This window comes from Nocardioides sp. Root1257 (assembly GCF_001425175.1).
Classification (GTDB): Bacteria; Actinomycetota; Actinomycetes; order Propionibacteriales; family Nocardioidaceae; genus Nocardioides.
In genome coordinates, this window is sequence record NZ_LMDV01000008.1 from 1,069,406 (window position 1) to 1,125,182 (window position 55,777).

The 55,777-nt window shown below is 72.0% G+C and carries 58 protein-coding genes (2 of these 58 cut by a window edge); 37 read left to right on the plus strand and 21 right to left on the minus strand.

The genetic code is table 11. The features are described 5' to 3' along the window. Positions 1-252: the beginning of a 2,3,4,5-tetrahydropyridine-2,6-dicarboxylate N-succinyltransferase gene (gene dapD, locus ASC77_RS13145; protein ID WP_056153291.1), read on the minus strand. Its footprint begins 708 nt before the window's first position; only the first 252 of its 960 coding nucleotides appear in the window; the start codon lies at positions 250-252; the stop codon falls past the left edge of the window. 32 nt (positions 253-284) lie between these two features. Beyond that, complete coding sequence (locus ASC77_RS13150) at positions 285-779, minus strand: DUF664 domain-containing protein (RefSeq protein WP_056153293.1); 495 nt, start codon at positions 777-779, stop codon at positions 285-287. Between the two features lie 279 nt (positions 780-1,058). Here ASC77_RS13150 and ileS point away from each other — a divergent pair, with 279 nt between their 5' ends. Continuing rightward, on the plus strand, positions 1,059-4,232 hold the full coding sequence (ileS, locus tag ASC77_RS13155) for an isoleucine--tRNA ligase (protein ID WP_056153296.1): 3,174 nt from the start codon (positions 1,059-1,061) through the stop codon (positions 4,230-4,232). Positions 4,233-4,289: 57 nt separating this feature from the next. On the opposite strand, the gene ASC77_RS13160 is transcribed toward ileS, so the two are convergent. Then, complete coding sequence (locus tag ASC77_RS13160) at positions 4,290-5,138, minus strand: LLM class F420-dependent oxidoreductase (protein WP_056153300.1); 849 nt, start codon at positions 5,136-5,138, stop codon at positions 4,290-4,292. 194 nt (positions 5,139-5,332) lie between these two features. Between ASC77_RS13160 and dapE the strand changes: the two genes are divergently transcribed. Genes dapE through ASC77_RS13185 form a run of 5 tightly spaced genes read left to right on the plus strand, consistent with a single transcriptional unit; the run spans position 5,333 to position 8,662 of the window. Continuing rightward, complete coding sequence (gene dapE, locus ASC77_RS13165; RefSeq protein WP_414813178.1) at positions 5,333-6,394, plus strand: succinyl-diaminopimelate desuccinylase; 1,062 nt, start codon at positions 5,333-5,335, stop codon at positions 6,392-6,394. After that, positions 6,391-7,122 (plus strand): TIGR00730 family Rossman fold protein, encoded by a 732-nt coding sequence (locus tag ASC77_RS13170; RefSeq protein ID WP_056153305.1) that lies wholly within the window; start codon positions 6,391-6,393, stop codon positions 7,120-7,122. The genes dapE and ASC77_RS13170 overlap by 4 nt, the downstream gene beginning before the upstream one ends. Next, the gene (locus ASC77_RS13175) at positions 7,122-7,436 is read left to right on the plus strand and encodes a DivIVA domain-containing protein (protein ID WP_082574673.1); all 315 of its coding nucleotides are present in this window, start codon (positions 7,122-7,124) and stop codon (positions 7,434-7,436) included. Before ASC77_RS13170 ends, ASC77_RS13175 begins: the two co-directional genes overlap by 1 nt. A 15-nt stretch (positions 7,437-7,451) precedes the next feature. Then, positions 7,452-7,877 carry a hypothetical protein gene (locus tag ASC77_RS13180; protein WP_056153308.1) on the plus strand — a complete coding sequence of 142 codons (426 nt, stop codon included), beginning with the start codon at positions 7,452-7,454 and terminating at the stop codon, positions 7,875-7,877. A gap of 23 nt (positions 7,878-7,900) precedes the next feature. Continuing rightward, positions 7,901-8,662 (plus strand): M14 family zinc carboxypeptidase, encoded by a 762-nt coding sequence (locus tag ASC77_RS13185; RefSeq protein ID WP_056153311.1) that lies wholly within the window; start codon positions 7,901-7,903, stop codon positions 8,660-8,662. 2 nt (positions 8,663-8,664) lie between these two features. Here ASC77_RS13185 and ASC77_RS13190 read toward each other — a convergent pair whose 3' ends face one another. Both ASC77_RS13190 and ASC77_RS13195 read right to left on the minus strand, forming a co-directional pair. Then, positions 8,665-9,459, minus strand: coding sequence for an enoyl-CoA hydratase/isomerase family protein (locus tag ASC77_RS13190; RefSeq protein WP_056153313.1), 795 nt, complete (start codon positions 9,457-9,459; stop codon positions 8,665-8,667). A 21-nt stretch (positions 9,460-9,480) separates the two neighbouring features. Continuing rightward, the gene (locus ASC77_RS13195; RefSeq protein WP_056153317.1) at positions 9,481-10,257 is read right to left on the minus strand and encodes a PaaX family transcriptional regulator C-terminal domain-containing protein; all 777 of its coding nucleotides are present in this window, start codon (positions 10,255-10,257) and stop codon (positions 9,481-9,483) included. A 322-nt stretch (positions 10,258-10,579) separates the two neighbouring features. Here ASC77_RS13195 and ASC77_RS26160 point away from each other — a divergent pair, with 322 nt between their 5' ends. Both ASC77_RS26160 and ASC77_RS13200 read left to right on the plus strand, forming a co-directional pair. After that, on the plus strand, positions 10,580-10,747 hold the full coding sequence (locus ASC77_RS26160) for a DUF3117 domain-containing protein (RefSeq protein ID WP_082574674.1): 168 nt from the start codon (positions 10,580-10,582) through the stop codon (positions 10,745-10,747). A 4-nt stretch (positions 10,748-10,751) separates the two neighbouring features. After that, positions 10,752-12,299 (plus strand): leucyl aminopeptidase family protein, encoded by a 1,548-nt coding sequence (locus ASC77_RS13200; protein ID WP_235547632.1) that lies wholly within the window; start codon positions 10,752-10,754, stop codon positions 12,297-12,299. A gap of 4 nt (positions 12,300-12,303) precedes the next feature. On the opposite strand, the gene ASC77_RS13205 is transcribed toward ASC77_RS13200, so the two are convergent. Further along, on the minus strand, positions 12,304-12,945 hold the full coding sequence (locus tag ASC77_RS13205; RefSeq protein WP_056153321.1) for an O-methyltransferase: 642 nt from the start codon (positions 12,943-12,945) through the stop codon (positions 12,304-12,306). A 197-nt stretch (positions 12,946-13,142) separates the two neighbouring features. Here ASC77_RS13205 and sigE point away from each other — a divergent pair, with 197 nt between their 5' ends. From sigE to ASC77_RS13220, 3 genes are read left to right on the plus strand one after another with little or no spacing between them, the layout of a single operon-like run. Beyond that, the gene (sigE, locus tag ASC77_RS13210; RefSeq protein WP_156391062.1) at positions 13,143-13,736 is read left to right on the plus strand and encodes an RNA polymerase sigma factor SigE; all 594 of its coding nucleotides are present in this window, start codon (positions 13,143-13,145) and stop codon (positions 13,734-13,736) included. Beyond that, positions 13,733-14,191, plus strand: coding sequence for a hypothetical protein (locus tag ASC77_RS13215; protein WP_156391063.1), 459 nt, complete (start codon positions 13,733-13,735; stop codon positions 14,189-14,191). The genes sigE and ASC77_RS13215 overlap by 4 nt, the downstream gene beginning before the upstream one ends. A 28-nt stretch (positions 14,192-14,219) precedes the next feature. Continuing rightward, entirely contained in the window at positions 14,220-15,542 is a 1,323-nt protein-coding gene (locus ASC77_RS13220; protein WP_056153326.1) for a S1C family serine protease, read from the plus strand. Here the strand turns inward: ASC77_RS13220 and ASC77_RS13225 are convergent. Both ASC77_RS13225 and ASC77_RS13230 read right to left on the minus strand, forming a co-directional pair. Further along, complete coding sequence (locus ASC77_RS13225; protein WP_056153329.1) at positions 15,539-15,754, minus strand: hypothetical protein; 216 nt, start codon at positions 15,752-15,754, stop codon at positions 15,539-15,541. The genes ASC77_RS13220 and ASC77_RS13225 overlap by 4 nt on opposite strands. Positions 15,755-15,761: 7 nt before the next feature. Then, positions 15,762-16,001, minus strand: a complete 240-nt coding sequence (locus ASC77_RS13230) for a helix-turn-helix domain-containing protein (protein WP_056153333.1) — start codon at positions 15,999-16,001, stop codon at positions 15,762-15,764. Between the two features lie 99 nt (positions 16,002-16,100). On the opposite strand from ASC77_RS13230, the gene ASC77_RS13235 reads away from it, so the two are divergent. The 3 genes from ASC77_RS13235 (at position 16,101) to ASC77_RS13245 (ending at position 18,879) form a co-directional block, all read left to right on the plus strand. Then, entirely contained in the window at positions 16,101-16,814 is a 714-nt protein-coding gene (locus ASC77_RS13235) for a hypothetical protein (protein WP_056153336.1), read from the plus strand. Between the two features lies 1 nt (position 16,815). Next, positions 16,816-18,036, plus strand: coding sequence for an AAA family ATPase (locus tag ASC77_RS13240; protein WP_056153339.1), 1,221 nt, complete (start codon positions 16,816-16,818; stop codon positions 18,034-18,036). Positions 18,037-18,135: 99 nt separating this feature from the next. Beyond that, a complete protein-coding gene (locus tag ASC77_RS13245) occupies positions 18,136-18,879 on the plus strand; it encodes a hypothetical protein (RefSeq protein WP_056153342.1) in 744 nt (247 codons plus the stop codon). 3 nt (positions 18,880-18,882) lie between these two features. On the opposite strand, the gene ASC77_RS13250 is transcribed toward ASC77_RS13245, so the two are convergent. Further along, positions 18,883-20,211 (minus strand): hypothetical protein, encoded by a 1,329-nt coding sequence (locus ASC77_RS13250; RefSeq protein WP_056153344.1) that lies wholly within the window; start codon positions 20,209-20,211, stop codon positions 18,883-18,885. Between the two features lie 12 nt (positions 20,212-20,223). Further along, positions 20,224-20,586 (minus strand): hypothetical protein, encoded by a 363-nt coding sequence (locus ASC77_RS13255; protein ID WP_056153347.1) that lies wholly within the window; start codon positions 20,584-20,586, stop codon positions 20,224-20,226. Positions 20,587-20,679: 93 nt separating this feature from the next. On the opposite strand from ASC77_RS13255, the gene ASC77_RS13260 reads away from it, so the two are divergent. From ASC77_RS13260 to pruA, 3 genes are read left to right on the plus strand one after another with little or no spacing between them, the layout of a single operon-like run. Continuing rightward, the gene (locus ASC77_RS13260; RefSeq protein ID WP_056153350.1) at positions 20,680-22,137 is read left to right on the plus strand and encodes a WS/DGAT/MGAT family O-acyltransferase; all 1,458 of its coding nucleotides are present in this window, start codon (positions 20,680-20,682) and stop codon (positions 22,135-22,137) included. Next, the gene (locus ASC77_RS13265) at positions 22,134-22,499 is read left to right on the plus strand and encodes a DUF6912 family protein (protein ID WP_056153353.1); all 366 of its coding nucleotides are present in this window, start codon (positions 22,134-22,136) and stop codon (positions 22,497-22,499) included. Before ASC77_RS13260 ends, ASC77_RS13265 begins: the two co-directional genes overlap by 4 nt. A 13-nt stretch (positions 22,500-22,512) precedes the next feature. Beyond that, positions 22,513-24,141, plus strand: coding sequence for an L-glutamate gamma-semialdehyde dehydrogenase (gene pruA, locus ASC77_RS13270; protein ID WP_056153356.1), 1,629 nt, complete (start codon positions 22,513-22,515; stop codon positions 24,139-24,141). 61 nt (positions 24,142-24,202) lie between these two features. Here pruA and ASC77_RS13275 read toward each other — a convergent pair whose 3' ends face one another. Next, the gene (locus ASC77_RS13275) at positions 24,203-25,273 is read right to left on the minus strand and encodes an alkene reductase (RefSeq protein WP_082574676.1); all 1,071 of its coding nucleotides are present in this window, start codon (positions 25,271-25,273) and stop codon (positions 24,203-24,205) included. Between the two features lie 99 nt (positions 25,274-25,372). Here ASC77_RS13275 and ASC77_RS26660 point away from each other — a divergent pair, with 99 nt between their 5' ends. Then, positions 25,373-25,543: a hypothetical protein gene (locus ASC77_RS26660; RefSeq protein ID WP_156391064.1), complete on the plus strand. Its 171-nt coding sequence runs from the start codon at positions 25,373-25,375 to the stop codon at positions 25,541-25,543. On the opposite strand, the gene ASC77_RS13280 is transcribed toward ASC77_RS26660, so the two are convergent. Together ASC77_RS13280 and ASC77_RS13285 are read right to left on the minus strand one after the other, a co-directional pair. After that, entirely contained in the window at positions 25,528-26,010 is a 483-nt protein-coding gene (locus tag ASC77_RS13280) for a DUF2505 domain-containing protein (RefSeq protein WP_056153359.1), read from the minus strand. The two genes, ASC77_RS26660 and ASC77_RS13280, sit on opposite strands and share 16 nt — an antisense overlap. Further along, positions 26,010-26,489, minus strand: a complete 480-nt coding sequence (locus ASC77_RS13285; RefSeq protein WP_162249824.1) for a DUF2505 domain-containing protein — start codon at positions 26,487-26,489, stop codon at positions 26,010-26,012. Before ASC77_RS13285 ends, ASC77_RS13280 begins: the two co-directional genes overlap by 1 nt. A 44-nt stretch (positions 26,490-26,533) precedes the next feature. On the opposite strand from ASC77_RS13285, the gene ASC77_RS13290 reads away from it, so the two are divergent. From ASC77_RS13290 to ASC77_RS13315, 7 genes are all read left to right on the plus strand, one after another. After that, complete coding sequence (locus ASC77_RS13290) at positions 26,534-27,355, plus strand: tryptophan 2,3-dioxygenase (protein WP_056153366.1); 822 nt, start codon at positions 26,534-26,536, stop codon at positions 27,353-27,355. Between the two features lie 70 nt (positions 27,356-27,425). Beyond that, entirely contained in the window at positions 27,426-32,315 is a 4,890-nt protein-coding gene (locus ASC77_RS13295) for an NAD-glutamate dehydrogenase (RefSeq protein WP_056153369.1), read from the plus strand. A gap of 33 nt (positions 32,316-32,348) precedes the next feature. After that, positions 32,349-32,858, plus strand: coding sequence for a SigE family RNA polymerase sigma factor (locus tag ASC77_RS13300; protein WP_056153370.1), 510 nt, complete (start codon positions 32,349-32,351; stop codon positions 32,856-32,858). After that, positions 32,855-33,676, plus strand: coding sequence for a hypothetical protein (locus ASC77_RS13305; protein ID WP_056153374.1), 822 nt, complete (start codon positions 32,855-32,857; stop codon positions 33,674-33,676). Before ASC77_RS13300 ends, ASC77_RS13305 begins: the two co-directional genes overlap by 4 nt. Positions 33,677-33,769: 93 nt before the next feature. After that, positions 33,770-33,904 carry a hypothetical protein gene (locus tag ASC77_RS27715; RefSeq protein ID WP_268788421.1) on the plus strand — a complete coding sequence of 45 codons (135 nt, stop codon included), beginning with the start codon at positions 33,770-33,772 and terminating at the stop codon, positions 33,902-33,904. A gap of 20 nt (positions 33,905-33,924) precedes the next feature. After that, on the plus strand, positions 33,925-35,307 hold the full coding sequence (locus ASC77_RS13310; protein ID WP_056153377.1) for an amidase: 1,383 nt from the start codon (positions 33,925-33,927) through the stop codon (positions 35,305-35,307). After that, positions 35,304-35,708 (plus strand): VOC family protein, encoded by a 405-nt coding sequence (locus tag ASC77_RS13315; RefSeq protein ID WP_056153380.1) that lies wholly within the window; start codon positions 35,304-35,306, stop codon positions 35,706-35,708. The genes ASC77_RS13310 and ASC77_RS13315 overlap by 4 nt, the downstream gene beginning before the upstream one ends. On the opposite strand, the gene ASC77_RS13320 is transcribed toward ASC77_RS13315, so the two are convergent. After that, entirely contained in the window at positions 35,680-36,441 is a 762-nt protein-coding gene (locus tag ASC77_RS13320) for a sulfite exporter TauE/SafE family protein (RefSeq protein ID WP_056153384.1), read from the minus strand. The two genes, ASC77_RS13315 and ASC77_RS13320, sit on opposite strands and share 29 nt — an antisense overlap. Positions 36,442-36,520: 79 nt before the next feature. Here ASC77_RS13320 and ASC77_RS13325 point away from each other — a divergent pair, with 79 nt between their 5' ends. After that, positions 36,521-37,810, plus strand: a complete 1,290-nt coding sequence (locus tag ASC77_RS13325) for an SLC13 family permease (protein WP_056153387.1) — start codon at positions 36,521-36,523, stop codon at positions 37,808-37,810. Here ASC77_RS13325 and ASC77_RS13330 read toward each other — a convergent pair whose 3' ends face one another. The 3 genes from ASC77_RS13330 to ASC77_RS13340 are packed head-to-tail and all read right to left on the minus strand — an operon-like array spanning position 37,811 to position 40,239. After that, positions 37,811-38,623: an alpha/beta fold hydrolase gene (locus ASC77_RS13330; RefSeq protein ID WP_056153392.1), complete on the minus strand. Its 813-nt coding sequence runs from the start codon at positions 38,621-38,623 to the stop codon at positions 37,811-37,813. Continuing rightward, positions 38,620-39,876: an RNA polymerase sigma factor gene (locus ASC77_RS13335; protein ID WP_200944977.1), complete on the minus strand. Its 1,257-nt coding sequence runs from the start codon at positions 39,874-39,876 to the stop codon at positions 38,620-38,622. The genes ASC77_RS13330 and ASC77_RS13335 overlap by 4 nt, the downstream gene beginning before the upstream one ends. Positions 39,877-39,879: 3 nt before the next feature. Further along, entirely contained in the window at positions 39,880-40,239 is a 360-nt protein-coding gene (locus ASC77_RS13340; protein ID WP_056153396.1) for a YciI family protein, read from the minus strand. A gap of 564 nt (positions 40,240-40,803) precedes the next feature. Here ASC77_RS13340 and ASC77_RS13345 point away from each other — a divergent pair. Both ASC77_RS13345 and ASC77_RS13350 read left to right on the plus strand, forming a co-directional pair. Further along, positions 40,804-42,018 (plus strand): HNH endonuclease signature motif containing protein, encoded by a 1,215-nt coding sequence (locus ASC77_RS13345; RefSeq protein WP_162249825.1) that lies wholly within the window; start codon positions 40,804-40,806, stop codon positions 42,016-42,018. Positions 42,019-42,199: 181 nt separating this feature from the next. Continuing rightward, complete coding sequence (locus ASC77_RS13350) at positions 42,200-43,153, plus strand: carboxypeptidase-like regulatory domain-containing protein (protein ID WP_162249826.1); 954 nt, start codon at positions 42,200-42,202, stop codon at positions 43,151-43,153. Positions 43,154-43,172: 19 nt separating this feature from the next. Here ASC77_RS13350 and ASC77_RS13355 read toward each other — a convergent pair whose 3' ends face one another. Genes ASC77_RS13355 through ASC77_RS13370 form a run of 4 tightly spaced genes read right to left on the minus strand, consistent with a single transcriptional unit; the run spans position 43,173 to position 47,240 of the window. Further along, entirely contained in the window at positions 43,173-44,075 is a 903-nt protein-coding gene (locus ASC77_RS13355) for a Ku protein (RefSeq protein ID WP_056153404.1), read from the minus strand. 5 nt (positions 44,076-44,080) lie between these two features. After that, positions 44,081-44,986, minus strand: a complete 906-nt coding sequence (locus ASC77_RS13360; protein ID WP_056153406.1) for an SDR family oxidoreductase — start codon at positions 44,984-44,986, stop codon at positions 44,081-44,083. Further along, positions 44,983-45,921 carry a bile acid:sodium symporter family protein gene (locus ASC77_RS13365; RefSeq protein ID WP_056153410.1) on the minus strand — a complete coding sequence of 313 codons (939 nt, stop codon included), beginning with the start codon at positions 45,919-45,921 and terminating at the stop codon, positions 44,983-44,985. Before ASC77_RS13365 ends, ASC77_RS13360 begins: the two co-directional genes overlap by 4 nt. Then, the gene (locus ASC77_RS13370) at positions 45,921-47,240 is read right to left on the minus strand and encodes a flavin-containing monooxygenase (RefSeq protein ID WP_200944978.1); all 1,320 of its coding nucleotides are present in this window, start codon (positions 47,238-47,240) and stop codon (positions 45,921-45,923) included. Before ASC77_RS13370 ends, ASC77_RS13365 begins: the two co-directional genes overlap by 1 nt. Before the next feature lie 18 nt (positions 47,241-47,258). On the opposite strand from ASC77_RS13370, the gene ligD (ASC77_RS13375) reads away from it, so the two are divergent. The 9 genes from ligD (ASC77_RS13375) to ASC77_RS13415 form a co-directional block, all read left to right on the plus strand. Further along, positions 47,259-48,179 carry a non-homologous end-joining DNA ligase gene (gene ligD / locus ASC77_RS13375; protein WP_056153416.1) on the plus strand — a complete coding sequence of 307 codons (921 nt, stop codon included), beginning with the start codon at positions 47,259-47,261 and terminating at the stop codon, positions 48,177-48,179. Beyond that, entirely contained in the window at positions 48,176-48,877 is a 702-nt protein-coding gene (locus ASC77_RS13380) for a L,D-transpeptidase family protein (protein WP_056153419.1), read from the plus strand. Before ligD (ASC77_RS13375) ends, ASC77_RS13380 begins: the two co-directional genes overlap by 4 nt. Next, a complete protein-coding gene (ligD, locus tag ASC77_RS13385; protein WP_056153422.1) occupies positions 48,878-49,795 on the plus strand; it encodes a non-homologous end-joining DNA ligase in 918 nt (305 codons plus the stop codon). A gap of 125 nt (positions 49,796-49,920) precedes the next feature. Continuing rightward, complete coding sequence (locus ASC77_RS13390; protein ID WP_056153425.1) at positions 49,921-50,448, plus strand: hypothetical protein; 528 nt, start codon at positions 49,921-49,923, stop codon at positions 50,446-50,448. A 238-nt stretch (positions 50,449-50,686) separates the two neighbouring features. Then, the gene (locus tag ASC77_RS13395; RefSeq protein ID WP_056153428.1) at positions 50,687-51,301 is read left to right on the plus strand and encodes a signal peptidase I; all 615 of its coding nucleotides are present in this window, start codon (positions 50,687-50,689) and stop codon (positions 51,299-51,301) included. 44 nt (positions 51,302-51,345) lie between these two features. Next, entirely contained in the window at positions 51,346-52,041 is a 696-nt protein-coding gene (locus ASC77_RS13400; protein ID WP_056153431.1) for a response regulator transcription factor, read from the plus strand. Then, entirely contained in the window at positions 52,034-53,257 is a 1,224-nt protein-coding gene (locus tag ASC77_RS13405) for a HAMP domain-containing histidine kinase (protein ID WP_056153434.1), read from the plus strand. Before ASC77_RS13400 ends, ASC77_RS13405 begins: the two co-directional genes overlap by 8 nt. A gap of 16 nt (positions 53,258-53,273) precedes the next feature. After that, positions 53,274-54,077, plus strand: coding sequence for an HAD-IIA family hydrolase (locus ASC77_RS13410; RefSeq protein WP_056153437.1), 804 nt, complete (start codon positions 53,274-53,276; stop codon positions 54,075-54,077). 4 nt (positions 54,078-54,081) lie between these two features. Continuing rightward, positions 54,082-55,777 carry the 5' portion of a hypothetical protein gene (locus ASC77_RS13415; RefSeq protein WP_156391066.1) on the plus strand. 1,064 nt of this gene lie beyond the right edge of the window, so the window shows 1,696 of its 2,760 coding nt (coding positions 1-1,696); it begins with the start codon at positions 54,082-54,084; its stop codon lies beyond the right edge, outside the window.

Below are 55,777 nucleotides of genomic sequence, written 5' to 3' on the forward strand. Positions count from 1 at the left end.
GTGCAGGCGCAGCCAGACGTCCTCGGTGGAGGTCGGCGGCGCCTGGAGGTCGGCGATCTCGACGAGCAGCACCTCCCGGGTCACCGCCCGGTCCTCGTCGCGCGACTGGAGCCGGCCGAGATCGGCCGGGGTGACGGCGTCGTCCGGCTTCTCGCCGAGCGCCGGGCTGGGGAACCAGACGTCCAGGACGTTGCCGGCGTTGTCGAGGGTGGCGAGGCCGAAGCCCCAGGCAGTGGTCGGTACGGCGCTCACGGGCGTACAGCCTAGGGGTCGCGGGCGGGCCGCTACTGCCCGGTCCGCCCGTCGATGCACTCGCGCAGCAGGTCGGCGTGACCGCAGTGCCGCGCGTACTCCTCGATGAGGTGGACGACCACCTCGCGCATCTCCAGGTCGCCGTCGTCGTGCTGGCCGAGGTGGTCCATCGGGTGGCTCTCCTGGAACTCCCGGGCGTAGGCGACCTCGGCCCGCCAGGCCGCCCAGGCCTCGGCGACGACCGCGTCGTCGGCGACCGCGCCGTCGAAGTCGGCGTCGCGGTGCTCGTCCTTGCCCCACATCTTCGGCAGGTCGAGGCGGCGGTCCATCACCCGGCGCCACCACGAGAACTCGACCGCCGCGAGGTGCCGCAGCAGGCCGAGCAGGGACAGCGTCGAGGGCGGCACCGACCGGCGGGCGAGCTGCTCGGCGTCGAGCCCCTCGCACTGGCGCTCGAAGGTGGCTCGGAAGTGGTCCAGGTACTCCTGGAGGACGGCGGGCTCGCCGCGCGTCGGCTCGTCGGTCATGGGCACACCCGACCATCCGGCAGCGGCTCGCCGCAATCCGATTCGCCCGGCGTACGGCGGGCGCCGTACGCTGGACCCACAGGCGTCTGAGCCGTCATCAGCGGCGAGCCTCCGGAAGAAAGCCCTCCGTCGTCAGGCGGGGAGCAAGTAGAACCGGACGGGTAGGCCCGTCACAGCCGTGATCGAGTGGTCGCTCCTCCTTGGAGGGGTGGCAAGCGAGGTGGTACCGCGGCTCACGTCGTCCTCGTGTCCGAGACACGAGACCCGCAGGAGCCACCGATGACCTACCCGAAGAACGACTCCGGCAGCGTGCCCTCGAGCCCGCGCTTCCCGGAGATCGAGGAGCGCATCCTCGAGTTCTGGGAGCAGGACGGCACCTTCCAGGCGAGCATCGACCAGCGCGACGCGGGGGAGGACGGCGCCAACGAGTTCGTCTTCTACGACGGCCCGCCGTTCGCCAACGGCCTGCCGCACTACGGCCACCTGCTCACCGGCTACGTCAAGGACCTGATCCCGCGCTACCAGACGATGCGCGGCAAGAAGGTCGAGCGTCGCTTCGGTTGGGACACCCACGGCCTGCCCGCCGAGCTCGAGGCGATGCGGCTCAACGGCATCAAGACCACCGACGAGATCCTCGAGATGGGCATCGACGAGTTCAACGAGGCCTGCCGCGCGTCGGTGATGAAGTACACCGGCGACTGGCGCGAGTACGTCACCCGCCAGGCACGCTGGGTCGACTTCGACAACGACTACCGGACCATGAACCCCGACTACATGGAGTCGGTGATCTGGGCCTTCCAGCAACTGTTCGACAAGGGCCTGGTCTACGAGGGCTTCCGGGTGCTGCCCTACTGCTGGAACGACGAGACCCCGCTCTCCAACCACGAGCTGCGGATGGACGACGACGTCTACCAGATGCGGCAGGACCCGGCCGTCACCGTCGGGTACGACGTGACGACGGACGGCCCGTTCCAGGGCGCCAAGCTGCTCGTCTGGACGACGACGCCGTGGACGCTGCCGAGCAACCTCGCGGTGATGGTCGGCGAGGACATCGACTACGTCGTCGTGTCGGTCGAGGGGGTGCGCTACATCCTGGCCGAGGCGCGGCTCTCGTCGTACGCCCGCGAGCTGGGCGACGACCCGGAGGTCACCTGGCGAGGCACGGGCGCCGACCTGGTCGGTCTCGTCTACGACCCGCCGTTCTCCTACTACCGCGGTCACGAGCGGGCCTTCCGCGTGGTGCCCGCCGAGTTCGTGACGACCACCGACGGCACCGGGATGGTGCACACCGCCGGCGCCTTCGGTGAGGACGACAAGGTCGTCACCGACCGCGAGGGCATCGAGGCGGTGATGCCGGTCGGCAAGGACGGGAAGTTCACGTTCCCGGTCACCGACTACGAGGGCCTGCAGGTCTTCGACGCCAACCTCCAGATCATCGACGACCTCAAGGGCGGTGGCGGCTCCGTCACGCCCGGCACGGTCCTGCTGCGCCGCGAGACCTACGACCACAGCTACCCGCACTGCTGGCGCTGCCGCGAGCCCCTGATCTACAAGGGCGTCTCGTCGTGGTTCGTCGAGGTCACCGCGATCAAGCAGCGGATGCTGGAGCTCAACCAGGAGATCAACTGGGTCCCCGACCACATCCAGGACGGCCAGTTCGGCCGGTGGCTGGAGAACGCCCGCGACTGGTCGATCACCCGCAACCGCTTCTGGGGCTCCCCGGTGCCGGTGTGGAAGAGCGACGACCCGACGTACCCGCGCCTCGACGTCTACGGCTCGTTCGAGCAGATCGAGGCCGACTTCGGCCGGCTGCCGCGCAACCACCAGGGCGAGCCCGACCTGCACCGTCCGTACGTCGACGACCTGGTGCGCCCGAACCCCGACGACCCGACCGGGAAGTCGATGATGCGGCGCGTCCCGGACGTCCTCGACGTGTGGTTCGACTCCGGGTCGATGTCGTTCGCCCAGGTGCACGTGCCGTTCGAGAACGAGGACTGGTTCCAGCACCACTTCCCGGCGGACTTCATCGTCGAGTACATCGGCCAGACCCGCGGCTGGTTCTACACGCTGCACATCCTGGCGACCGCGATCTTCGACAAGCCCGCGTTTGAGAACTGCATCAGCCACGGCATCGTGCTCGGCTCCGACGGCAACAAGATGTCGAAGTCGCTGCGCAACTACCCCGACGTCCGCGAGGTCTTCGACCGCGACGGCGCTGACGCGATGCGCTGGTTCCTGATGTCGTCGCCGATCCTGCGCGGCGGCAACCTGATCGTCACCGAGCAGGGCATCCGCGACTCGGTGCGCCAAGTGCTGATCCCGCTCTGGAACAGCTGGTACTTCTTCCAGCTCTACGCCAACGCCGCCACGAGCGGGCAGGGGTACGACGCGTCCGCCTCGACGGCGTCGACGGACCCGCTGGACCGCTACCTGCTCGCCAAGTGCCGCGACTTCGTCGAGGAGATGACGACGTCGCTGGACGCGTACGCCGTGGCCGACGCGTGCGACGCGACGCGGTCCTTCCTCGACGTGCTGACGAACTGGTACATCCGCCGCTCGCGCGACCGCTTCTGGGGCGACAACCCGGCGGCCTTCGACACGCTCTACACGGTGCTCGAGGTCGTCTGCCGGGCCACGTCGCCGCTGATGCCGCTGACGACCGAGGAGGTCTGGCGCGGGCTGACCGGAGGCCGCTCGGTGCACCTCGCCGACTGGCCGCTGGTCGACGAGCTGCCTGCCGACGACGCGCTGGTCGCAGCGATGGACCAGGTCCGCGAGGTCTGCTCGGCGGCGTCCGCGCTGCGCAAGGCCCGCAACCTGCGCAACCGGCTGCCGCTGGCCTCGCTGACGGTCGTCGTCGACGACCCGGCCGCGCTGACCGGGTTCGAGGCGATCGTGCGCGACGAGGTCAACGTCAAGGACGTCCGGCTGCTCGCCACCGACTCCGACGAGGCCGCGGCGTACGGCGTCGAGCAGAAGCTGACCGTCAACGCCCGCGCTGCCGGCCCGCGGCTGGGCAAGGACGTGCAGGTCGCGATCAAGGGCTCGAAGTCGGGGGACTGGTCGGTCGCCGAGGACGGCACGGTCACGTCGGGCGGCCTGGCGCTGGAGGAGGGGGAGTACACCCTCGAGACCGTCGCCGGCTCCGCCGACGGTGGTACGGCGACCGGCGTGCTGCGCAGCGGCGGCTTCGTCGTCCTCGACACCGAGGTCACCCCCGAGCTGGCGACCGAGGGGCTCGCCCGCGACCTGGTCCGCCAGGTCCAGCAGGCCCGCCGCGACGCCGGCCTCGACGTCTCCGACCGGATCGCGCTGACCATCGGCGGCTCCGCCGACGTCCTGGCCGCGGCCGAGACGCACCGCGACCTGGTGATGGCCGAGACGCTGTCCACGTCGTACGACCTGGTCGCGGGCGACGCCCCGGAGCCGCAGGTGACCGTCGCCAAGGCGTAGGTGGTTTCGAGGCTCAGGCGCCAGGCCCGAGCCTCGAAACCTCCCGCACGCGACAGGTCAGCCGGAGATGCCCAGACGGCCCGCGAGGCGGTCGAGGGAGCCGAGGACCTCGTCCTCGGACTTGTCCGGGACGCCCCAGATCAGCTCGGTGGCGCCCTGCTCGGCCCAGGTCATCAGGTCCTGCGGGTCGGGCTTGAAGGCGATCAGGATCCGGATCTCGGGAGCGCCGTCGCGGCCGGCGTCGGCCCAGGCGGTCTTGAGCGCCTCGATCTGGGCGCTGATGTCGGACTGGGTGGGTGTGGTCATCCAGCCGTCGGCGTTGGCGGCGATCCAGGCGAAGGTCTTGGGGCCGCCGCCGGCGCCGATGATCAGCGGGATGTGGGCCGCCGGCTTGGGGAAGGCCCAGGACGGCCCGAACGACACGAACTCGCCGTCGTACGACGCCTCCTCCTGCGTCCAGAGCGAGCGCATCGCCTCGACGTACTCCTTGAGCACGGTGCGGCGCTTGGCGGCGGGCACGTGGTGGTCCGAGAGCTCGTCGGTGTTCCAGCCGAAGCCGGCGCCGATCTCGACCCGGCCGCCGGAGAGGTAGTCGAGCGTGGCGATCTGCTTGGCCAGCGTGATCGGGTCGGACTCGACCGGCAGCGCGACCGCGGTGGAGAGCTTGATCCGCGACGTCACCTGTGCGGCGGTCGCCAGCGAGACCCACGGGTCGAGGGTGCGCGTGTAGCGGTCGTCGGGCAGCGTCTCGTCGCCCGTGCCGGGGTGCGCGGCGGTCCGCTTCACCGGGATGTGGGTGTGCTCGGGCACGTAGAACGTGTCGAAGCCCCGCTCCTCCGCGGCCGCAGCGAGAGTGGCCGGCCGGATGCCGCGGTCGGAGGTGAAGAGGACGAGTCCGTTGCGCATGCGCCCACACTAGAACGTGTTCCACTTTTCTGGACAGGGTGTCCGGGGTGGAAGAGTTTCATCGGCCGGCCGATGAAACTCACGCCTGGACGATGAAGGTTTGTCGTCCGAGCATGAGAAACGTCGGCCGGCCGATGAAACTCCCGTCCCGACCAAGCCGCCTCCGCGCAGGCCGGGCTGGTTGGATGGACACCGTGACGACCCTCGACCTGACGACCGACGTCGTGTCGCTGACCCGGCAGCTCGTCGACATCGAGTCCGTGAGCCTGCACGAGCAGGAGATCGCGGACGCCGTCGAGGTCGCGCTGCGGGGGCTCGGGCACCTCGAGGTCACCCGGCACGGCAACAACGTCGTCGCCCGTACCGACCTCGGTCGGTCCGAGCGCGTCCTCATCGCCGGGCACCTCGACACCGTCCCGCTCAACGACAACCTGCCCTCCCGGTTGGCCGAAGGCGTCCTGCACGGTCTCGGCAGCTGCGACATGAAGGGTGGCGACGCGGTCATGCTGCGCATCGCCGGGACGGTGCCCGAGCCCAACCGCGACCTGACCTTCGTCTTCTACGAGGCCGAGGAGATCGCGGCCGTCCACAACGGCCTGCGCAAGCTCGTCGAGTCCGACCCCGCGCTGCTGGAGGCCGACTTCGCGATCCTGATGGAGCCGTCCAACGCCGGCGTCGAGGCTGGCTGCCAGGGCACGCTCCGGGTGGAGGTGCGCACGACCGGCGAGCGCGCCCACAGCGCCCGCTCGTGGATGGGCTCCAACGCGATCCACAAGGCCGGGGCCGTGCTCCGCCTGCTCGACGACTACGAGCCGCGCCGGCCGGTCATCGACGGGCTGGAGTACCACGAGGGCCTGAACGCGGTGTTCGTCCGCGGCGGCGTCGCCGGCAACGTGGTGCCCGACGAGTGCGTCGTCGAGGTCAACTACCGCTTCGCGCCGGACCGCTCCGAGGCCGAGGCCGAGTCGTTCGCCCGCGAGTTCTTCGAGGGGTACGACGTGAGCGTCACCGACTCCGCGCCGGGAGCGCTGCCCGGGCTCGACCGGCCGGCCGCGAGGGACTTCCTCGCCGTCGTCGGCGGGGAGCCGGCGCCGAAGTTCGGCTGGACCGACGTCGCGCGCTTCTCCGCCCTCGGCGTACCCGCCGTGAACTTCGGACCCGGCGACCCGTTGCTCGCCCACAAGCAGGAGGAGCGCGTGCCCGTGGCCGACATCGAGCGTTGCGAGAACGTCCTGAGGGAGTGGCTCACCGCATGAGAGCGAAGTTCAAGGGTCCGATCATCCAGCGCCGCAACCAGGTCGACCAGGGCACCACCGACCAGCGGCTGCTCGACTCGCGCGGCCAGACCGACTGGGTGCACACCGACCCCTGGCGGGTGCTGCGGATGCAGGCGGAGTTCGTGGAGGGCTTCGGCGCCTTCGCCGAGCTCGGCCCGGCGATCGCCGTCTTCGGCTCCGCGCGAACGCCCACCGACAGTCCCTGGTACGCCGCGGGGGAGGTCGCCGGCCGTCGCCTCGTCGAGGAGGGCTTCGCGGTGATCACGGGCGGCGGCCCGGGCGCGATGGAGGCCGCCAACAAGGGAGCCTGCGAGGCCGGCGGCGTGAGCGTGGGCCTCGGCATCGAGCTGCCGTGGGAGTCCGGCCTCAACGAGTGGGTCGACGTCGGCGTGAACTTCCGCTACTTCTTCGCCCGCAAGACCATGTTCGTGAAGTACTCCCAGGGCTTCATCGTGCTGCCCGGCGGCGTCGGCACCCTCGACGAGCTGTTCGAGGCGCTGACACTGGTCCAGACCGGCAAGATCACCGACTTCCCGATCGTGCTGGTGGGCTCGGCGTACTGGCAGGGGCTCCTCGACTGGATGCGCGACACCTCCCTGGCCAACGGCACGATCAGCCAGGTCGACCTCGACCGCCTGATCCTCACCGACGACGTCGACGAGGCCGTCGCACTGATGGTCGCAGCGAGGAAGGCGCACCGGTCGTGATGTGGTTCTTCGCCGTCCTGGTGGTGCTCGCCCTCGGTGGGGTGGCCCTGCTGGCCGCGGGCCGGGGCACCCCGATGGCCGAGGTGTACGACGACCGGCCCGACTCCAGCGTGCCCGCGACCGGGCCGCTCGCGGCCGACGACATCCGGCGGGTCCGCTTCTCGCTGGCCTTCCGCGGCTACCGGATGTCGGAGGTCGACGCCCTGCTCGACCGGCTCGCCCAGGAGCGTGACGAACCGGCTCCCGGGGGGCTGCCGGAGGCGGCCCCGGAGCCTGCTCCGGACCCGCTGCGTGGCGACGACCACACCGGGTAGGGCACACTCGCACCCGTGTCGACCGAGGTGATCGTCTACGTCCTCACCGCGCTGGCTGCTGTCGTCGTGGTGCTGACCCGGCTGCGGCTGGGCCGCGAGAGCGGGGGTGCGGGACGCCTGAACATGGGCCCCGGCCTCGTCAACCTGCACACGATCGCCGGGTCGCTGGCCCTCGTGTCGTGGGTCGTCTTCCTGGTCGCCCCCGACGACACGTTCGTCGGCAGCTCGACCTTCGGGGTGCTCTCGCTGGCGTGCTGGTGGATCACGGTCTTCGCCGGCCTGCTGATCCTGGTCCGCTGGCGCCGGCCGCGCGGTCGCCACGCCTCGGCGGGCAGCGCGGACTCCTGGTCCGACGGTCCCGGGCTGTCGATCCTGGCGCACGTCGGCATGCTCGTCGGGGTCTGCGTCTTCACCTGGGCCTACCTCAAGACCTACGTCTGACCCGGTGTGACAGGGTGCGGGGCATGCGTCTCGGGACCCTCCTCACCGCCGCCGCCACCCTCGTCGCCGGATCGCTGCTCGCGACCCCGACCGTCGCGCCGTCGTACGCCGGGCCCGCCCCGGTCGATCGTCCGGCCGTCGTCGAGCGGGTGGTGATCGGGCACTCGGTCCGGGGCCGTCCCATCACCGCGTGGCACCTCGGCGAGCCGGGCAAGCGGCGGGTGCTGCTCATGGCCACCATGCACGGCGACGAGGGCAAGCCGCGCCAGATCCTCACGACGCTGCGCGACGGGCGGCCGATCCGCGGCATCGACCTGTGGGTCGTGCCGGTCTACAACCCCGACGGCCTGGCCCGCGGCACCCGCAAGAACGCCCACGGCGTCGACCTCAACCGCAACTTCCCCTACCGCTGGGCCGACCTCGACGGCTCCTACGAGTCCGGTCCGCGCGCGGCGTCCGAGCCCGAGACCCGGGCGATGATGACGTTCCTCCGCAAGATCAGGCCCGCGCGGATCATCAGCTTCCACCAGCCGCTGTACGGCGTCGACACGGACACCAAGGACCGCGGGTTCTCCACCCGGGTGGCGCGCGCGCTCGACCTGCCCCGCAAGTCGTTCACCTGCGGCGGGGTCTGCCACGGCACGATGACCGGCTGGTTCAACAGCCGCTTCGGCGGCTCGGCCGTCACCGTCGAGTACGGCTACCGTCCGGCCGGCCGGACGCTGACCGGGCGGGCGCCGAGCCGGCTGCTGCAGCTCTTCGGCGCCCACCGGGCAGGTCGCTAGCCCTACCGCCCCTCGAAGGTCGGCTTCTCCTTCGCGACGAACGCAGCGACCGCGGCCCGGTGGTCGGCGGTCGCGCCCGTCTTGGTCATCATCGCGCTCTCGAACTCCAGCGCCTCCTCGAAGGAGTGGCCGGCGGCGTACGCGACGGACTGCCGCATCGCGCCGAGCGCGACCGTCGGGCCGGCCGCGAGTCGGGCGGCCAGCGCGCCGACCTCGGCCGCGAGCTCGTCGGCCGGGACGACCTTGGTCGCGAGCCCGAGCTCGAGCGCGTCGGCGGCGCTGATCGTGCGGGGGAGGTAGAGCAGCTCGATCGCCTTGGCGCGGCCGACCAGCTGCTGGAGGTGGTAGCTGGCGCCCGTGTCGCAGGAGAGGGCGACGTTGGCGAAGGCGAGGTTGAAGCCGGCGGTGTCCGCGACGATCCGCAGGTCACAGGCGAAGGCGAGGCTGGAGCCGGCGCCGGCCGCGACGCCGTTGACCGCGGCGATCACCGGCTTGGCCATGCCGGCCAGCGCCGTCACCGTCGGGTTGTAGTGCTCGTCGACGGTCGTGAAGAGCGCGTCGCTGCCGCCGTTCTCGAGCAGCTCGATGTGCTCCTTGAGGTCCTGCCCGGTGCAGAACGCCTTGCCGGTGCCGGTCAGCACCACGCAGCGCACCTCGGGGTCGTCCGCGACCTGCCGGATCGTGTCGCGCAGCAGCACCTTGGTCTCGATGTTGAGGCTGTTGTAGGCCTCGGGACGGTTCAGCGTGATGGTGGCGACGCCGTCAGTGACGTCGAGCAGCACGGGGGAGTCGGTCATGCGTGCATCCTGTCAGGCCGATCAGGCACCCAGGCAGCGGGCGACGAACCGGTCGGTGCCGGGCTTGAGCCGGGTCGCCGCGGACGCGAACAGGGCAGCGGCGTCGCGGCCCGGCCAGTCGTCCGGGAGCAGCGCGTCCGGCAGACCCGGGTCGGCGAAGAGGAACTTGCGCCACTCGTGCACGAGGTGGAAGCGGGCGGCGAAGGCGGCCTCGTCCTCGTCGTCGTGGGCGTCGAGGTGGCGCACGACCAGGCCGTCGGCCGACTCCAGCCAGCCGTCGTACGACGAGCGCAGCCGGCTCAGGTCCCACGCGCTGGTCGGCTCGGGGTCGAAGCCGTCGGCCCACGCGGTCCGGGCGGTGGCGCCGGCCCGCGCGAGGACCGACTCGAGCTCGGTCCGGCGGAACGGGCTCACCCAGACGTTGTCGGCGAGCTCGGCGTAGCCGACGAAGGCGAGGTCGGCGCGCAGCCGGGTCCGGACCGGCCGAGCGGCCGGGGGGTCGACGAAGGCGACGTGCCAGCGCCCGTCCCACGTCGGCAGGTGCCGGCGGTAGACCCGGTCGCCGGCCTCGTCGAGGCGACGGTTGGCCTGGTCGGTGGTGCGGTAGCCACGCCCTCCGCTGAGCTGGACCGGTTCGAGCCAGCCCTGCATCACCATCCGGGAGATCGCGGTCCGGACCGCGGGGGCGGCGATGCCGACTGGGTCCAGCATCCGCACGACGGCGGCCACCGGTGCCTCGCTGCCGCGGGCGCGCAGGTGGTCGCCGTACACGTCGAAGAGTGCCGAGCGGGCCTGCATGCGCTGAGTCTGCCAGCCGCGGCCGGATGACCCGCGGTGCACCGAGCATGTCCCAGGGCGCGTCTCCCCATTCGTGGCCTGCTGCGCGTCGCCCATCACGCGCGCTGGCTTCGTTGCCGTTCGCTCGACGTGCCGCTGGCACGCCTTCGCTCCGGCGCCTTGCCATCGCACGCGCTGGACAACGCTCGCGACGACCAGAATGGGGACATGCGCCCTAGTGCTCCACGTCACCGCCTCATAGGGGATAATGGTGCGTGCACATGGCGCAGCGGGCTCGCTCGGAGGCTCGTTCGGCCCCTGACAGGCGAAGGAAGGTGCGCGGATGGCGGCGATGAAGCCGCGGACGGGCGACGGTCCGCTGGAGGTCACCAAGGAGGGACGCGGCATCGTGATGCGCGTCCCGCTCGAAGGCGGTGGCCGCCTCGTTGTCGAACTCAACGCCGAGGAGGCCGGTGCTCTCGGGGATGCCCTCAAGGACGTCGTCGGCTGACGCCGTGTCGGCCCCGAAGCTCCAACTTCCGAGACAGGTCTCACCCCCCGACTTCGCGCTGAGCGCGACACCGCCCCACGGTGTCGTCGGCGTCGAGGTGGTGGCACTGCCGGTCCTCCCGGGCGAGGACGGCACCGCGCCGCTGCTGGGTCCGGGTGCGGCCGAGCTCGCGGACCTGCTGGACGTCGACCTGGTCGGCGTCCTCGAGGTCGCTGGCGCGACCGGGCGCGCCGGTGAGGTCACGAGCATCCCGGTGCCCCAGGGCACCGCGGACAACGCCGACCTCGGCCTGGTGCTGCTGGTCGGGGTGGGCGCGCAGCGCGGACAGGACTTCCGCCGCGCGGGCGCCGCGCTGGCGCGAGCGGTCCGCGACCGCGCCTCGGTGGCGACCACGATCCCCGCGATCGCGCCCGACGAGGCGCTGACGCCGTTCGTGGTCGGCACCATGCTCGGCTCGTTCGGGTTCCAGTGGCGCTCCGGTCCGCCGGAGCACCAGCCGGTCGCCCAGGTGGTGCTCGCCGACCTGTCGCCCGACCTCCAGCCGGTGCTGGTGCGCGCGGTCGCCGTCGGCGGCGCGGGCTGGCGCTCACGGATGCTGGCGACGGTCCCCGCCAACCTGAAGAACCCGCCGTGGCTCGCCGACCAGGCGCGTGCGGTCGCCGCCGAGCACGGGCTCGACATCACCGTGTGGGACGAGCAGCAGCTCGCCGACGGCGGCTTCGGGGGGATCCTGACGATCGGCCAGGCGTCGGCGACGCCGCCGCGCCTGATCCGCCTCGACTACGCGCCGCCCAAGGCCGGACGGCGTACGCCGACGGTCGCGCTCGTGGGCAAGGGCATCACCTTCGACACCGGCGGGCTCTCGATCAAGCCGGGCGAGGCGATGGTCAACATGAAGCGCGACATGACGGGCGGGGCGGTCGTCCTGTCGACGATGGCCGCGCTCGCCGCGGTCGGCTGCCCGGTCCGGGTGGTCGGGCTGATCGCCGCGGCCGAGAACGCGATCGGCGGCAACGCCGTACGCCCCGGCGACGTCGTGCGCCACTACGGCGGCCGCACCACCGAGGTCACCAACACCGACGCCGAGGGGCGGGTCGTGCTCGCCGATGCGCTCGCGTACGCCGTCGCCGAGGTCGAGCCGGACGTCATCGTCGACGTCGCGACCCTCACCGGGGCGATGAAGGTCGCGCTCGGGCAGCAGGTGGGCGGCTTCTTCGCCAACGACGACGTGCTCGCGGGCCTGCTCGCGGCGGCCGCGGAGACCGCCGGCGAGCCGCTGTGGCGGTTCCCGCTGAGCGACTCCTACGAGGCCAAGCTGAGCTCGACGGTCGCCGACGCCGACAACGGGGCCGGCGGACCGGGTGCGATCACCGCGGCGCTCTTCCTCCAGCACTTCGTGGGGGAGATCCCGTGGGCGCACCTCGACGTCGCGTCGGTGGGCGATGCCCCGGAGGAGTCCTACGAGTGGACGACCGGACCGACCGGCTTCGGGGCGCGAGCGCTGCTGGAGTGGCTGGGCTCGGCGGAGCCGCTGGCCGGGATCGGGAGCTAGGACACTAGTCGGCGTCCGGGCTCCACTCCTTCTTCGCGAGCAGCAGCCCGTCCCCGACGGGGAGCAGCAGCGACACCAGGCCGTCGTGCTCGGCGACCTGACGGCCCAGGTCGCGGATGGCGACCGTCTCCTCGTCGCGCTGGGCGGGGTCGGCGACCCGGTCGTGCCAGAGCGCGTTGTCGAAGGCCACCACGCCGCCGGGGCGCAGCAGGCGCAGCGCCTCGGCCAGGTAGGCCGAGTACTCGCGCTTGTCGCCGTCGCAGAACACCAGGTCGTAGTGACCGTCGGTCAGCCGCGGCAGCACGTCGAGCGCCGCACCGGAGATGGTGCGGGCCCGCTGGGTCGCGAAGCCGGCCTCGGTGAAGGACTGCCGGGCCAGGCGCTGGTGCTCGGTCTCGATGTCGACGGTGGTCAGCACGCCGTCGGCGCGCATGCCGCGCAGCAGCCACAGACCGGAGACGCCGGTGCCGGTCCCGATCTCGACCACGGCGCGGGCTTCGAGGGCCGAGGCCAGGAACTGGAGCGTGGCCCCACCTCCCGAGCCGATCGGCGTCACGCCGACCTCCTCGGCCCGGGCCCTGGCGGCCGCCAGGACGGCGTCCTCGGCGACGAACTCCTCGGCGTAGGACCAACTCGCTGGCTTCACGGGCTCAACGTATCGCGCCCGGAGTGCCGGACGCGGGAACACCGGGCCGGGGTCGCTCGTTCTCCCCATCGAGGCACGGACGAGGGACACTGGCTTCACAGGAATCTCTCAGTACGTGTCCCTACGGTGAGGAAGGACAAGACGTGTTCGGCGGATCCGCGCGACAGCGCGACACAGTGCACTCGAAGGAGGCTCCGGTGGAGACCACCCCGGACCAGCACGTGCCCTCCTGGGAGGAGATCGTCGAGCAGCACTCCGACCGGGTCTACCGGCTCGCCTACCGCCTGACCGGCAACCGGCACGACGCCGAGGACCTCACCCAGGAGGTCTTCGTCCGCGTCTTCCGGTCGCTGTCGACGTACACGCCCGGCACCTTCGAGGGCTGGCTGCACCGCATCACCACCAACCTCTTCCTCGACCAGGCCCGTCGCAAGCAGCGGATCCGGTTCGACGCCCTCTCCGACGAGCGCGCCGAGCGGCTCACCTCGTCGGCGCCGACGCCGGACCTGGCGTACGTCGACCGCACCTTCGACGACGACATCGAGAGCGCGCTCGCCACGCTGCCGCCCGACTTCCGCGCGGCCGTCGTGCTGTGCGACGTCGAGGGCCTCACCTACGAGGAGATCGCCGAGATCCTCGGCACCAAGCTCGGCACCGTCCGCTCCCGCATCCACCGCGGCCGTGCCATGCTGCGCACCGCGCTCGCCCACCGGGCTCCTTCCGAAGGACGGGTGCGGTACGCCGGGCCTGCGTCCGGCCAGCTGCTGTCGGGCTGGGGGAGCACCTCGTGATGGGTCCGGTCGGCCACCTCGGGCCCCGCGTCAGCGCGCTCCTCGACGGGCAGCTGTCCGCGGAGGAGACCGAGCGTGCGTGGTCGCACGTGCACACCTGCCACACCTGCCGCGACCAGGTCGAGCGCGAGGGCTGGGTGAAGACCCGCCTCGCCGGCCTGTCCTTCGGCGCGACGTCGACGCCCGACAGCCTCAAGGGCTCGCTGCTCGGTGCGCTGCCGGCGACACCGTCCGACTCGTTCCTCGTCGAGGACCGCGAGCACCGGCGCCGTCAGATCGGGCTGGTCGCCCTCGGGGGTGGCGCCGTCGGCGCCGCCGTGATGGGCGTGCTGGCGCTCGGGGTCGCCCCGGCCGACGCGCCCGCCAACGACCGCCGGGCGCCGGCGTCGATCACGCACTCCCAGGCTCCGCGGGTCCCGTCCCCGTCCCAGCCGACGCTGACCCGCCGGGACTAGTCCTTGTCCCGCGGGACATGATGGAGCCGTGAGTCACGACGACGTCCCGCCGTCCGGCGCGGAGCCGACCCAGCCGCTGCCCGATCCGCAGTCGGCTGGCCAGCTGTCGGCCGGTCAGCAGCCGTACAGCCCGTCGCCGCCCCCGGCCGGGCCGGTGCCGAGCTGGGTGCCGCCGACGTACCAGGCGCCGCCGTACCCGCAGCCGTTCGGGGCACCGCCCCAGCAGCACCGGCAGCCTCCACCTCCCCGGGGCCGGGTGCCCGCCTGGCTCTGGCCGGTCGTGTGCGTGCTGGCCCTCGTGATCGGCGTGCTCGGCGGCCTGGTCGGCGGCGCCGCCTACGAGGGGCTGCGCGACCAGCCCGGCACGGTCGCCGGCGGCCTCGCCGACGTGGACACCGTCTCCGAGCCGCCCCTCGAGGCCGACAACGGCTCGATCGCGGCCGTCGCCCAGAAGATGCTGCCCAGCACGGTGCAGATCATCGCCGAGTACGACGGCCAGGCCGGCGGGGCGACCGGATCCGGGTTCGTGCTCGACCGGCAGGGCCACGTCATCACCAACAACCACGTGGTCGCCGACGCCGCGTCCGACGACGGCCCGATCGAGATCGTCGACCAGGACGGCAACCACTACGACGCGAAGATCGTCGGGCGCAGCCCGGTCTACGACCTCGCCGTCCTCTACGTGCCCCAGGCGCGCCGCCTGTCGCCGGCCGCGCTCGGCTCGTCCCGGCGTCTCGTCGTCGGTGAGGGTGTCGTCGCGATCGGCTCGCCGCTCGGGCTGAGCTCGACCGTCACGGCCGGCATCATCAGTGCCCTGCACCGGCCGGTCACGACCGGGGACTCGGGCAACGACTCGTCGTACATCAACGCCGTCCAGACCGACGCCGCGATCAACCCCGGCAACTCGGGCGGGCCGCTGGTCAACCTGCGCGCCCAGGTCGTCGGCGTGAACTCCGCGATCGCCACCACGGGCGGCTCGGTCGGCGGCGAGTCCGGCAACATCGGCGTCGGCTTCGCGATCCCGATCGAGCAGGTGAAGATCACCGCCGACCAGATCCTGCGCACCGGCGAGGCGCGCTACCCCGTGATCGGCGCGAAGGTGCGCACCGGCGGCGACTCCGACGGCAAGGGCGCCGAGGTCGACTCCGTCCAGCCGGACACCCCGGCCGAGTCGGGCGGCCTGGAGAAGGGCGACGTGATCACCGAGGTCGACGGGGCCCGCGTCACCGACGGCATCGCCCTGATCGTCGCCATCCGCACCCACCAGCCCGGCGAGAAGGTCGAGTTCACGGTGCTGCGCGACGGCAAGGAGCGCCAGATCAGCCTCACCCTCGACGGCGAGGTCGGCTAGCCGGGTGACGAGCGGCGGCGCCGCACGAGGTCGCGAAGGCGCCGTCGGGGCCGGGGAGCCGGCTGGTCCTGGGGGCGCGCCGCGACCGCGTCGAGCCCGATGCGGATCCCGTGGTCGCCGTCGGCGCGGACCGGGACCTCGAGCCCGCCGTCCTTCGCGAACCTGACCGCCTGAGCGTTCTTCCAGAGGTCCTCGCCGAACGGCTTGCTCATGGTGGCCTCAGCTCTCCGGCTGCTCGGCGTCGACGAAGGGGTGCTCGTCGACGAAGGTACGCGTCTCGGAGTACATCCGCTGGATGAACTCCTCCAGCTGCGCCGACTCGACGCGCCACTGACCGCGTCCACCGATCTTGATGGCGGGCAGGTCGCCGCGCCGGACCAGCGCGTAGACCTGCGCGCTCGAGGTGTTCAGGACCTCGGCAACGTCGGCGAGCGTGAGGAACCGGGGCGTCGCGGACATGGGCCCATCGTCGCATCCCGGACCGGGGTCGCGCGTGACGCCTCGCGTGCCTGTGGATGACCGGGTTTCGCCCTCGGCGGCAGGGGTGATCATGTCGTCGTGAGTCTCGGGGTCAGGCAGGACGGCCCGGACACCGGCCGTCGGGCCGGAGACCGGGCGGCGACGGCGGTGCCCTCCGCCGCACGCGCCACCACGCCGGGGTGGCGCGACCCCCGGCTGTGGGTCGGCCTGCTGATCGTGGCCGTCTCGGTGGTCGCCGGGTCCCGGCTGCTGGCCGCGGCGGACGACACGGTGGCGGTGTGGGCGGTGTCGGCCGACGCGGGACCGGGCGCGGCCCTCACCGAGGACGACCTGGTCGTGCACCGGGTGCGGTTCTCCGACGCGGACGACCTGGCCGGCTACTACCGCGCCGACGACACGCTGCCCGCCGACCTGCGGCTCGTGCGGGCCGTCGGTGCCGGGGAGCTGCTGCCGCGCGGCGCGGTCGGTGCCGCGGACCAGCCGGCCGACTCGGTCGAGCTTCCGGTCGCCGTGGAGTCCGAGCAGGTCCCTCCGGCCGTGCACGCCGGCTCCGTCGTGGACGTCTACCTGATCGGCGATCCGGCCCGCGGTGCGGCCGCGAGCGGAGAGCCCGGCACACCGGTGCTGCGTGAGGCGACCGTCGTGGACGCGCCCGGCGCCGACGACGGGCTCGGTGGAGCGAGTGGGCGGCGCCAGCTGGTCCTGGCGGTGCCGCAGGCCGACGCGGCTGCCTACTTCGCGGCAGTCGCCGCGCTCGAGAGCCCGCTGCTCACCGTCGTACGCCGAGGCTGAGATGGCCGACCGGGTCGTCATCCTGATCGTCGCCTCCGGCGCCGCGTGGGAGCCCGAGGCGCTCCGGCTGCTCGGCGACCATCCGCGGATCGTCGTGCTCAAGCGCTGCGTCGACGTCGACGACCTGCTCGCGGCAGCGACCGCTGGGCAGGCCGACGTGGCCGTGGTCGGGCTGGAGGCGCCCGGTCTGGACCGCGCGGCCGTCGACCACCTGCGGGCCCACGCCGTGCGCCCGGTCGCGATCGCCGCCGGCGGAGCCACCCTCGACGGCGGGCGGCTGCGGGCCGGACGCATCGGCATCCCGGTCGTCGTCACCGACGACCACCTCGAGACCCTCGCCGACGCGATCTGTGCCGACGACCGGCCGCCGACGGTGGTGCGCCGTCCGGTCGACCCGGCGCCCGTCGGGCCTCCGGCGCGCGCGGTGCCGACGATGGCGGGCCGGGTCGTCGCCGTCTGGGGTCCGGCCGGGGCCGGACGCAGCACCGTTGCCGCGGCGCTGGCTGCGGAGATCGGTCGTCGCCGACGCCGGGTGGTGCTCGTCGACGCCGATCCGTACGGCGGGGCGCTCGCCCAGCAGCTCGGCATCCTGGACGAGGTGTCCGGTCTGCTCGCCGCCGTACGCCTCGAGGCCGGCGGCCAGCTCGAGACGCGGCTCGGCTCGGTGCAGCGGGGGATCGACCAGCACCTGAGCGTGGTGACCGGCCTCCCGCGGTCGGACCGCTGGGTGGAGGTCCGGCCCGGCACGGTCGACCAGCTGGTGTCGCTCGCCGCCGCCGGCGCCGAGGTGGTCGTCGACACCGGCTTCAGCCTCGAGGAGGAGCTGGTCCCCGACCTCGGCGGCCGACCCGGCCGCAACCAGATGACCCTGGAGGCGCTGGACGCCGCGGACGAGGTGCTCGTCGTCGGCGGTGCCGACCCCGTCGGGCTCTCCCGGCTGGCTCGGGCACTGGTCGAGCTGGGCGAGCGCCGCAGCGTTCGCACCGTCCAGGTGGTCGTCAACCGGATGCGACCGACCCTCGGTTGGAGCGAGCGCGAGATCACGGCGATGGTCTCCGGGTTCGCCCGGCCGAGCGCCCTGCACTTCCTGCCCGACGACCAGCAGGCCGTCGACCGGGCCCTGGTCAGCGGCCGGACCCTGGTCGAGTGCGGTGACTCCGACCTCGGCCGGGCCGTGGGCCGTGTCGTCGACGGCCTGTTGCCGGTGCCCGCCGAGACCTGATCGACACAAAACGAGGCGCCCGGATGCCTCAGGCGCCGCGCAGATCGGCCGAACCTTCCCCTGTGGGAACTCGATGACCTGGAGCCGGCGGCCGCCGACATGGAGGCGCGCCTGCTGTACCCGAGCGGGCGGCGCACGCCTGCCCTCTCGCCCCTGCTCGGCTCGGTGGTCCCCGCCCTGCTGCCGCGGATGTCGCGCGTCGAGCTCGAGATGCTCGGCGCGATGCGCGGTCCGGTCAGCCCCACCGTGCTGCCGGCCGGAGCGCCGCCCGACCTGCTCGTGAGCCAGGTGCGGGTGCGCGCGCAGCTGGTGCGCTTCTACCTCGACCTGCTGCCCGGTCTCGACCGCACCCACCGCAACGGCATCGACGCGCTCTGCGACGTCGCCACCGTGCTGCACCTCGAGCGCTGGATCCAGCCAGCCGTCGCGAGCGAGACGATGCGGCCGCTGCGCCAGCTCGTGGGTCCCGAGGAGGAGCTCGGCTTCGGGCCGTCGTACGACGAGGTGCTCGACGTGCTGCACGGCATCGCCGACTTCACCGGCAGCGCCCAGCGGGTGCAGGCCGTGACCCAGGCATGGGTCGGTCGTCCGGAGGTCTACTGGGACGGCATCGCCGACGCCTTCCTGGCCACCGCCGCGATCACCGGTCGCCAGTCCTCGCTGCGGATGGTGACCCGGGTGACCGCGGTGTCCAGCGCGACCGTGCGCCGCAGCCCGGTCTTCCGGGCCACCCGCCTGCGCGCCGCCGCCGTGATCCTCGCCGACGTCGTCGAGGAGGACCTGGTCGCCGCCGCCAGCGAGCCGTGGCTGGCCGGGATCGCAGCCGGCCCGACGCTCGCGTAGTCCCTAGGCGGCGAAGAGCAGGTAGAGGCCACCCACGGTGAAGGCGATCATCGCGGCGAGCAGCGGCAGCTGACCGGTGAGCTGGTGGCGCCTGGGCAGGATCCTGATCGCCCGGTCGTGCGCCGCGATCACGCCGAGCACGTGCCCGGCGACGACGGCGAGCACCTTGACGTTAGCCAGCAGGGTCGGGTGGTAGCTCAGCCAGTAGCTCACGTCGAGGTTGCCGGTGCCGAGCAGGTTGCTGCCGTTGCTGAGCGGGTCGCTCATCTGGATCAGCGTCAGCTGGCCGACCTCGACCAGGTAGCTGAGGTAGTGCGCGATCACGTAGCCGACCACGATCGGCACCACCGAGTGCGCGAAGAGGTCCGGCAGCTGGCGGCGCTGCAGGTCGTCGCCGAGCCCCGTGAGCATCGTGCCGGCCGCGAAGATCGCGCCGACGCCGACGCAGAAGGTGAGCAGCGCGAGGTTGTTGAGCAGGTACGCCGACGTGGTGCTGCCCTGGACGAACTGCACCCAGTGCGTGGAGTCCTTGAACGAGTCGAACGCGGTGCTGCCGAAGAGGACGGCGACCACGCCGACCAGTCCGGGCAGTGCGGGCGTCGAGTCCAGGTTGGCGAGCGGGCTGCGGATCAGCAGCACGCCGTCGCGGCGACCCCACGCCGACATCCGCGACACCAGCGTCGAGTAGACCTCGAACGGGTCGGCGCGCTCGTAGAAGACGTTGCCGAAGAGGGCGCCGCCGACCAGCATCACCGCGACGTACGCCGCGACCCAGAGCCGCACCGGGCCGAGCTCGGTCGAGTAGGGGTAGACCAGCTCGAGCCACACGAAGGCGAAGAGGCCGACCGCCGCCGGCCAGTGCCCGAGGCGCTCGGGGTAGGTGAAGACGCCCCGCTCGGGGTCGCTGCCCGACACTTTCGCGAACGCGAGGTTGATGGTGCGGACCGGGCTGATCGCCTTCCAGACGGGACCGAAGAAGAGGGAGAGCGGGACCAGGCCCACCCACCACCACACGTAGAACACCCCGAAGACGGGGTTGATGACGAGGTCCTTGCCGAGGACGGCCGCAGCGCCGACGTACAGGAAGAGCGCGAAGCCGAGCGCACGCCACAGCACCCGCCACCAGGTCGAGTCGACGATGCCGGCGAGCCAGGCAGGGGCGGGACGGCCGCTGGTGGCGGCGTCGTAGCGCGGGTTGCGCCAGGCGATCGCGAGGACCGTGAACGACACGACCAGGGCGGCGGTCGCGCCGGCGATCGCCAGCTCGGGCGAGATCGGCAGGTCCTTGGGACCGCCGACGCCGTGCGCGAGCGTGATGCCGTCGAAGGACACCTCAGGCAGCCGTCAGTGCACTTCGAGCTGGACGATGACCTTGTCCAGGTGGTGCGACTCGACGTCGACCGTGCCCGGCTGGTCCATGCCCTTGATCGTCTGCGTCGACTCGCCGGCCGGGTACTCGAGCTCCTGCTCCGGCGAGGAGTGCACGTGGATCTCACCGGCCACGTCGGCCGTCACCTGGAGCTCGACGTCCTGACCCTTGGCGACCTCGACGCGGTCGCCGTTGGGGGTGACCGAGTCGCCGTCGAAGGTCACCTTGATGACCAACGGGTCGGACGAGCCCGAGTCGGACGGCGTGTCCTCGCTGCCGCAGGCGGTCGCGAGAGTGAGAGTGGCCAGCACGGTGGCGGCTACGAGCAGACGGCGCATGGTGCCAGAATCCCATGGGGCACCAAGCGTCGGTACGGTGACCCTGGCGCCGGTCGGGACGGGACGCCGACACCCAACACGAGGGGGCAGCGGATGACGGAGCGGCTACGCCCGCGCGACGTGGCCCTGCTGGCCGAGGAGTCGGCCTCGACCCCGATGCACAACGCGACGGTCGAGATCTTCGAGCCCGGGCCGGCCGGGTTCGACTACGCCCGCCTGGTCGAGCTCGTGCAGGACCGCATCTCGTTCGTGCCGCGCTACCGCCAGCGGGTCCAGTTCGTGCCGGGCCGGTTCGCCAACCCGGTGTGGGTCGACGACGAGCAGTTCGACATCGGCTTCCACGTGCGCCGCTCGGCCCTGCCGCGGCCGGGGAGCCTCGAGCAGCTCCGCGAGCTCGTCTCCCGGATCGTCTCCCGCCCGCTGGACCGCAGCCGTCCGCTGTGGGAGGTGTACGTCGTCGAGGGACTCGCCGACGGACAGTTCGCCCTGCTCACCAAGTCGCACCACGTGCTCGTGGACGGCATCGACACCGTCGACATCGGCCAGGTGCTCCTCGACACCAGCGCGGAGACCAAGGAGCTCGGCTCGGACGAGTGGCGCGCCCGGCGCGCGCCGTCGCCGTTCTCGCTGATGGCCGGCGCGGTCAAGGACTCCGCCACCGACGCCGGGACCGTGGTCGACACCGTGCGCACGACGACCGGCTCGGTGCTGCGTGGCGCCGCCGCGGGGGCGCGGACGACCGGGCGGGTCGTCGACGCCCTGACCAACCGGACGCCCCGCGCGGAGTCGCCGATCATCGGGCCGCTCTCGCAGCAGCGCCGGGTGGTCACCGTGCGCACCGACCTCGCCGACCACCGCAAGGTGCGCGAGGCGCACGGCGGCAGCATCAACGACGTCGTGCTCGCGGCGGTGACCGGCGGCCTCCGGGCCTGGCTGATGACGCGCGGCGAGTCGATGCGCGGCATCCGCAAGATCCGGGCGCTGGTGCCGGTCTCGGTCATCGACGACGAGCTCGAGGCGACCGCGATGGGCAGCCAGATCGCGGCCCACTTCGTCGACCTCCCCGTCGGGGAGGCCAGCCCGATCGTCCGCCTGCACCAGGTCTCGTACTCGTTCCTCGCCCACAAGGAGGCCGGTCGCGCGATCCCGGCGTCCCGCCTCGCGGGCATGTCCGGCTTCGCTCCGGCGACGTTCCACGCGCTCGGGGCCCGGGTCGCGGGTGCCGAGCGTCGCCGGGGCTACCAGCTCTGCGTCACCAACGTGCCCGGGCCGCAGGCGCCGCTCTACGCCGCCGGCGCCCGGATGGTCGCGACCTACCCCGTGCCGCCGCTCTTCGAGGGCCGGCCGCTGGCGATCGGCGTGACGTCGTACGACGGCTCCGTCTTCTACGGGTTCAACGCCGACCGCGACATGCTGCCGGACGCCGACCTCCTCGGGCAGTGCCTGCGGGAGGCGCTCGACGAGCTCGTCGACACGGCTTCCCCGAGCCGCACCCGCGCCCCGCGCGGCCGTCGCAAGCGCAAGGCCCCCGAGACCACGGAGACGTCGTGACGACCCGGATCTACCTGCCGCTCACCGTCGCCGGTCTCGCGGACCTGCACGCCTCGGGCGAGGTGACGGTGACCGACGACGCCGTGGTCGCGCCCGACGACAGCGAGGACGGCGAGTACGCCGCCCTGATGACCGCGGCCGACGCGTCAGCGGGGATGCTCGCGGGCCCCGGACGCCGGATCGTGGTCGTCGCCGAGCTGGAGAAGGAGCCGGAGACGGGCTGGACGGTGCCGCTCAAGCGGCTCGTCGCCGTGCACGCCGACCCCGAGGACCGCCCGGTCGACGCCGACCCCGACGAGGACCTCGGGTGGTACGGCGTGCAGGAGATCCCGACACTTTTGGGCTCCCACGACGGGGAGTGAGAGCATCGCAGGCATGGACGCCGTCACCACTCCTCCTGCCCCGATCAACGAGCCGAACCTGACCTACGCGCCGGGCTCTCCCGAGCGTGAGGAGCTCCGGGTCGAGATCGAGCGGCTCGAGAAGAAGCAGAAGGACCTCAAGGCGCACATCGGAGGGCGGCGCAAGGCCGGCGGCGGCGCCGAGATCAAGGTCGTCCAGCCCCACGACCACCAGCACGTCCTCGGCACCATGAAGAACTCCACGCAGGCCGACGCCCGCGCCGCGATCAAGGCCGCTGCCGACGCCGCCCCCGAGTGGCGCGCGCTGGCCTACGACGACCGCGCGGCGATCCTGCTCAAGGCCGCCGACCTGCTCGCCGGCCCCTGGCGCCAGCGCATCAACGCGGCCACCGTGCTCGGTCAGTCGAAGACGCCGTACCAGGCCGAGATCGACTCGGCCTGCGAGCTCATCGACTTCTGGCGCTACAACGTCACCTACGGGCGCGAGATCCTCGCGGACCAGCCGATCGCCAACAGCCCCGGCGTGTGGAACCGCACCGACCACCGCCCGCTCGAGGGCTTCGTCTACGCGATCACGCCGTTCAACTTCACCGCGATCGCCGGCAACCTGCCCACCGCCCCGGCGCTGATGGGCAACACGGTGATCTGGAAGCCCTCGCCGACCCAGCAGCTCGCCGCGTCGCTGACGATGGAGCTGCTCGAGGAGGCCGGGATGCCGCCGGGCGTCATCAACATGCTGCCCGGCGACGGCCTCGAGGTCTCGAAGGTCGCGCTCGCCAGCCCCGACCTGGCCGGCATCCACTTCACCGGCTCGACCCCGACCTTCCAGCACCTGTGGCGCGAGGTCGGCAACAACATCGAGAACTACCGCTCCTACCCGCGCATCGTCGGCGAGACCGGCGGCAAGGACTTCATCGTCGCGCACCCCTCGGCCGACCCTGATGTCGTGCGCACCGCGATGATCCGCGGCGCGTTCGAGTTCCAGGGCCAGAAGTGCTCGGCCGCCTCGCGGGCGTACGTCGCGCGCTCGGTGTGGAAGAAGATGAAGGACTCGTTCCTGTCCGAGATCGAGACGATCACCATCGGCGACCCGACGGACTTCACCAACTTCATGGGTGCGGTCATCGACGACCGGGCGTTCGCCAAGCACAAGGCCGCGATCGCGCGGGCCAAGCGGCAGAAGAAGCTCGACGTCATCGTCGGCGGCAAGGCCGACGACTCGGTCGGCTACTTCGTGCACCCGACCGTCGTCGAGTCGACCGACCCGACCGACCAGATGTTCACGACCGAGTACTTCGGCCCGATCCTCGCCGTCCACGTCTACGAGGACGCCGACTTCGAGAAGGTCGTGCGCGGCATGGAGTCGATCGCGCCGTACGCCCTGACCGGCTCGATCATCGCCCAGGACCGCCGGGCGATCGCCTGGGCGCAGGCGGAGCTGCGCTTCGCCGCCGGCAACTTCTACATCAACGACAAGCCGACCGGCGCGGTCGTGGGCCAGCAGCCGTTCGGCGGCGGCCGGGCCTCCGGCACCAACGACAAGGCGGGCGCCGCGGTCAACCTGCTCCGGTGGACCAGCCCGCGGTCGATCAAGGAGACGTTCGTCCCGCCGACCGACTACCGCTACCCCTACCTGGGCTGAGCGCCGACGTACGACGAAGGCCCCGCCGGCATGCCGGCGGGGCCTTCGTCGTCGTGCTGGGTCAGCTGGCGAGCGTCGGGTAGTCCGTGTAGCCCTCGGCGCCGCCGCCGTAGAACGTGGCCTCGTCGGGCTGGTTGAGCTCGGCGCCGGTCTCCCAGCGCTTCGGCAGGTCCGGGTTGGCCAGGAACAGGCGGCCGACCGCCACCGCGTCGGCCAGGTCCTGGTCCAGGATCGCCTGGGCCTTCTCGCGGGTGGTGATCCGGCCGAAGCCGTCGTTGGCGATCAGGACACCGCCGAAGCTCGCGCGGAGCTGCTGCACGAGCTCGTCGCTCGGCTCGGCCAGCACGCTGAGGTAGGCCAGGCCGAGCGGGGCGATGCCCTCGATCAGCGCGGTGTACGTCGCGGCCGTGTCGGCCTCGTCGGTCTCGGTCGCGCCCTGGATGTTGTGGGCGGGCGAGATCCGGATGCCGACCCGCTCGGCGCCGATCGCCTCGGCGACGGCCCGGGTGACCTCGATGCCGAACCGGGCCCGGTCGGCGGGGGAGCCGCCGTACTCGTCGCTGCGCTCGTTGGAGCCCGGCGCGAGGAACTGGTGGATGAGGTAGCCGTTGGCGGCGTGCACCTCGACACCGTCCAGCCCGGCCTCGATCGCGTTGCGGGCGGCGGTGACGTACTCGTCGATGACCGCGGGGATCTCGTCGGTCGCGATCTCGCGCGGGACCGGGAACGGCTTCGGGCCGTCGGCGGTGAACATCTCGTCGGGCGCGGCCAGCGCGCTGGGCGCGATGATCTCCTGGCCGCCGGTGTTGTCGGGGTGGGAGATCCGACCGGCGTGCATCAGCTGCGCGACGATCCGGCCCCCGTTAGCGTGCACGGCGTCGGCGACGCGACGCCAGCCGGCGAGCTGCTCGGGGGAGTGGAAGCCGGGAGTGTTCAGGTAGCCCTGGCCCCGGGCGCTCGGCTGCGAGCCCTCGGTGATGATCAGGCCGGCGGAGGCGCGCTGGGCGTAGTACTCCACCGCCAGGTCACCCGGCACCGTGCCCTCGGCGCGGTTGCGGGTCAGGGGCGCCATCACGAGACGGTTGGGCAGCTCCCAGGACTGGACGGTCAGGGCATCGAAAAGATCGGGCACGCGTGCATCTCCTCTGGTCGGGTCGCCGATGTGCTGCGACCCAGGGAGAACCAGGCCTGGTGACCGCAGGATTCCCCCGTCGGTGGAGAATGGGCCGCGATGAACGTCACGGTTTGGCTGGTCGCGCTGCACCTGGGGGCGCTGCACCCCGTCGAGAAGGCGCTGACGCTGCTCCTGGCGTTCGGCCCGTTCGTGGTGCTGGCGATCCTGATCGTCGTACGCCGGCGCCAGGATGCCGGCGAGGACGAGGAGGCTCAGCGCGACAAGTAGTCGCGCGCGACCTTCTCCTCGGCGCGCAACGCCTTGCTGAGCATGTCGGAGATCAGCTTCTCCACCTTGCCGCCGACCAGCGGGATGTTGACGGTGATCTCGACCTCGACCGTCTCGGTCGTCGTGCCGTCGGACTCGACCAGGCTGATCGAGCCCGCCATCTGCCCGGGCTTGCCGGGGATGGTGACGTGCAGGTCGGCGTAGGACTCCGAGGTCCACTCCTCGCGCTGCACGATGTTGATCTCCGAGCCGACGAGCCGCTTCGCGAACGACGGCAGGCCCTCGGCCGGCTGCACCTGGTCGACGACGGCGGTCGTCACGTCTCCCGAGGTCTCCATCTCGAACGTCCCGCGCAGGCCGCCCTGGGCCTCGATCACCTCGGCGCGGTAGGCCGGGTCGTCCAGCATCGCACCCACGGCGGCGAGCGGTGCGTCGTACGTCATCGTGTGCGTGAGGCGGGTGCCCATCAGTGCTCCTTGAGGTAGGCGATGCCGGCCTGCTGCTCGGCCTCGATGCCGGCGGTGACCTGCTCGGCCAGCAGCTTCTCCAGCTTGCCGCCGATCAGCGGCACCTTGATCTTGAGGTCGAGCTCGATGATCTCGCGGGTCGCGGCGCCGTCCGGCACCAGGGTGATCGTGCCCTGCACCTCCGACGGCTTGCCGGGCGCCTCGATGACCAGGGTGCCGCCGGAGGCGTCGGCCCACTCCTCGCGCTGGATCGAGCGCGTCGTGTCGCCGGCGAAGGTCCGCGCGAACGCCGGCAGCCCGTCGGTGCGGTCCACGCGCTCGACGGTCAGCGAGAAGCCGTCGCCGACCCGCTCGACGGTGACGTCGGCGGAGACGACGTCGGCGGCCGCGCACCCGGCCTCCCGGAAGGCAGGGTCGGCGAGCATCGCGAAGACCTCGACGGGGGAGGCGTCGTAGGTGAGCTCGTGTCGGAACTTCATGGCCGCCATCATGCCCACCGGCAAACCTGACTACCGTCGGGGCCATGAGTGACCAGACCAGCACCGACGAGAGCTTCGTGTCCTTCGGCGAGCAGGGTGCGCAGCTGACCTACGGCAGCTACCTCCGGCTCCCGCAGCTGCTGGACGCCCAGCACCTCGAGTCGGACCCGCCGGCCCACGACGAGCTGCTGTTCATCACGATCCACCAGGTCTACGAGCTCTGGTTCAAGCAGCTCCTGCACGAGGTCACGGCGGCCCGTGACGCGATGCTCACGGGCGCCGACGGGGGCCGGCTGTGGTGGGCGCAGCACCTGCTGGCGCGCGTGCACGTCATCGAGCGGGTGCTGATCCAGCAGGTCGACGTGCTGGAGACGATGACGCCGCAGGACTTCCTGGAGTTCCGCCAGCAGCTCGCCCCGGCCAGCGGCTTCCAGTCCGTGCAGTTCCGCGAGCTGGAGTTCCTCTCGGGCGCCAAGGACGCGTCGTACGTCCAGCGGTTCAAGGGGCTCACGGAGGCCGAGCGCCAGCACCTCGACGCCCGACTCAGCGAGCCGACGCTGTGGGACGCGTTCCTGGTGGCCCTCGGCTCCGTGGGCCTGGCCGCCGGCACGGACGAGGAGGTGACGGCCTCGCTGCGCACGGCCGCCCACGACCGGGACCAGTACGCCGTGGTGTGGGCCCTGGCGGAGGCGCTGCTCCAGCACGACGAGCTCGCGGCCAGCTGGCGCGCCCGCCACGTGGTGATGGTCGAGCGGATGATCGGGGCGAAGTCCGGCACCGGCGGCTCGAGCGGCGCGACGTACCTGCGCTCCCGCCTGCCGGTCCAGTACTACCCGCTGCTCTGGGAGCTGCGCAGCGAGCTCTGAGGAGCGCCGCGACCCGCGGGTAACCGACCCGTCTTGGCCCGGGACGCACCCGCGTCCTAGTGTCGGAGTCGTGTCAACGACGACGCACGATGCGGACAAGTCTGCCCTTCTCACCCAGGCCATCGAGGTCGCTCGCAGCGGAAGGGGGAGCGGCGGCCCGCCGCACGAGTCCGTCGACGCGCTGCTGCTCGCCTACTACCGCCGGGTGGCCACCGAGGACATCGCCGAGCGCTCCGACGTGGACGTGTACGGCGCCTTCGCGTCGCACTACCGGCTGGCGGGCACCCGCCCGCAGGGCACCGCCCGCGTCCGGGTCTTCACGCCGGGGCCGAGCGACCAGGGCTGGTCGGCGGACGGCCACTCCGTGGTCGAGGTCGTCGTCGACGACATGCCGTTCCTCGTCGACTCGCTGACGATGGAGCTCTCGCGCCAGCTGCACGACGTGCACCTGGTCATCCACCCGCTCTTCGACGTCGTCCGCGACATCACCGGCACGCTCCAGGAGGTGCGCCCGGTCGCCGTCGGCGACGCCGAGGTCGACGAGGGCGACGGCGTCCGCGAGTCGTGGATGCACGTCGAGATCGACCGGATCCCCGAGGACGAGGACGTCGCCGCGCTGGAGGACTCGATCCAGCGGGTGCTGCGCGACGTCCGCGAGTCCGTCGAGGACTGGGACAAGATGCACGCGCAGGTCGCGGAGGTCGTCCGTGAGCTCGAGGCCGACCCGCCGACCGGGGTCGACCCGGACGAGGTGAAGCAGACGGCCGCGCTCCTGCAGTGGCTGGGCGACGCGCACTTCACGTTCCTCGGCTACCGCGAGTACCGCCTCGAGCAGCAGGGTGAGGACGAGTACCTCCGCGGTGTCCCCGGCACCGGCCTCGGCATCCTGCGCGCCGACCAGGACATGGGGACGACGTCGGGCCGGCTGCCGGCCGCGGCCGCCGCCAAGGCCCGCGAGAAGACGCTGCTGGTGCTCACCAAGGCCAACTCGCGCTCGACGGTGCACCGCCCGGCGTACCTCGACTACGTCGGCGTCAAGAAGTTCGAGAACGGCGAGGTCGTCGGCGAGCGACGCTTCCTCGGCCTCTACTCGAGCGCGGCGTACACCGAGTCCCTCACCCGCATCCCCCTGCTGCGCGAGCGCGCCGCCGCGGTGCTGAACCGCATCGGCTTCGAGCCGATGAGCCACGACGGCAAGGCGCTGATGGACACGCTCGAGACCTATCCGCGCGACGAGCTCTTCCACACGACGGTCGACGAGCTGGCGCCGATGGCGGAGCAGGCGATGCACGCGCGCGAGCGCCGCCAGCTGCGGATCTTCATCCGGCGCGACACCTATGGGCGCTACGTCTCGGTGCTCGTCTACCTGCCCCGCGACCGCTACAACACGACCGTCCGCGAGCGGTTCTCCGAGATCCTGCGTGAGCGGCTGGGCGGCGAGTCCGTCGAGTTCACGGTCCGGCTCACCGAGTCGACGACCGCGCGCGTGCACTTCGTCGTGCACCCGGCGAAGGGCGCATCGATCCCGGAGGAGTTCGACACCGCCGACCTGGAGCGCCGGATGGCCGACGCGTCCCGGTCGTGGCGCGACGACTTCACCACCGCCGTCATCGCGGGGTACGGCGAGGAGGACGGCGCCCGCCTCGCCCGGGGCTTCCACGCGTCGTTCCCGGAGGCGTACAAGGAGGACTTCTCGCCCCGCATCGCGGCCGCCGACGTCGGTCGTCTCGAGGCGCTCCAGGTCGTCGACGACCGCGGCGGCATCGACCTGTCGCTCTACGAGGACCTGGACGCGGGCCGCGGCGAGGCCCGGCTCAAGGTCTTCCGGGTCGGATCCCCCCTGTCGCTGTCGCAGGTCCTCCCGATGCTGTCGTCGATGGGCGTGGAGGTCGTCGACGAGCGGCCCTACGAGCTCGACGGGCTGGACCGTCCGACCTACATCTACGAGTTCGGCCTGCGCTACGGCTCCGGCATCCCCGACAAGGGCCGCGAGCTGTTCCACGACGCGATCCGTGCGGTCTGGGACGGCTTCAACGAGATCGACGGCTTCAACGCCCTCGTGCTCGCGGCGGGCCTGACCTGGCGGCAGGCCACGCTGCTGCGCGCGTACGCGAAGTACATGCGGCAGGGCGGCTCGCCGTTCGCCCTCGACTACATCGAGGAGGCGCTGCTCAACAACGTCGACATCACCCGTCTGCTCGTGCGCCTCTTCGAGGCGCGGTTCGACCCCAGCGCGGCAGACCCGGGCGCCGACCGGTCGTCGACGGAGGAGGGGATCGAGGAGCGGATCGCCCGCGCGCTCGACGACGTCGCGAGCCTCGACCACGACCGCATCCTGCGGTCGTACCTGACCCACGTCCGCGCGACGCTGCGCACCAATTACTTCCAGCCGGCCGCCGAGGGCGGACCGAAGCCCTACATCTCGCTCAAGCTCGAACCCGACGCGATCCCGGACCTCCCGGCCCCGCGGCCGAAGTACGAGATCTTCGTCTACTCGCCCCGGGTCGAGGGCTCGCACCTGCGCTTCGGCGCCGTCGCGCGCGGCGGCCTGCGCTGGTCGGACCGACGCGACGACTTCCGCACCGAGGTGCTCGGCCTGGTGAAGGCGCAGATGGTGAAGAACACCGTGATCGTGCCGGTCGGCGCCAAGGGCGCGTTCTTCTGCAAGCAGCTGCCCGACCCGGGCGACCGGGACGCGTGGCTGGCCGAGGGCGTCGCCTGCTACACGACCTTCATCTCCGGCCTGCTCGACATCACCGACAACCTCGTCGACGGCGCGACCGTCCCGCCGCGCGACGTGGTGCGCCACGACGGCGACGACTCCTACCTGGTGGTCGCGGCCGACAAGGGCACCGCGACGTTCTCCGACATCGCCAACGGCGTCTCGAAGGACTACGGGTTCTGGCTGGGCGACGCCTTCGCCAGCGGTGGCTCGGTCGGCTACGACCACAAGGCGATGGGCATCACCGCGCGCGGCGCCTGGGTCTCGGTGCAGCGGCACTTCCGCGAGCGCGGCATCGACTGCCAGACCGAGGAGTTCACCTGCGTCGGCATCGGCGACATGTCCGGAGACGTCTTCGGCAACGGCCTGCTCTGCTCGGAGAAGACGCTGCTGGTGGCGGCCTTCGACCACCGCGACATCTTCCTCGACCCGACGCCCGACGCGGCCGCGTCGTACGCCGAGCGCAAGCGGCTCTTCGACCTGCCGCGGTCGAGCTGGCAGGACTACGACAAGGACCTGATCTCGGCGGGCGGTGGCGTGTACTCGCGCTCGCTCAAGCGGATCCCGATCGACGACGCGGTGCGTACGGCGCTCGGCATCGGCGCCGGCGTCGAGGCGATGACGCCCGCGGACCTGATGAGCGCGATCCTCAAGGCGCCGGTCGACCTGCTGTGGAACGGCGGCATCGGCACGTACGTCAAGGGCTCGTCGGAGTCGCACGCGGACGCCGGCGACAAGGCCAACGACGGCATCCGGGTCGACGGGCGCAACGTCCGCGCCCGGTCCATCGGCGAGGGCGGCAACCTGGGTCTCACGCAGCTCGGGCGCATCGAGTACTCCCGCGAGGGCTGCGACGGCGTGGGCGGCCGGATGAACACCGACTTCATCGACAACTCCGCGGGCGTCGACACCTCCGACCACGAGGTCAACCTGAAGATCCTGCTCGACCGGGTCGTCAAGGACGGCGACCTGACGGAGAAGCAGCGCAACCAGCTGCTGGCCGAGATGACCGACGAGGTCGCTGCCCTGGTGCTGCGCGACAACTACGAGCAGAACATCGCGCTCGCGAACGCCCTCGACCACGCGCCCTCGATGCTGCACGTCCACGAGGAGTGGATGGGGCGGCTCGAGCGCGACGGGTTCCTGGATCGCGAGCTCGAGGGACTGCCGTCGGTGCAGGAGGTCCGCCGTCGCGACGACAGCGGCGAGGGCCTCTCGGCGCCCGAGCTGTCGGTGCTGCTCGCCTGGACCAAGATCGTGCTCGAGCAGGAGCTGCTCGACTCCGACCTGCCCGACGACCCGTACCTCGACCTCGACCTGCGCGCCTACTTCCCGACCCAGGTCCGCGAGGGCTTCGGTCCCCAGGTGGAGCAGCACCCGCTGCGCCGCGAGATCATCGTGACCCAGGTGGTCAACGACCTGGTCAACGGCGCGGGCATGACCTACTGGCCGCGCCTCGCCGGCGAGACCGGGGCGACCGCGGGCGAGCTGACCCGGGCCAACTTCGTGGCCCGGGAGATCTTCGGCTCGCTCGACCTGCGCCGGGAGCTGATGACCTTCGACAACCAGCTCGACGCCGCGCTGCAGACCCGGATGCGCCTGGAGATGCGCACCCTCGTCGAGCGGGCCTCGCGCTGGCTGGTCAACAACCGCCGGCCACCGCTGGACAGCGCCGGCACGGTGGAACAGTTCTCGGCGCCGGTCCAGCGCACGATGGCGGAGCTGCCCGAGCTGATGATCGGCCGGGAGCTCGCGGCGTACGTCGCGCGCAAGGAGTCGCTGGAGGCCTCGGGTGTCCCGGAGGCGCTGGCGTCCCGGATCGCGGTCCTGCCGCCGGCGTACATGCTGCTCGGCGTCATGGAGGTCGCGAACCGCGAGGACGTCGACCCCGCTGTGGTCGCTCGGGTGCACTTCGCCCTCGGCGAGCGGCTGGGCCTGCCCGGGCTGGTGCAGCGCATCCTCGGGCTGCCGCGCGCGGACCGGTGGCAGACGATGGCGCGGGCGGCCCTGCGCGACGACCTGCACGCGGTCCACGCCCAGCTGACCGGACAGGTGCTGGCGCGGACGTCGGCCGACGACTCCGCGGAGGCGCGGATCGCCGCGTGGGAGGACGCCGAGTCGGTCGTCGTGCCCCGCGCGGTGGCGACGCTCGAGGAGATCTGCACGGACGACGCGGCCGACCTGGCGCGACTCTCGGTCGGGCTGCGGGTCGTGCGGGGACTGCTCGCCTCCGGCTGATCGCGCGACGGGGCCAACCTCGGAGGACGTTCGATGCATCAGAGGGGTGTGGACTTCGACGAGTTCTTCCGGGCGAGCTGGCCGCGTCTCTACCGGACGGCGTACGCCGTCGCCGGTGACGCGGCGTCGGCGGAGGACGCGCTCCAGGGTGCGTACATGAAGGCCTACGCCTCCTGGCGTCGGGTCAGCCGGGCCGAGCACCCGGAGGCCTACGTCCGCAGGATCGTCGTCAACGAGATCCTCGGCACCCGCCGCCTCGGCTGGTGGCAGCGCGAGCGACCCCACGCGGCGCCCGAGCCGCCAGGTCGGGTGGCGCCGCCGGACGTCGGGATCGTCCAGCACGATGCCGTGTGGAGCGCCGTGCAGGGTCTGCCGCCGCGGCAGCGCGCCGTGGTCGTGCTGCGCTACTACGAGGACCTCTCCGAGGAGCAGATCGCCGAGGTCCTCGGCTGCTCCCGCGGGACGGTCAAGTCCCAGGCCTCGGCCGCGCTCGCCAACCTGCGTCGCGACGCGGCCCACCTCTCGATCGGAGAACGCCCATGACCACCGACCTGCGCGAGCTGTTGCACGACGAGATCGACCGCGTCATCGCCCCGCCCGGCGACCTGGACGCCGTCCGGGCCGGAGGGCAGCGCCTGCGTCGACGTCGAGGTGCCGCTGCCGTCGCCGGCGCGGCCCTGGTCGTCGGTGCCGTCGTGGCGGGCTTCGCCGTCGGCGGGTCGACGGACCCGGGGTCCGAGCGCGGTGTCGACCCGGTCGGCAGGCTCGACTTCTCCCAGGGCCTGCGTGCGTACGCCGATCCGGGCGAGGTGATCCACCTGGGGGGACGCGAGTTCGGCGCGGCGCGGATGTCGTACCTGGACACCGACGCCGCGGCGACGCCGTACGGCGTGCTGTTCTACGACCGCGGGCGCCCGATGCTCCTCGAGGAGTCGGGGGTCAGCGTCGCCCTCGAGACCGACGTGGACGCCACCCGGAGCCACCCGACCGCCAAGGCCGACTCCCAGTCGCCCCTCGTCGCCTACGGCGTCACCCGGGACGGTCAGGCCGAGGCGGTCGTCCGCGACCTGTCGTCGGACGAGCAGGTCGGGCGTCTCGCGGTCCCGCAGGGGACGATCATCGACGCGCTGGACGCCGGTGTCGTGTTCCTCCGCACGGACGACGGGACGACCACGTGGGACCCGAGGACGGGCGAGACCCAGGACCTCGCCGGGCCGGAGACGCGCGTCGCCGACGTGCGCAACGGCGTCCTGCTGTACGACGGCCCCGCGCCCGACGGTCCGGCGGCTGCGGCGTACCGGCTGGTGAAGGGGACCGTCGACGCACAGCTCACCTTCGACGGCGGGCACGTCCTGGACTGATCCCCGGTCCTCGCCTCGACGACAGGAGGAGCGCCCCTGCGCCTCGACGTCCCGAAGGGCGTCCAGTTCTTCACCATCGACACCGACGGCTCCGTGCTCGCGGCGGTGCGCGGCTCGCGGCCGAAGGCGACCGTGTACGACTGCGAGCTCCCGTCGGGGTCGTGCGAGCGCCTGGGCACGATCGCCGGTCGCGGTGGCGACCCGGAGTTCATCGGCAACGACATGTGACCGTCGGTAGGCTGCCGGGCATGGACCTGGCCGGGGTGGCGGAGATCGCGCGCACGGCCGCTGGTGGCACGCACGGCGCTCGCCAGGCGGCCGAGGCCGCACTCGCCCGCATCGCCGACCGCGACCCTGACCTCAACGCCTTCTCGCGGGTGCTCGCCGAGGAGGCGCTGGCGGAGGCCGACGCCCGTGACGCCGCGCTCGCGGCGGGGCAGGCGCCCGGCCCGCTGCACGGCGTACCGATCGCCATCAAGGAGGAGATCGACGTCGCCGGCACGGTGACGACCTTCGGCGGCGAGGGCAACTCGACGCCCGTCGCCGACGACGCCGAGGTCGTACGACGGCTGCGGGCCGCGGGCGCCGTGGTCATCGGCAAGACGACGATGCCGGAGTTCGGCGCCTTCCCGTTCACGGAGTCGGTCTCGCGCGGCATCACCCGCAACCCGTGGGACCGGACCCGCACACCCGGCGGCTCCAGCGGCGGTACGGCGGTCGCCGTCGCCTCGGGCATGGTGCCGGTCGGCATCGGCGGCGACGGCGGTGGCTCCATCCGGATCCCCAGCGCGAGCTGCGGGCTCTTCGGGCTCAAGCCGCAACGCGGTCGGGTGACCACCGCGCCGCACCCGCACCTCTGGTTCGCGCTCGGCACCGCCGGCCCCCTGACTCGCTCCGTGCGCGACAGCGCGCTGGTCTACGACGCCATCCGCGGCAACGTCGAGGGCGACCTCTACACCGCGAGCGGGGACGAGCCCTTCGTCGACGCCGCCGAGCGGGAGCCCGGGCGGCTGCGGATCGGCTGGTCGGTCAAGCCGGTGTCGCTGGGGGTGAGGCCGGACCCCGTCCACGTGCGGGCCGTCGAGGACACCGCGCGGCTGCTCGCCGACCTCGGCCACGACGTACGACCCGTCGAGCCGCGGTACCCGGACCCGACCGCGGCGTTCGTCCCGCAGTTCTTCGCCGGCATCCGCGCCGAGGCCGCGCTCGTCGAGCACTACGACCGGCTCGAGCGCCGCACCCGCGAGACCTGCCGGCTCGGCTCGTGGGTCTCGCCCCGGGTGGTCGAGTGGGCACTCGGGCAGACCGAGAAGGTGTCGACCAAGGCCAACCGGGTCTTCCAGGACGTCGACGTCCTGCTGACGCCGGCGATCGCGCACCGGCCGCCCCCGGTCGGTCGGCTCGACGGTGGCGGCACGGTCCGCGCCTCGCTCCGGTCGATGCCGTCGATCGCGTACGCCGCGATCTGGAACGTTGCCGGCAACCCCGCCGCGTCGGTGCCCTGCGGGACCGCCGCCGACGGCCTGCCGGTCGCCGTCCAGCTCGTCGGCCGCACCGACGACGAGGCCACGCTCTTCTCGCTCGCCGCCCAGCTGGAGCGGGCCCGGCCCTGGCCGTTGGTGACACCGTGACGGCCACCGTCGCCTCGATCACGCTCGACTGTGCCGACGCCCTGGTGGTCGGCCGGTTCTGGTCGGAGGTGCTCGGCCGACCGCTCGACGACGGCGCCTCGAGCGACTTCGCGGCCATCGACTTCGCAGGTCGTCGCGACACGACGGGCTGGGCGGCGCTCGGGCCGGGCGACCAGCCGACCTGGCTCTTCGTGCGGGTGCCGGAGCCCAAGACCGCCAAGAACCGGCTGCACCTGGACCTCGCGGCGCCCGACGTCGAGGCGGAGGTCGCCCGCCTCGTCGGGCTCGGCGCGACCCGCGTCGCAGACACCGACGAGTTCGGCTACACCTGGACCGTGATGGCCGACCCCGAGGGCAACGAGTTCTGCGTGGCTACAGCAACATCGACACCGCCGCGCTGACGCCGACCACCACGATCAGGCCACGCAGGACGGTCGGGTTGAGCCGGCGGCCGACCCGCGCGCCGACGTACCCACCGACCACCGAGCCCGCCGCGAGCAGCGCGACGGCGGTCCAGTCGAGCTCCGCGACCGCGATGAAGATGACGCTCGCGACCAGGTTGCTGGCGAGGATCGCCAGCGTCTTGAGGGCGTTGAGGATCCGGAACTCGAGGTTCGACCCGAAGCCGAGCACCGCCATCATCATCACGCCGGAACCGGCGCCGAAGTAGCCGCCGTACACGCCGACGAGGGTGGAGAAGAACGTCGTGGTGGGGGAGAGCCGGGTGCGCTCGTGGGGTGCCTCGGCGGCCGTCTTCCGCAGCCAGCCGCTGATCCGGGGCTGGGCCCCCACGAGCAGGCAGGTGCCGAGGATCAGCCACGGGACGACCGCCTCGAACACCCCGGGCGGCAGCGCGAGCAGCAGCACGGCGCCGCCGACCGCCCCGAGGGCGCAGGTGCCGATGATCGTGGCCGTGACGACGGGGTGCTCCCGGAGTTCCGCGCGGTAGCCGATCGAACCGGTGATCGCGCCCGGGGTGAGCCCGACCGTGTTGGAGGCGTTGGCCACGACCGGCGGGAGCCCGACGGCCAGCAGGATCGGGAAGCTGAGCAGCGACGCGACCCCGACCGTGGAGGTCATGATCCCCGCTCCGAGGCCCGCCCCGAGGACGGCGAGGTGTTCCAGGCCGGTCACCGGGTAACCGTAGACGAAGCCGCTCGTGTGAGCGGGGTCACTCGGGACCCCTGCGCGCGGCCGTGAAGGGATGGCCCGCATGGGACCGGAATGGGTAGCGATCATCGCGCTCGTCGCACTGTTCGTCATCGGCACGGTGCTGCCGATCAACATGGGAGCGTTGGCGTACGTCGCTGCGTGGTTGGTCGGCATGTACTCGCTGAACCTCGATGAGAAGGAGATCCTCGCCGGTGTCAGCGGTGACCTGATCCTGACCTTGATCGGGGTGACCTACCTCTTCGCGATCGCGCGCAACAACGGCACCGTCGACCTGATCGTGCAAGGGGCGGTGCGCGGTGTCGGTGGCCGGGTCGCGCTGATCCCGTGGGTGATGTTCGCGGTGACCGCGGTGCTGACCGCGATCGGTGCGGTCAGCCCGGCCGCGTGCGCGATCATCGGCCCGATCGCGCTGGGCTTCGCCGGGCGCTACGGCATCAGCCCACTGATGATGGGCATGCTCGTCGTGCACGGCGCCCAGGCCGGCGGGTTCTCGCCGATCAGCATCTACGGCACGATCACCAACTCGGTGATGCGCGAGAACGACCTGCCCAACAGCGAGCTCACGATCTTCCTGTCCAGCCTGGTGATCAACACGATCATGGCGGCGATCCTCTTCTTCGTGCTCGGCGGCCGGCGCCTGTGGTCGCTGCGGATCGACCCGTCGGAGGAGGAGCCCGAGGGCAGTGGCCCGGGTGGCTCCGGGGGAGGGACGGCCGTCGCCACCCGGACCGTCGTCACCCGCGACCAGGTGCTGACGTTGATCGCGTTCGTCGGGGTCGCCGTCGTCGCGCTGGCCTTCGACAAGAACATCGGCTTCGTCGCGATCACCGCGGCGGTCATCCTCTCGATGCTCGCGCCGGAGCAGAACAAGGACACGGTCAAGCAGATCGCCTGGCCGACCGTCCTGCTGGTCGCCGGCGTCAGCACCTACGCGACGATCCTCGAGACCGCCGGGTCGCCGGAGTTCGTCGGCAACTGGGCCGCCGGCCTCGGCACGGCCGTCCTCGGCGCGCTGATCCTCTGCTACGTGGGCGGCGTCGTCTCGGCGTTCGCGTCGTCGACGGCACTGCTCCCGGTGATCATCCCGATCGCGATCCCGCTGATCGCCGACGGCGGCGTCAGCGCCGGGCTCTTCGTGGCCGCGCTCGCGGTGTCCTCGACGATCGTCGACGTCAGCCCGTTCTCGACCAACGGCGCGCTCATGCTCGCGAACCGCCCGGACTCGATCGGCGAGCAGACCTACTACAAGCAGATCCTCACCTACAGCGTGATCGTCGTGCTGGTCGGACCGCTGCTGGTGTGGACGGCGCTGGTGCTGCCGGGCTGGTGATCAGGCGATCGCGACCAGGTGGGCGATCACGACCGGTGCCACCGCCTTGGACCTGATGATGTGGGACTGTCCGGGAAGAACGTGCAGCTCGCCGTCGGGTACGGCGGCGGCCAGGGCCGCCTGCCCGTTGCGCATGTAGGTGGGGCTCTTGCCGCCGGTGAGCGCCAGGGTCGGGCAGCGGACCCCGTCGTAGTAGCCGGTCGGCAGGGGCTCGCCCTGCTCGAACGGCACCACCATCGACAGGTCGTGGGGGAGCGTGTGGGCGACGGCGGTCAGCTTCCGCCACACGGGGAGCAGGCGCGTCACGGCGACCACGGGGCCCGGTGCGCCGACGGTCCTCATGAACAGCCGCACCGCGTCGCCGCGACGGTCGTCGTCGACCATCGCCTGCAGCTGGTCCGGCAGGTCGAGGTCGTTGGGGGCATGGGTGTCGTCGATGATGAGCGGCACCTCGTAGGTGATGAGCCGGTCGATCGCGACGTCCCGACGAGCGGCCTCGAGGGCGAGCGCACCTCCCGACGAGGAGCCGAAGACGTGGGCGTGGCCGCCCGCGGCCGCGATGACGGCGGCGAGGTCCTCGACCTCGCGCTCCACGTCGTACGCCGTGGCGCCGGCGTCGCTCTCCCCGCGACCGCGTCGGTCGTAGACGTGCACGGTGAAGGAGTCCTGGAGCGCCTCGGCGAGGTCGCGGGACGGCCCCATCGTGCGGCTGCAGAGCGCGCCGTCGACGACGACGAGGGCCGGGCCGGCGCCGCGGGTCTCGTACGCGATGCGGGTGCCGTCCGCGGAGACGGCGTACTGCGTGGTGGTCATGAGCTCTCCTCGGCGCGCCTGCTGAGCAGCGCGCGCTCGTCGTCGTTGCGGGTCAGGGCGGCGGCCTCGCGGAACGCCGCGGCCGCCTCGGTGCTGCGTCCGGCGCGTGCGAGCAGGTCGGCACGGACGGCGATCGTCAGGTGCGAGCCCGCGAGTGCGGGGTGGTCCCGGACCGCGTCGATGATCGCCAGGCCGGCAGCGGCGCCGTGGGCGCGGCCGTGCGCGACCGCGCGGTTCACCTCCACCACCGGTCCGGGGGCGGCGACGGCGAGGATGTCGTACAGGCGCGCGATCTCCGCCCAGTCGGTGTCCTCCGGCCGGCGGGCGCGGGCGTGGCAGGCGGCGATGGACGCCTGGAGGACGTAGGTGCCGACGGGGTGCCCGGCGAGCCCGAGCCGCTCCGCCTGCGCGAGGGCCGCCTGGCCGCGTCGGACCAGCAGCTGGTCCCACCGGCGGCGGTCCTGGTCCTCGAGCAGGACCGGTCGGCCGTCGGTGTCCTGCCGGGCCGCCAGCCGGGAGCCCTGGAGCTCGAGCAGCGCCTGGAGGCCGTGGACCTCGGGGTCGTCGGGCACCAGGCCGGCGAGGATCCGGGCCAGCCGCATCGCCTCCAGGCACAGGTCGGGCCGGGTCCAGTCCGGGCCGCTGCTCGCGGCGTACCCCTCGTTGAAGATCAGGTAGACGACGGCCATCACGTCGGCGACACGCGCCCGGCGCTCGGACCCGGTCGGCATCTCGAGGGTGGCGCCGGCATCGGCGAGCTGCCGCTTCGCCCGGGAGATGCGCTGCCCCATGGTCGCGTCCTTGACCAGGTAGGCGCGGGCGATCTCCGGGGTGGTGAGACCTCCGACGAGACGCAGCGTCAGGGCGGTCCGAGACTCGGGCGCGAGCACCGGGTGGCAGCTGAGGAAGGCGAGCCGCAGCACGTCGTCCTCGATGAAGTCCGGCTCGGGCATCTCCTCCCCCTCTCCGTGGATCGCGAGGTCGTGCGCGAGCTCCGTCGTACGCCGGCGCAGGGTGTCGTTGCGGCGGAACGCGTCGATCGCCCGCCGCTTGGCGACCGCCATCAGCCAGGCGCCCGGGTTGCTCGGGACGCCCGCGTCGGGCCACTGCTCGAGGGCGGCGACGAGGGCGTCCTGGGCGAGGTCCTCCGCGAGGTCGAGGTCGCGGGTGATCCGGGTCAGGGCGGCGACGAGCCGGACCGACTCGTGCCGCCAGACCGCGGTGATGGCCTCCTGCGTGGGCTGGTCGCTCACCGCCTAGTTGTCCGGGCCCCAGATCGGCCGGACCTCGACGGCACCGTTCCAGCCCGGCCAGTGCTGCTGGTGCAGCTCGAGCACGCGGCGCGCACCTTCGACGGCCTCCTCCTGGGTCCGGGCCTCGACGATCGAGAAGCCGCCGACGATCTCCTTCGCCTCGGCGTACGGCCCGTCGGTCGTGGTGATCGCCCCCTCGGTCAGCCGGAGCTCCACGACCTGCTCACCCCCGCCCAGCCCGCCGGCCAGGATCATCGAGCCGTCGGCGAACGCCCGGCCCATCTCGGCGTCCATCGCCTCGAACAGCGCCGGCGGCGCCTCGCCCACGTCCGGGGCCATCTTCACGAACACCATGTAGCGCATCTGGTTCTCCTGGGGGTCTCGGTGCTGCTGTCACCCACACGTCGGTCGAACTCTTCCGGTTTCGACACCGACGTGCCACCGATCTCATCGGTGGTCGTCGGTCGCTCCGGTGGTTGAGGAAGGCGCGGACGCCGCTCTGGTGGTTGTGGAAGGCGCGGACGCCGCTCCGGTGGTTGAGGAGGCGCGCTAGCGCCGTCTCGAAACCCCCGAAGCCGAGGCAGGGCGGCGACCTCGGCTTGCGGGTCCGTCGTGGCTTGCTCGCCGACAGGCTGGCTACGCGGGCACGGCGGGCTCGGGTCGGCGTCGTTTCCCGGCCTGCGGGTGGCCTGCGGGTGGCCTTCGGTGGGCGTCAGCGAACAGCGGGGAAGATCTGGTGCACCAGGTGGATCAGACCTTCCCTGCAACCCGCGATCGGTGGTTGAGGTGCGGGCGGAGCGAGCCTGAAGCCATCCCACCGACAACCCGAACCGGTGCCCGAAGATAGATGATAAAAGTTCCCAGACCCCTGTGAATATGGGGGTTCTGAGCCTCTCAGTGTCGGTGGTGCCTGGGAGAATTCTTCTCATGACAGCCCAGACCACACCCCGACACCAGGTCACGGTGGCGACCGCGCGGATGCGCGACCTTGCCACCGGCCTGGCCTCCGCGTCGGTGTGGTCGATGGACCCCGTCGAGACCGCGACCACCCTGGTCGAGCTCACCAGGCTCGAGGCCCAGGTGGCCGAGCTGAAGGCCCGGGTCGCGATGCACGCCGACGAGATCGAGGTCGGTGACACCGCCGGTGCGACCAGTACGGCGAACTGGCTCGCGCACGCCACGAAGCAGACCCGCCCGGCGGCACACCGAGCCGTGCGGTTCGGCTATCAGCTCGACACCCACCCGATGGTCCGTGAAGCACTTGCGGCGGGTCAGGTGTTGGCCGACCAGGCCCACGTGATCATCGACGCCGTCACCAAGCTCCCCGACGACCTCGACCCCGACCTCGTCACCCGGGCCGAGACACACCTCGTCGAGCAGGCACAGGACCACGACGCACGAGCGCTGCGGATCCTCGGCCGCCGGCTCCTCGACGTCATCGACCCCGCCGCTGCCGACGCCCACGAAGCCCGCCTCCTCGAGAAGGAAGAGCAAGAAGCCGCCAAGGCCTGTCGGCTCACGATGGTCGACGACGGCCACGGCAAGGTGCACGGCAGGTTCACCCTCCCGACCCTGGCCGGCGCCCGGCTCAAGAAGATGCTCCTCGCCCTGGCCGCCCCCAAGCACCAGGCCGCGACGCACGGCCCCGGGGTGGAGCGCCGCCCCGGCCCCGAGCGGATGGGCCGCGCGTTCGCCGAGCTCATCGACCGGATCCCCGCCGCCGTGCTGCCCCAGGTCGGCGGCACCGACGCCACCATCGTGGTCACCCTGTCCTACGAGTCACTGATCGGGCAGATCGAGCAGGCCGGGATCCTCGACACCGGCGAACACATCTCACCAGGTGCCGCCCGCAGGCTCGCGTGCACCGCCCGGATCATCCCCGCCGTCCTCGGCAGCCAGTCCGAGGTCCTCGACCTCGGCCGGTCCCGCCGGTTCCACTCGAAGGCCCAACGGATCGCGCTCGCCCACCGCGACGGCGGCTGCACTGCCCAGGGATGTGACTGGCCACCCGGCCTCTGCCACGCCCACCACGACCCACCCTGGTCACAAGGCGGCACGACCAACCTCGACCACGCCCGACTCCTCTGCCCCCGACACCACGCCATCGCGCACCGCCAGATCGAGTTCCACCTACGGACGTAGGCGCGGAGTGGTGAGGTCGCCGGACGCCGTGCCCGATCGGCCCGTCCGCGCGACCAGGCCCGGAGCTGAGCTCGATCGTCGTACGATGTGCGAGCATCGCGGGGGAGCATGGAGCTCTGTCGTCTTCTTGGGAGATCGCTGCTTCATGTCACGCACACGGGTCTTGTCCCGGCCTATCGTCTTGCTGCTGGCTCTGTCTCTGGCACTGGTCGGACTGGGCGGCACGAGCGTCAGTGCTTCGGCGGTCACAGCCAGGCACATCACCGGCACGGTCACCGGTACCGACGGCGTGCCGCTGGGCAACATCACAGTGATCGCCAGCTTCTTCTGTAGCTGTGAGGGCTTCGGCCCCGGCCCCGCCACGCAGACCGCAGACGACGGCACCTACGACCTCTACGTCGCAGCCAGTGACGACTCCCTCACGCAGGACACCGCCTTCGTGAGCTTCGAGGATCCCACGGGGGTCTACGCCACCGAGTTCTACAACAACGCCGTCTCCGTGTGGGGGTCGTACGGCATCGGGCCGCAGGGGGCGAGCGGGGTCGACGTCCGTCTCGAGCTCAGTGGTCACATCGCAGGCACCGTGGCCGAGGCCGACGGGACCCCCATCGCCGGGGCATCGGTCACCGTCGACTTCGCTGACCCCAACGACTCTGGCTGGCTTGACACGCGGGTGCGCACCAAGACCGCCGAAGACGGCAGCTACGACGTGTCCAGACTGCCGGCCAGCACCTACTCCCTCACGATCACCTCGCCGTACGGGACTGTGGAGTACCCGAAGCTCGTCGTCGCCGCCGGGACCACCGTTCGGAGGAACGTCCGATTCCCGTACGCCCAGCAGGTCGACAACCGGAGACGACCCAGGATCGTCGGCAAGGCGAAGGTCGGTCACAAGGTCACCGCGAAGCCAGGTGCGTGGAATCCCTCGCGCGTGACGCTGAGGTACCGGTGGGTGGTCGGCGGAAGACCAGTCGCCCGGGCGACGCATGCTTCCTACCGGCTCAGGGCTGCTGACGTCGGCAAGAGACTTCGGGTCCGGGTCACTGCCTCCGCACCCAAGTTCAGGAGCCGCACGGTGACGTCCGAGGCTCGGACGATCCGAGCCAAGCACTCATCGCCACGCACGCGCCGCTGACCAACGCAGCCCCGCGCGCTCAGCTGGCCTTCTTCGCCGCGGCCTTCTTGACGGGCGCCTTCTTCGCGGCCTTCTTGGCCGGCGTCTTCTTGGCCGCCGACTTCTTCGTCGCGGTCTTCTTGGCGGGCTTCTCCTCGGACGACGGCTCGCCCCGGGCGGTCTTGGCGGCGTCGACGGAGCGCTGCAGCGCGGCGAGCAGGTCGACGACCTCGCCGGAGGACTTGGTGGAGGTCTCGGTGCGCTTGACCTCGCCGCCCTCGATCTTGGCCTTGACCAGCGCCTCGACGGCTCCGGCGTAGTCGTCCTCGAACTCGGAGGCGTCGAAGTCGCCGGCGAGGGTCTCGACGAGCATGTTGGCCATCTTGACCTCGGCCGGCTTGACCTCGCCGGTCTCGACGGAGAAGTCGGGGACGCGGACCTCGTCGGGCCACATCATCGTCTGCAGCACGATCACGTCGTCCTTGACCCGCAGCACGCCGACCGTCGTGCGTTGCCGCAGGGCGACGGTCACGACCGCCATCCGGTCGGCGTCCAGGAGCGCCTGGCGGAGCAGGGCGTAGGGCTTGGCGCCGGTGTTCTCGGGCTCGAGGTAGTAGGACTTCTCGAAGAGCATCGGGTCGATCTGGTCGGACGGCACGAACTTCTCGACCGAGATCTCCCGCGACGACGTCGACGGCAGCTCGGCCATGTCGTCGTCGGTGAGGATGACCATCTCGCCGTCCTCGGTCTCGTAGCCCTTGGCGATGTCGGCGTACGCGACCTCCTCGCCGTCGATCGAGCAGACCCGCTGGTACTTGATCCGGCCGCCGTCCTTCGCGTGCACCTGCCGGAAGGACACGTCGTGCGACTCGGTCGCGGCGTACAGCTTCACGGGCACGCTGACCAGCCCGAACGACACGGCGCCCTTCCAGATTGCTCGCATAGTGCTCAGTATGACCGGCGGGACCGACGCCACTCATCGAACGCCTCGCGCGAGGTCCGCGTCGGGGTGTAGCCGAAGACCTCCTTGAGGCGGGTGTTGTCGAGCACCGGGCGGTACTGGAGGAACATCGTCTGCTCCGGCCCGTACGGCGTCAGGCCGAGCCGCGAGCCGACCGCGAGCGCGGCGCGCAGCACCGGCTCGGGGATCGTCAGCACCGGCTTGTCGAGCAGCGCGGCGATCTCGGTGATCGTCAGCGCGCCGTCGCCGGCGACGTTGAAGACGCCGGTGACCGGCCCCGTCACCGCCTGCTGGATCACGTCGACGACGTCGGTGTCCCAGATGAACACGAACGGGGACTCCGAGCCGCGGATCCTGAGCAGCCGCTTGCGCTCGAACAGCGCGGTGATCTGGTTGTCGACGGACGTCCCGAGGATGGTGCCGATCCGGAGCACCACCTGCTCGAGGGACGGGTACGACGGGAGCATCTCCTCGACCAGCCGCTTGTGGTGGCTGTAGGCGAACGCCTCGTTGCCCCGCACGGGCTGGTCCTCGGTGATCCACGCCGGGTTGTCCGGGTGGTAGCCGTACGCCGCGCCGCTCGACGACACCACCACCCGGCGTACGCCGTGCTCGACGCACGCGTCGAGGACGTGCCGGGTGCCGGTGACGTCGACGGCGTACTCCAGCTCGCGGGTGGAGTCCGGCCCCGGCGTCACGATCGACGCCAGGTGCACGACCACCTCCGGCCGGACCGCCCCGATGACGGCGGTGACCGCAGCCGAGGACGTCACGTCCATGACGACGGACGGCGGGCGCAGGTCGGCACTCACGACGTCGTGACCGGCGGCCGTCAGGCCCGCGACGACGGAGCGGCCGAGGAAGCCGCCCCCTCCGGTGACCAGGACCTTCATGCCGCCACCACCTCCGCCGTGCGCCGCTTCCACAGGCCCGCCACGACCAGGCCGGCCAGGATGTCGTAGAGGCCCCACCAGGCCGCCACCAGCGCCATCCCGCCGAGACCGTCGAAGTAGGCGAAGACCAGCACCAGCCCGAGGCCGGTGTTGCGGACGCTGACCTCGAACGTCATGGCCTTGCGGCTCCGGCTGGGCAGCCCGGTGGCGCGAGCCACGCCGTAGCCGAGGCCGAGGGCCATGAGGTGCTGGATGAAGACGGCGAGCAGCACGAGGGTGATGTAGTTCGTGAAGATGTCCCAGTTGCCGATGAACGCCAGCACGATGATCAGCAGCAGCAGGACGAAGGAGACCGGTCCGACGATCTTGTGGGCGCGGTGGGCGAACCGCGGCCAGAGCCGGTTGATGGTGACGCCCGCGACGAACGGCAGCCCGATCACCAGGGCGATCTCGACGAACGTCTTCACCGGGTCCAGGTCGACGTCGCGGAGCAGGTCGTCGCCGGCGGGGGACAGCCCGGCCCAGAACGCGAAGTTGATCGGCAGCATGACGATCGTCAGCAGGTTGCTGATCGCGGTCATCGACACCGACAGCGCCACGTCGCCGCCGGCCCGGTGGGTGAGGATGTTGGAGACGTTCCCGGGTGGGCAGCAGGCGACCAGGATCATGCCGAGCGCGATCGAGCCACGGACGTCGAGCACGATCGTCAGGAGCAGCGTCAGCGCCGGCAGCAGCAGGAACTGCGCCACTATGCCGACCAGGATCGGGAAGGGCCGCCGCACGACGGCGGTGAAGTCCGAGATCTCGATGTCCAGCGCGATGCCGAAGAGGATCGTCGCGATCACGATCTTCAGCACCGTCTGGGCGCCCGAGCTGAAGTCGATGCTGATGTGGTCGATGTCGGTCGTCAGTGCAGTCACCAGGGGCAGGAGCATCAGCGGAGCCTCTCGATCTCGGTGCGCACCGCGGAGCGGTAGGCGTCCTTGTTGACGTAGTAGGACATCCGCTCCAGCCCGAGGTAGTGATATCCGCCCGAGAGGTCAGGGCGAGGGCCGGCGACCCGGTCCTCGAGGGCGCGCGCCGCGCCCGGGTCCGTCGACCTGGCTCGCAGGTACGACGCCACCAGCTCGGCCTGCTCGTAGCGCCCCTGCCAGCCGATCCCGGACGCCTCGATCATGCCGAGCACGAAGAGGTTCGGGTCCTCCTGCGTGAAGATGTTCAGGTAGAGGTCCGGCGCGCTCCCGTGTCCCGCCCAGCGCAGCAGCTCCGGGCTCAGGAACGGGTAGTGCAGGTGGTAGCCGGTGGCCAGCAGGATCACGTCGTACGCCGTCCGCGAGCCGTCGGCGAAGACGACCCCGTCGCCGTCGAACCGGTCGATGTCGGGCCGCACGCTGAGGTCGCCGTGGCCGAGGTGGTGGAGCACGAGAGAGTTCACGATCGGGTGCGACTCGTAGATCTTGTAGTCGGGCTTCGGGAAGCCGAACCGCACCGGGTCGCCGGTGAACATCTTGAGCACCCGCGAGTCGATCGCCTGCTTGATCCTGGGCGGCAGCGGCTTGCCCTGGTTGAGGGTGTCGGAGGGCTTGCCGAAGAGGTACTTGGGCACGAAGTAGTAGCCGCGCCGCACCGACATGTCGACCGAGGCCGCGTGGTGCACGGCGTCGACGGCGATGTCGCAGCCGGAGTTGCCGGCGCCGATGATCAGCACCCGCTTGCCCGTGAAGACGGACGGCGACTTGTACGCGCTCGTGTGCAGGACCTCGCCGTCGAAGCTGCCCGCGAACGTCGGCACCGAGGGCTCGCTCAAGGTCCCGTTGGCCGCGATCACGCCCGCGTGACGGCGCTCCGTGCGGCCCCCCGGTCCCTCGCTGACGACGAGCCAGCCGCCGTCGCCCGACGGCCGCGCCGACACCACCTCGGTGCCGAAGCGGAACCCGTCGGCCAGGGAGTACGTCGACGCGAAGTCGCGGAAGTAGCCGAGCAGGTCGCGGTGCGAGGGGTAGTCCGCCACCTCGTCGCGCATCGGGAACTCGCTGAACTCCGTGGTCCGCTTCGACGAGATCAGGTGGGCCGACTCGTAGACGGTGCTCCGCGGCCCGCCGATGTCCCACAGCCCGCCGACGCCCGACGCCAGCTCGTAGCCCGACCAGGGGATGCCGGCGCGCTGGAGGTTGCGCGCCGCGGCGAGGCCGGACGGGCCGGCGCCGATCACGGCGTACGACTCCTGATTGTCGAGCGGGTCGGTCGAGTTCACGGAAGGCATGATGTCGCCATGCGTCCGATGCTGGCTACCCGGGGCACCCACGTGCCCGACGGCGAGGCGTGGACGCACGAGGTGAAGTGGGACGGCGTCCGGGCCCTCACCGACGTGCGGGACGGCGTCGTCCGGATGACCAGTCGCAACGAGAACAACATCACCGTGGCCTGGCCGGAGCTGTCCGCCAGCCCGCTCGGCGAGCGCGACCTGCTCGTCGACGGCGAGATCATCGCGCTCAACGAGCGCGGCCTGCCCGACTTCCGCACCCTGCAGGAGCGGATGCACGTCCGCAACGCGAAGACGATCGCCCGGCTCGCGGACGCCGTCCCCGCGATCTACATGGTCTTCGACCTGCTCCGCCTCGACGGCACCGACCTGACGGGGGAGCCGCTGGAGCGCCGGCGCGAGCTCCTGACGGGGCTCGGTCTCGACGGCTCGTGGCAGGTCCCCGCGCCGTACGACGACGGCGGGATGCTCTTCGACGCGACCCTCCAGCAGGGGCTCGAGGGCATCGTCAGCAAGCGCCGCGCGTCGACGTACCGCCCGGGGGAGCGCAGCCCGCACTGGCTGAAGTTCGCGCACCGCCACCGACTGTCCTACGTCGTGGGCGGCTGGCGCCCGCAGGAGGGCACCACCGACCGGCTCGCCGCGCTGCTCGTGGGGGAGCCGACGCCCGACGGGCTGGTCTACCGGGGCCGCGTGGGCAGCGGGATCGGGCCGAAGCAGGGGGCGGTGCTGTCCGAGCTGGTGACCGCCCTCGGTCGCACCGACAGCCCGTTCGCCGACGAGGTCCCTCGGATCGACGCCCAGGGCACCCGCTGGCTGGAGCCGGTGCTCGTCGTGGACATCGACACGCACGGTCGTGGGTATGACCGGTTGCGACAGCCCTCGTTCCAGGGGGTTCGTGCCGACCTCGCTCCGGAGGACCTGCTGTGAAGACCCGGTTGCTGGCCCTGCTCGCCCTGCTCGTCGGACTGACGGCCGTCTCCGCGCCACCTCCGGCCGACGCGGCCCCGACGGTGCGGCTGGACGGCGTGACCGTGCGCCTCCAGGACGGCACCCGCCAGGTCGTCACGGTCAACCGCACCAGCGGCCACTACGCCCGGGTGACGCTCTGGGGCTACAGCGACGGCCGCTGGCAGCAGCGGCTGCAGGCGACCGACGGCCGCATCGGGTACGGCGGCCTGGTCGCCGCCCGGCACCGCAGGCAGGGCACCGGCACCACGCCCCTCGGCACCTTCGGGCTCCCTTCGGCGTTCGGCATGCACGCCCGGAGCTCCGCCTGGGCGCTGCCCTACCGCCAGGTCCGCCGCGGCGACTTCTGGGTCGAGGACAACGCCTCGCGCTACTACAACCGCTTCCGGAACCAGAGCCAGGGCGGGTTCCGCTGGTGGCTGCCGTCGAGCGACCCGAACGCGTCCGAGCGGCTCACGGACTACCGCACGCAGTACGAGTGGTCGATCCTGGTCGACTTCAACCGCGGTCAGGTGCGCCACCGCGGCGCCGGCATCTTCCTGCACGTCAACGGCTCGGGCGCCACGGCGGGCTGCGTCAGCGCGCCGAGGTGGTTCATCAGGTCGCTGATGTCCCGGCTCGACCCCGACCACCGCCCGCTGATCGCGATCGGCCGCTGAATGGCACCGCAGCCGGAGAAGGAGGAGATCCGGGTCGACGTGGAGGGCCGCACCCTCACGATCAGCAACCTGCACAAGGTGCTCTACCCGCGCACCGGCTTCACCAAGGGCGAGGTGCTCAACTACTACGCCCAGGTCTCGCCGGTGCTGCTGCCGCTCCTCAAGGACCGCTGCGTGACCCGGATCCGCTGGCCGCACGGCGTCCAGGAGGGGAGCTTCTTCGAGAAGAACACCCCCGCCGGCACGCCGTCCTGGGTGCGCACCGCGAAGGTGCCCACCACCGGCTCCCGTGCGCAGTCCACGAGTGACACCCTCGTCTTCCCGATCGTCGACGACCTCGCCACCCTCACCTGGCTGGCCAACCTCGCCGCGCTGGAGCTGCACGTCCACCAGTGGACCGTCGGTCGCAACGGCCGGCCCCGCAACGCCGACCGGCTCGTCATCGACCTCGACCCGGGTGAGCCGGCCGGCCTGCACGAGTGCTGCCAGGTCGCGCTGCTGGTGCGCGACAAGCTCGCCGAGCGCGGCCTCGCCACCCGGCCGGTGACCAGCGGGAGCAAGGGCCTGCACCTCTACGCCGACCTGCCGAAGCGACTGCCCTCCGACGAGTCCACGGCGCTGGCGAAGGAGGTCGCCGAGGAGCTCCAGGGCGAGCACTCCACGCTCGTCACCGCGACGATGACGAAGGCGCGTCGCGGCGGCAAGGTCTTCCTCGACTGGTCGCAGAACGCCGGCTCGAAGACCACGATCTCGCCGTACTCCCTGCGCGGGCGCGAACGTCCGGCAGTGGCGACACCGGTCACGTGGGCCGAGGTGGAGTCAGGCGCCGAGGACCCCTTCGGGCTGGAGCAGTTCTCGCCGGAGCAGGTCCTCGCCCGGGTCGCCGAGCTCGGGGACGTGTTCACCGCCCCCGAGTGACCGCGACGACCGGCGCCTGGCGGTAGCCGACTTCTGTTACCAAACGGTGGGTCCGGTGTTGACCGGTCGTGGAGGCGCGGGTCCTAGCGTTCTCGTCAGGATCACACCACCAGCCGGGAGACACCATGACGATCGCCACCACCGCGCCGAGCCGGGTCTCGGCCGCGCAGGCGAAGCGGTTCATCATCCCGGTCGCCGTCATCGCGGGGCTCGCGCTGCTGGCATCGGTGGCCGGGATCCCGTGGACGGGTGCCAGCGAGGCGGCGACGGGGATCCGCCTCCAGGCAGAGCCCGGGCAGGGCGCCACCCTCACCATCAGCAAGATCGAGCCCGGTGACTCGGCGACCAGGACCGTGACGATCCGCAACTCCAGCACGACCGAGTCGCGGCTCTCGTTCGAGGAGAACGCCGACCCGGCCACCTTCGCCGGCGGCGCGCTCGAGCTGAAGATCCAGCAGGACGGGCACACCGTCTACGACGGTGCGTTCGGCGAGATGAACGACGTGACGCAGGACGTCGGCAACCTCGCCCCGGGCGGGTCCAGCACGTTCACGTTCACGGTGTCACTGCCCGATGACGCGCCGTACGCGAACCAGGGGGCACCGGCGGTCGCGACCTACACGTGGGTCAACACCGACGCCCCGGAGGAGTGATCCTCCGCAGCACCCACAACTGAAGACCTGGTCTGACGACCGCCACCCGCGTCTCTGGGGGGAACGCGGACGGTCATCGTCGGACCACGACACGGGCGGGGAGGCCCGGCGCGATCTGGGGGGACGCGTCGGGGCTGTCCGCTCCGAGGACGGACCTGTCGGTCCAGCGCTGTTTGGGGGGGAGCGCCGGACCGGCAGGTCCACCCCCTTTTCCCCGACCTCTCGGAGAGCAGCACCTATGGAGATCGAGACCGCAGCCCGCCTCCCGGCGTCGACGCCGTGGGGGCGCTTGGCGCTGTCCGTGGTGCTGCTCGGTCCGGTCACGCTGCTCGTGCTGCTCCCGATCGGTCTCGGCCTCGAGCGCTACGTGATGACCGGCAGCTCCATGGAGGGCAGCATCGGCCGCGGGTCGATCGCGTTCGAGCGGGTCGTGCCGGTCAGCGACCTCCGCGTCGGCGACGTCGTCACCTACCCGCAGCCCGGCGAGACCGACCCGGACCTCGTCACCCACCGGATCGTGGCCATCGAGCGGGACGGACTTCGTACCCAGGGCGACGCCCTGGCCGCGCCCGATCCGTGGGTGCTGCACCCGGACGCTCCGACGATGTCGCGGGTCGAGTTCGCGGTGCCGTGGGTCGGCTGGGCCTACCTGTTCCTCGCCCACCCGGAGGGCTGGCTGCTGATCACGGTGTCGGCCGCGGTGCTCCTGCTGCTGCTCTCGGGGCGGCTCCGGCGGGCTCCGGCGACCCGGCGCGATGCGGTGCAGACTGCGGAGGCGAGCCGGTCCGTACCAGATCCGCAGGACGCGCCCGGCCCCGGGCGAGCGGTCCGGACGCGTGAGGCGAAACGATGAACAGTGCGCTCGACCACGACACCCGTGGCCCTATGCTCGCTCCCATGGCGCAACGGGTCCTGGTGGTGGAGGACGAGGAGGACATCGCTTTTCCTCTCGTTCGCACACTGGAACGTGAGGGGTACGACGTCGAGTGGGTGGAGAGCGGCCAGAAGGCTCTCGACACGCTCGCCTCGCTCCCCGAGCTCGTGATCCTCGACCTCGGTCTTCCGGACATCGACGGGCTCGAGGTCTGTCGACGGGCCCGCGAAGCCGGCTACACGGGGGCGATCATGATCGTCACCGCCCGTGCCGGCGAGCTCGACCGGGTGGTCGGCCTCGACTACGGGGCCGACGACTACCTGGCCAAGCCCTTCGGCCTGGCCGAGCTGCAGGCGCGCGTGCGCGCCCTGTTGCGCCGTACCTCCTCACCGCAGGCCGCGGCCGTCGACGAGGCGTCCCCCGACGGGGTGCGCATCGACGTCGATGCTCGGCGGGTCTACGCCGGCACCGAGGAGGTCCCGCTCACCGGCAAGGAGTTCGAGGTCCTCTCGATCCTCGCCGCCAACCGGGACAAGGTGGTCTCCCGCGGTCGGCTGATGGCCGACGTGTGGGACGAGAACTGGTACGGCTCGACCAAGACGCTCGACGTCACCATCGGTCGGCTCCGCCAGAAGCTCGAGTCTGTAGGCGTGACCGATCGCGTGGTGGCCGTTCGAGGTGTGGGTTTCCGCCTCGAGGGCGGCCCCGCGGATGCGTGAACGCCTCACCGCTGCCTTCATCGTCCTGAGCATCGTCCTCCTGCTGGGGGCCGGGCTGGTGCGCACCTACGTCCTCCAGGACCTGATCCGCGAGCAGGTCGCCGGCCAGCTCGACCAGGAGGCCGACCTGGTCGCGGCGATCGTCGCGGACCGGCAGTCCTCCGGGGGCACCGTCGACGAGGAGTTCCTGAAGTCCCTGGTCGGCCCCAAGGACCAGCTGACGTACGACGCCGGCCCGGGCGACGACGACACCCTGGTCGTCACCGGCAAGGACTACGCCGGCAACGGCGACCCGGACGAGGACGTCTCCGCCGGCGCGACGGTGAGCGGCGGCGCGATGGTGACCGTCAGCGAGTCGTCGTCGGTGATCCGCGACGTCATCGGTCGTGACATCGGGTCGATCGCGGCGCTCTTCCTGCTCATCGGCGTGGCCGCCGGCATGGCAGGCTTCCTCGTCGCCTCGGCGCTCTCCGCACCCTTCCAGAAGCTCGCGGTCGCGGCCGCGGCGCTCGGCCGCGGGCGCTTCGACCTCGACCTGCCGTCGACGCGGATCCCCGAGGCCAGCTCGATCGCCAACGCGCTGCGCTCCAGCGCGCTCGCGCTCGAGGACCGGGTGCACCGCGAGCGGGCGTTCGCCGAGCACACCTCGCACGTGCTCCGCACCCCGCTCACCGGGATCCGGCTCGAGCTCGAGGACCTCAGCCTGCGCACGGACCTGCCCGCCGACGCCCAGGAGACCGTGGGGCGCTGCCTGGCCCGGGTCGAGGAGGTCTCGGCCGTGGCCGCCGAGCTGGTCGAGATCACCCGCCGCGGCAGCCTCGTGGTCGGCGCCGAGGTGCCGATCTCCGACCTGTCGGCCCAGCTCGCCCAGCGCTGGGCCGACCGCCTGGCCGCCCGCAACCGGGCGCTCACCGCGGCGGTCGAGGGTGACCTGACCCTGACCTACACGCCCGGCCCGGTGGAGCACGCCACCGACCTGCTCCTCGCCGACGTCGTACGCCGCGGCACCGGCGCGGTGCGGATCGTCTTCAACGCCGCCGACGACGGACACCTGCGGATCACGGTGCTCTGCGCCGGCCACACCCCGGGCACCGAGCTCGGCGGCGAGACCGTGGACCGGCTGAGCCAGGTGCGCGCCGTCGTCGAGGCCCTCGGTGGCCGGGTCACCGGCGACCATCCCGCCGACGGCATCGAGGTGCTGCTCCCGCGTCGGTGACCGGCACAATGGCGCCATGACGCGCCCCGTGGAGACCTGGCTGACCGACATGGACGGCGTCCTCGTCCACGAGGAGGTGCCGATCCCGGGCGCCCAGGAGTTCATCGAGGCGCTGAAGTCGTCCGGCACGCCGTTCCTGGTGCTCACGAACAACTCGATCTTCACCCCGCGCGACCTGCGCGCCCGCATGCTCGGCAGCGGCATCGACGTCCCCGAGTCGGCGATCTGGACCTCGGCGCTGGCGACCGCGCAGTTCCTCGAGGAGCAGCGCCCGCACGGGACGGCGTACGTCGTCGGCGAGGCGGGCCTGACGACGGCGCTGCACGACGTCGGCTACGTGATGACCGACCGCGACCCCGACTACGTGGTGCTGGGGGAGACCCGCACCTACTCGTTCGAGGCGATCACCCGCGCGATCCGGCTGGTCGCCGGTGGCGCCCGGTTCATCGCGACCAACCCCGACCCGAGCGGGCCGAGCCAGCACGGCCTGCTGCCGGCGACCGGCTCCGTCGCGGCCCTGATCAGCACGGCGACCGGGCGCACGCCGTACTTCATCGGGAAGCCGAACCCGCTGATGATGCGCAGTGCGCTGAACCGGCTCGAGGCGCACTCCGAGACGACGGTGATGATCGGTGACCGGATGGACACCGACATCATCAGCGGGCTCGAGGCCGGGCTCCGCACGATCCTCGTCACGACCGGCTCGACCCGCCCCGAGCAGGTCGAGACGTTCCCCTACCGACCGACGCGGGTCGTCGACTCCATCGCGGACCTGGTTTCCGAAGTTGCTGGCGGGAGCGCTCCCACCGCCGTAGGGTGACCGCGTGACCGAGCCCACAGTGCGCCCGCGGCGGGCGGCGCTGTGGCGGTCGGCCCCGCTGCGGCTGTGCCGCACGCCGGGCTGGCTGGCGCTGGTCCTGGTGGCGGTCACGCTGCTGGTCGCCTCCTTCGTCGCCCCGCCGCTCTTCGCCGCCACTGCGCGGGCGACCGCACTGGCCGAGGGACTCGGCGCGGCCGAGGGTGCGCCGTACGGGCGCGACTCCGGCGACCTCCGGGTCAGCTGGGACGCCGTGCTGCCGCCCGACGCCGAGGACGTCGTGGTGCAGCGGATGCAGAGGCTGGTCGGGTACGGCGCGCCCACGATCACCGCGACCGGGGTCGGGCAGAGCCGGACCCGCAAGGGCGTCGCCTCGGCCGGCGGGCGCACCGAGCCGTCGGTGCTCTGGACCCGTGACGGCGCGATCGAGGCGCTCGGCGGCGACGAGGACGCTCCGGGTGTCTGGCTGGCCGCCGACGTCGCGAAGCGGCTCGGCCTCGAGGTCGGCGACCGGGTCAGGGTCGGCCTGCAGCAGACCTTCCTCCCCGACGCCCCCCAGCTCACTCCGACGGTCCTCGCCGGCACCTACGAGACCGCGCCCGGCTCGTCGCTCCCGACGGCGCTGAGCGACCTCCCGGACGCCGAGCGCTGGTACCTCCCGGCCGACCCCGACGACCCGTCCCACGGCACGCCGCTCGCCATCGGGAGCCGTCGCACCATCGACCGGCTGCTGCTGCGCACGGGCGACAGCCCGCTCTACCTCGCCGACCTGCGGCTGAACGCCGACATCACCCCCGACGACGCGACCACGACCGTCAAGCAGGTGCAGCGGATGGCGGACGACGCCTTCGCGTCGACGCCCCTCGCCTCGGCGCTCAGCCAGGGCCTGCCGCTCGGCGGCGCGGAGCTCCAGGTCGCGACCGGGCTGCCCGACATCGTCTTCGAGGCCGACGCCACCGCCGACAGCGCCCGCGACCAGGTCCGGCCGTACGCCGTCGCCGGGCAGGTGCTCGCGGCCGCACTGCTGGTCGCCGGCTGGGTGCTGCTCGGCCGGAGTCGTCGTCGCGAGCAGCTGCTCGCCTCCGGGCTCGGCCTGCACCCGGGGCAGGTGGCCGGGCTGGCCGCCCTCGAGGTGCTGCTGGCCTGCCTGCTCGCCGTACCCGTCGGGGTGGGCCTGGCCTGCATCGGCGTCGTCACCGCGGGGCCGCCGACGACGGCCGGGCTCGCCGTGGCCGGTGACGACGTCGTGCGCGCCGCGCTCGCCGCCGGTGCCGCTCTGCTCCTCGTCGCCGCGACCGCCGGGCTGGCCGCGATGGGCACCGACCGGATGGACCGGCTCTCACGACTGGGCCGCGGGCGCCGGGCCGTCCCGTGGACCGCGGCCCTCCTGGCCGCCACCGTGGTCGTCGCGGCCGCGGTGCTCACCGTCGACGTCGGCGACCGCAGCGGCACCGCGCTCACCATGGCCTTCCCGGTGCTGGTCGCCGCCTCCGTGGCGGTGCTGGTCGCCCGCGCCGTCGCGTGGCTGCGCGGCCGTCGACTGGGCCGCGCCCGAGCCGGTGGCGCGCGCTGGCTGGCCACCCGGCGTACCGGCCAGGTGATGCGTGAGGTGACCGCCTTGACCGCGGTCGTCGGGATCGCCCTGGGGCTCTTCGCCTACGCGCTGACCGTGCACCGCGGGATCGAGGAGGGCGTGGCCGACA

Coding starts and splice junctions, on each gene's coding strand:
- ASC77_RS13150 (WP_056153293.1), bottom strand. CDS start 779: ATGACCGACGAGCCGACGCGCGGCGAGCCCGCCGTCCTCCAGGAGTAC.
- ileS (WP_056153296.1), top strand. CDS start 1,059: ATGACCTACCCGAAGAACGACTCCGGCAGCGTGCCCTCGAGCCCGCGC.
- ASC77_RS13160 (WP_056153300.1), bottom strand. CDS start 5,138: ATGCGCAACGGACTCGTCCTCTTCACCTCCGACCGCGGCATCCGGCCG.
- ASC77_RS13170 (WP_056153305.1), top strand. CDS start 6,391: ATGAGAGCGAAGTTCAAGGGTCCGATCATCCAGCGCCGCAACCAGGTC.
- ASC77_RS13175 (WP_082574673.1), top strand. CDS start 7,122: ATGTGGTTCTTCGCCGTCCTGGTGGTGCTCGCCCTCGGTGGGGTGGCC.
- ASC77_RS13185 (WP_056153311.1), top strand. CDS start 7,901: ATGCGTCTCGGGACCCTCCTCACCGCCGCCGCCACCCTCGTCGCCGGA.
- ASC77_RS13190 (WP_056153313.1), bottom strand. CDS start 9,459: ATGACCGACTCCCCCGTGCTGCTCGACGTCACTGACGGCGTCGCCACC.
- ASC77_RS13195 (WP_056153317.1), bottom strand. CDS start 10,257: ATGCAGGCCCGCTCGGCACTCTTCGACGTGTACGGCGACCACCTGCGC.
- ASC77_RS26160 (WP_082574674.1), top strand. CDS start 10,580: ATGGCGGCGATGAAGCCGCGGACGGGCGACGGTCCGCTGGAGGTCACC.
- ASC77_RS13225 (WP_056153329.1), bottom strand. CDS start 15,754: ATGAGCAAGCCGTTCGGCGAGGACCTCTGGAAGAACGCTCAGGCGGTC.
- ASC77_RS13230 (WP_056153333.1), bottom strand. CDS start 16,001: ATGTCCGCGACGCCCCGGTTCCTCACGCTCGCCGACGTTGCCGAGGTC.
- ASC77_RS13240 (WP_056153339.1), top strand. CDS start 16,816: ATGGCCGACCGGGTCGTCATCCTGATCGTCGCCTCCGGCGCCGCGTGG.
- ASC77_RS13245 (WP_056153342.1), top strand. CDS start 18,136: ATGGAGGCGCGCCTGCTGTACCCGAGCGGGCGGCGCACGCCTGCCCTC.
- ASC77_RS13255 (WP_056153347.1), bottom strand. CDS start 20,586: ATGCGCCGTCTGCTCGTAGCCGCCACCGTGCTGGCCACTCTCACTCTC.
- ASC77_RS13260 (WP_056153350.1), top strand. CDS start 20,680: ATGACGGAGCGGCTACGCCCGCGCGACGTGGCCCTGCTGGCCGAGGAG.
- pruA (WP_056153356.1), top strand. CDS start 22,513: ATGGACGCCGTCACCACTCCTCCTGCCCCGATCAACGAGCCGAACCTG.
- ASC77_RS26660 (WP_156391064.1), top strand. CDS start 25,373: ATGAACGTCACGGTTTGGCTGGTCGCGCTGCACCTGGGGGCGCTGCAC.
- ASC77_RS13280 (WP_056153359.1), bottom strand. CDS start 26,010: ATGGGCACCCGCCTCACGCACACGATGACGTACGACGCACCGCTCGCC.
- ASC77_RS13285 (WP_162249824.1), bottom strand. CDS start 26,489: ATGAAGTTCCGACACGAGCTCACCTACGACGCCTCCCCCGTCGAGGTC.
- ASC77_RS13290 (WP_056153366.1), top strand. CDS start 26,534: ATGAGTGACCAGACCAGCACCGACGAGAGCTTCGTGTCCTTCGGCGAG.
- ASC77_RS13300 (WP_056153370.1), top strand. CDS start 32,349: ATGCATCAGAGGGGTGTGGACTTCGACGAGTTCTTCCGGGCGAGCTGG.
- ASC77_RS13305 (WP_056153374.1), top strand. CDS start 32,855: ATGACCACCGACCTGCGCGAGCTGTTGCACGACGAGATCGACCGCGTC.
- ASC77_RS13310 (WP_056153377.1), top strand. CDS start 33,925: ATGGACCTGGCCGGGGTGGCGGAGATCGCGCGCACGGCCGCTGGTGGC.
- ASC77_RS13325 (WP_056153387.1), top strand. CDS start 36,521: ATGGGACCGGAATGGGTAGCGATCATCGCGCTCGTCGCACTGTTCGTC.
- ASC77_RS13330 (WP_056153392.1), bottom strand. CDS start 38,623: ATGACCACCACGCAGTACGCCGTCTCCGCGGACGGCACCCGCATCGCG.
- ASC77_RS13340 (WP_056153396.1), bottom strand. CDS start 40,239: ATGCGCTACATGGTGTTCGTGAAGATGGCCCCGGACGTGGGCGAGGCG.
- ASC77_RS13345 (WP_162249825.1), top strand. CDS start 40,804: ATGACAGCCCAGACCACACCCCGACACCAGGTCACGGTGGCGACCGCG.
- ASC77_RS13355 (WP_056153404.1), bottom strand. CDS start 44,075: ATGCGAGCAATCTGGAAGGGCGCCGTGTCGTTCGGGCTGGTCAGCGTG.
- ASC77_RS13360 (WP_056153406.1), bottom strand. CDS start 44,986: ATGAAGGTCCTGGTCACCGGAGGGGGCGGCTTCCTCGGCCGCTCCGTC.
- ASC77_RS13365 (WP_056153410.1), bottom strand. CDS start 45,921: ATGCTCCTGCCCCTGGTGACTGCACTGACGACCGACATCGACCACATC.
- ligD (WP_056153416.1), top strand. CDS start 47,259: ATGCGTCCGATGCTGGCTACCCGGGGCACCCACGTGCCCGACGGCGAG.
- ligD (WP_056153422.1), top strand. CDS start 48,878: ATGGCACCGCAGCCGGAGAAGGAGGAGATCCGGGTCGACGTGGAGGGC.
- ASC77_RS13390 (WP_056153425.1), top strand. CDS start 49,921: ATGACGATCGCCACCACCGCGCCGAGCCGGGTCTCGGCCGCGCAGGCG.
- ASC77_RS13395 (WP_056153428.1), top strand. CDS start 50,687: ATGGAGATCGAGACCGCAGCCCGCCTCCCGGCGTCGACGCCGTGGGGG.
- ASC77_RS13400 (WP_056153431.1), top strand. CDS start 51,346: ATGGCGCAACGGGTCCTGGTGGTGGAGGACGAGGAGGACATCGCTTTT.
- ASC77_RS13405 (WP_056153434.1), top strand. CDS start 52,034: ATGCGTGAACGCCTCACCGCTGCCTTCATCGTCCTGAGCATCGTCCTC.
- ASC77_RS13410 (WP_056153437.1), top strand. CDS start 53,274: ATGACGCGCCCCGTGGAGACCTGGCTGACCGACATGGACGGCGTCCTC.